General features: G+C 60.2%; 46 protein-coding genes. 35 read left to right on the top strand and 11 right to left on the bottom strand.

Annotated features, from left to right (window positions below; genetic code table 11):
* A partial coding sequence (locus tag RX395_RS06830; RefSeq protein ID WP_316366439.1) for a restriction endonuclease subunit S occupies window positions 1-1,179 on the bottom strand: 1,179 nt, incomplete at its 3' end.
* On the opposite strand from RX395_RS06830, the gene RX395_RS06825 reads away from it, so the two are divergent.
* On the top strand, window positions 1,118-3,241 hold the full coding sequence (locus RX395_RS06825) for a DUF262 and DUF1524 domain-containing protein (protein WP_316366437.1): 2,124 nt from the start codon (window positions 1,118-1,120) through the stop codon (window positions 3,239-3,241). The genes RX395_RS06830 and RX395_RS06825 overlap by 62 nt on opposite strands.
* A gap of 130 nt (window positions 3,242-3,371) precedes the next feature.
* Here the strand turns inward: RX395_RS06825 and RX395_RS06820 are convergent, their stop codons facing one another.
* Together RX395_RS06820 and RX395_RS06815 are read right to left on the bottom strand one after the other, a co-directional pair.
* Window positions 3,372-4,358 carry a hypothetical protein gene (locus RX395_RS06820; protein WP_316366435.1) on the bottom strand — a complete coding sequence of 329 codons (987 nt, stop codon included), beginning with the start codon at window positions 4,356-4,358 and terminating at the stop codon, window positions 3,372-3,374.
* 121 nt (window positions 4,359-4,479) lie between these two features.
* Entirely contained in the window at window positions 4,480-5,133 is a 654-nt protein-coding gene (locus tag RX395_RS06815) for a helix-turn-helix transcriptional regulator (RefSeq protein ID WP_316366433.1), read from the bottom strand.
* Window positions 5,134-5,410: 277 nt separating this feature from the next.
* Here RX395_RS06815 and dpaL point away from each other — a divergent pair, with 277 nt between their 5' ends.
* The 5 genes from dpaL to hydA all read left to right on the top strand — a co-directional run bounded on the left by dpaL (window position 5,411) and on the right by hydA (window position 11,630).
* On the top strand, window positions 5,411-6,625 hold the full coding sequence (gene dpaL, locus RX395_RS06810; RefSeq protein WP_316366431.1) for a diaminopropionate ammonia-lyase: 1,215 nt from the start codon (window positions 5,411-5,413) through the stop codon (window positions 6,623-6,625).
* A 72-nt stretch (window positions 6,626-6,697) separates the two neighbouring features.
* Window positions 6,698-8,083 carry a YgeY family selenium metabolism-linked hydrolase gene (locus tag RX395_RS06805; RefSeq protein WP_055252228.1) on the top strand — a complete coding sequence of 462 codons (1,386 nt, stop codon included), beginning with the start codon at window positions 6,698-6,700 and terminating at the stop codon, window positions 8,081-8,083.
* Between the two features lie 201 nt (window positions 8,084-8,284).
* On the top strand, window positions 8,285-9,487 hold the full coding sequence (ygeW, locus tag RX395_RS06800; protein WP_195544492.1) for a knotted carbamoyltransferase YgeW: 1,203 nt from the start codon (window positions 8,285-8,287) through the stop codon (window positions 9,485-9,487).
* A 151-nt stretch (window positions 9,488-9,638) separates the two neighbouring features.
* Window positions 9,639-10,253 (top strand): nucleotidyltransferase family protein, encoded by a 615-nt coding sequence (locus tag RX395_RS06795; protein WP_316366427.1) that lies wholly within the window; start codon window positions 9,639-9,641, stop codon window positions 10,251-10,253.
* Between the two features lie 9 nt (window positions 10,254-10,262).
* Window positions 10,263-11,630 carry a dihydropyrimidinase gene (hydA, locus tag RX395_RS06790; protein WP_316366426.1) on the top strand — a complete coding sequence of 456 codons (1,368 nt, stop codon included), beginning with the start codon at window positions 10,263-10,265 and terminating at the stop codon, window positions 11,628-11,630.
* Between the two features lie 110 nt (window positions 11,631-11,740).
* Here the strand turns inward: hydA and yqeC are convergent, their stop codons facing one another.
* A complete protein-coding gene (yqeC, locus tag RX395_RS06785; RefSeq protein WP_006235257.1) occupies window positions 11,741-12,475 on the bottom strand; it encodes a selenium cofactor biosynthesis protein YqeC in 735 nt (244 codons plus the stop codon).
* 102 nt (window positions 12,476-12,577) lie between these two features.
* Here yqeC and yqeB point away from each other — a divergent pair, with 102 nt between their 5' ends.
* From yqeB to RX395_RS06670, 23 genes are all read left to right on the top strand, one after another.
* The gene (gene yqeB, locus RX395_RS06780) at window positions 12,578-13,372 is read left to right on the top strand and encodes a selenium-dependent molybdenum cofactor biosynthesis protein YqeB (protein ID WP_006235258.1); all 795 of its coding nucleotides are present in this window, start codon (window positions 12,578-12,580) and stop codon (window positions 13,370-13,372) included.
* A gap of 9 nt (window positions 13,373-13,381) precedes the next feature.
* Entirely contained in the window at window positions 13,382-14,425 is a 1,044-nt protein-coding gene (locus tag RX395_RS06775) for an XdhC family protein (protein ID WP_316366422.1), read from the top strand.
* A gap of 312 nt (window positions 14,426-14,737) precedes the next feature.
* On the top strand, window positions 14,738-15,295 hold the full coding sequence (gene rplE, locus RX395_RS06770) for a 50S ribosomal protein L5 (RefSeq protein ID WP_006235260.1): 558 nt from the start codon (window positions 14,738-14,740) through the stop codon (window positions 15,293-15,295).
* 79 nt (window positions 15,296-15,374) lie between these two features.
* The gene (locus RX395_RS06765; RefSeq protein WP_022094280.1) at window positions 15,375-15,560 is read left to right on the top strand and encodes a type Z 30S ribosomal protein S14; all 186 of its coding nucleotides are present in this window, start codon (window positions 15,375-15,377) and stop codon (window positions 15,558-15,560) included.
* Between the two features lie 119 nt (window positions 15,561-15,679).
* The gene (rpsH, locus tag RX395_RS06760; RefSeq protein WP_316366419.1) at window positions 15,680-16,078 is read left to right on the top strand and encodes a 30S ribosomal protein S8; all 399 of its coding nucleotides are present in this window, start codon (window positions 15,680-15,682) and stop codon (window positions 16,076-16,078) included.
* A gap of 33 nt (window positions 16,079-16,111) precedes the next feature.
* Window positions 16,112-16,648, top strand: coding sequence for a 50S ribosomal protein L6 (gene rplF / locus RX395_RS06755; RefSeq protein WP_006235263.1), 537 nt, complete (start codon window positions 16,112-16,114; stop codon window positions 16,646-16,648).
* Window positions 16,649-16,723: 75 nt separating this feature from the next.
* On the top strand, window positions 16,724-17,092 hold the full coding sequence (rplR, locus tag RX395_RS06750) for a 50S ribosomal protein L18 (protein WP_006235264.1): 369 nt from the start codon (window positions 16,724-16,726) through the stop codon (window positions 17,090-17,092).
* A gap of 14 nt (window positions 17,093-17,106) precedes the next feature.
* On the top strand, window positions 17,107-17,631 hold the full coding sequence (rpsE, locus tag RX395_RS06745) for a 30S ribosomal protein S5 (protein ID WP_195364328.1): 525 nt from the start codon (window positions 17,107-17,109) through the stop codon (window positions 17,629-17,631).
* Between the two features lie 2 nt (window positions 17,632-17,633).
* The gene (gene rpmD, locus RX395_RS06740) at window positions 17,634-17,816 is read left to right on the top strand and encodes a 50S ribosomal protein L30 (protein WP_006235266.1); all 183 of its coding nucleotides are present in this window, start codon (window positions 17,634-17,636) and stop codon (window positions 17,814-17,816) included.
* 3 nt (window positions 17,817-17,819) lie between these two features.
* Window positions 17,820-18,269, top strand: coding sequence for a 50S ribosomal protein L15 (gene rplO, locus RX395_RS06735; RefSeq protein ID WP_316366414.1), 450 nt, complete (start codon window positions 17,820-17,822; stop codon window positions 18,267-18,269).
* Window positions 18,263-19,549 carry a preprotein translocase subunit SecY gene (gene secY, locus RX395_RS06730; RefSeq protein ID WP_089573561.1) on the top strand — a complete coding sequence of 429 codons (1,287 nt, stop codon included), beginning with the start codon at window positions 18,263-18,265 and terminating at the stop codon, window positions 19,547-19,549. The genes rplO and secY overlap by 7 nt, the downstream gene beginning before the upstream one ends.
* 18 nt (window positions 19,550-19,567) lie before the next feature.
* The gene (locus RX395_RS06725) at window positions 19,568-20,194 is read left to right on the top strand and encodes an adenylate kinase (protein WP_006235269.1); all 627 of its coding nucleotides are present in this window, start codon (window positions 19,568-19,570) and stop codon (window positions 20,192-20,194) included.
* Window positions 20,191-20,979: a type I methionyl aminopeptidase gene (gene map, locus RX395_RS06720; protein ID WP_316366410.1), complete on the top strand. Its 789-nt coding sequence runs from the start codon at window positions 20,191-20,193 to the stop codon at window positions 20,977-20,979. Before RX395_RS06725 ends, map begins: the two co-directional genes overlap by 4 nt.
* Window positions 20,980-21,083: 104 nt before the next feature.
* Window positions 21,084-21,302, top strand: a complete 219-nt coding sequence (infA, locus tag RX395_RS06715; RefSeq protein WP_035137443.1) for a translation initiation factor IF-1 — start codon at window positions 21,084-21,086, stop codon at window positions 21,300-21,302.
* Between the two features lie 147 nt (window positions 21,303-21,449).
* Window positions 21,450-21,563: a 50S ribosomal protein L36 gene (rpmJ, locus tag RX395_RS06710; protein WP_006363204.1), complete on the top strand. Its 114-nt coding sequence runs from the start codon at window positions 21,450-21,452 to the stop codon at window positions 21,561-21,563.
* Between the two features lie 14 nt (window positions 21,564-21,577).
* Entirely contained in the window at window positions 21,578-21,952 is a 375-nt protein-coding gene (gene rpsM, locus RX395_RS06705; RefSeq protein ID WP_022094275.1) for a 30S ribosomal protein S13, read from the top strand.
* 14 nt (window positions 21,953-21,966) lie between these two features.
* Window positions 21,967-22,371, top strand: coding sequence for a 30S ribosomal protein S11 (rpsK, locus tag RX395_RS06700; RefSeq protein WP_006235274.1), 405 nt, complete (start codon window positions 21,967-21,969; stop codon window positions 22,369-22,371).
* A 19-nt stretch (window positions 22,372-22,390) separates the two neighbouring features.
* The gene (rpsD, locus tag RX395_RS06695) at window positions 22,391-22,987 is read left to right on the top strand and encodes a 30S ribosomal protein S4 (RefSeq protein WP_006235275.1); all 597 of its coding nucleotides are present in this window, start codon (window positions 22,391-22,393) and stop codon (window positions 22,985-22,987) included.
* 32 nt (window positions 22,988-23,019) lie between these two features.
* Entirely contained in the window at window positions 23,020-23,961 is a 942-nt protein-coding gene (locus RX395_RS06690; RefSeq protein ID WP_006235276.1) for a DNA-directed RNA polymerase subunit alpha, read from the top strand.
* Window positions 23,962-23,991: 30 nt separating this feature from the next.
* A complete protein-coding gene (gene rplQ / locus RX395_RS06685; protein WP_006235277.1) occupies window positions 23,992-24,459 on the top strand; it encodes a 50S ribosomal protein L17 in 468 nt (155 codons plus the stop codon).
* Between the two features lie 92 nt (window positions 24,460-24,551).
* The gene (gene truA / locus RX395_RS06680) at window positions 24,552-25,376 is read left to right on the top strand and encodes a tRNA pseudouridine(38-40) synthase TruA (RefSeq protein WP_316366405.1); all 825 of its coding nucleotides are present in this window, start codon (window positions 24,552-24,554) and stop codon (window positions 25,374-25,376) included.
* Window positions 25,377-25,579: 203 nt separating this feature from the next.
* Complete coding sequence (locus tag RX395_RS06675) at window positions 25,580-26,578, top strand: glycosyltransferase family 2 protein (protein WP_316366403.1); 999 nt, start codon at window positions 25,580-25,582, stop codon at window positions 26,576-26,578.
* A gap of 132 nt (window positions 26,579-26,710) precedes the next feature.
* The gene (locus RX395_RS06670) at window positions 26,711-27,148 is read left to right on the top strand and encodes an arginine repressor (RefSeq protein WP_006235280.1); all 438 of its coding nucleotides are present in this window, start codon (window positions 26,711-26,713) and stop codon (window positions 27,146-27,148) included.
* A gap of 189 nt (window positions 27,149-27,337) precedes the next feature.
* Here the strand turns inward: RX395_RS06670 and RX395_RS06665 are convergent, their stop codons facing one another.
* Window positions 27,338-29,530: a transglycosylase domain-containing protein gene (locus RX395_RS06665; RefSeq protein WP_316366401.1), complete on the bottom strand. Its 2,193-nt coding sequence runs from the start codon at window positions 29,528-29,530 to the stop codon at window positions 27,338-27,340.
* A 162-nt stretch (window positions 29,531-29,692) separates the two neighbouring features.
* Between RX395_RS06665 and RX395_RS06660 the strand changes: the two genes are divergently transcribed.
* The 4 genes from RX395_RS06660 to RX395_RS06645 all read left to right on the top strand — a co-directional run bounded on the left by RX395_RS06660 (window position 29,693) and on the right by RX395_RS06645 (window position 36,055).
* Entirely contained in the window at window positions 29,693-31,651 is a 1,959-nt protein-coding gene (locus tag RX395_RS06660) for a U32 family peptidase (RefSeq protein WP_316366399.1), read from the top strand.
* A gap of 96 nt (window positions 31,652-31,747) precedes the next feature.
* A complete protein-coding gene (gene tyrS, locus RX395_RS06655) occupies window positions 31,748-32,959 on the top strand; it encodes a tyrosine--tRNA ligase (RefSeq protein ID WP_035137437.1) in 1,212 nt (403 codons plus the stop codon).
* A gap of 274 nt (window positions 32,960-33,233) precedes the next feature.
* Complete coding sequence (locus tag RX395_RS06650) at window positions 33,234-35,054, top strand: adenine deaminase (RefSeq protein ID WP_316366397.1); 1,821 nt, start codon at window positions 33,234-33,236, stop codon at window positions 35,052-35,054.
* Between the two features lie 206 nt (window positions 35,055-35,260).
* Window positions 35,261-36,055, top strand: a complete 795-nt coding sequence (locus RX395_RS06645) for an HAD family hydrolase (protein ID WP_316366396.1) — start codon at window positions 35,261-35,263, stop codon at window positions 36,053-36,055.
* Window positions 36,056-36,163: 108 nt separating this feature from the next.
* On the opposite strand, the gene RX395_RS06640 is transcribed toward RX395_RS06645, so the two are convergent.
* The 6 genes from RX395_RS06640 to RX395_RS06615 all read right to left on the bottom strand — a co-directional run bounded on the left by RX395_RS06640 (window position 36,164) and on the right by RX395_RS06615 (window position 40,774).
* The gene (locus tag RX395_RS06640; protein WP_316366394.1) at window positions 36,164-37,006 is read right to left on the bottom strand and encodes a Cof-type HAD-IIB family hydrolase; all 843 of its coding nucleotides are present in this window, start codon (window positions 37,004-37,006) and stop codon (window positions 36,164-36,166) included.
* Between the two features lie 87 nt (window positions 37,007-37,093).
* The gene (locus RX395_RS06635) at window positions 37,094-38,512 is read right to left on the bottom strand and encodes a citrate synthase (protein ID WP_316366393.1); all 1,419 of its coding nucleotides are present in this window, start codon (window positions 38,510-38,512) and stop codon (window positions 37,094-37,096) included.
* Window positions 38,513-38,590: 78 nt separating this feature from the next.
* Window positions 38,591-38,878, bottom strand: coding sequence for an ACT domain-containing protein (locus tag RX395_RS06630; protein ID WP_006235289.1), 288 nt, complete (start codon window positions 38,876-38,878; stop codon window positions 38,591-38,593).
* Window positions 38,879-39,274: 396 nt separating this feature from the next.
* On the bottom strand, window positions 39,275-39,982 hold the full coding sequence (locus tag RX395_RS06625) for a site-specific integrase (protein WP_270225426.1): 708 nt from the start codon (window positions 39,980-39,982) through the stop codon (window positions 39,275-39,277).
* An 18-nt stretch (window positions 39,983-40,000) separates the two neighbouring features.
* The gene (locus RX395_RS06620; protein WP_006235292.1) at window positions 40,001-40,252 is read right to left on the bottom strand and encodes a helix-turn-helix domain-containing protein; all 252 of its coding nucleotides are present in this window, start codon (window positions 40,250-40,252) and stop codon (window positions 40,001-40,003) included.
* A 9-nt stretch (window positions 40,253-40,261) separates the two neighbouring features.
* Window positions 40,262-40,774 carry a DUF2975 domain-containing protein gene (locus RX395_RS06615; RefSeq protein ID WP_006235293.1) on the bottom strand — a complete coding sequence of 171 codons (513 nt, stop codon included), beginning with the start codon at window positions 40,772-40,774 and terminating at the stop codon, window positions 40,262-40,264.
* 552 nt (window positions 40,775-41,326) lie between these two features.
* Here RX395_RS06615 and RX395_RS06610 point away from each other — a divergent pair.
* Together RX395_RS06610 and RX395_RS06605 are read left to right on the top strand one after the other, a co-directional pair.
* Window positions 41,327-43,549: a hypothetical protein gene (locus RX395_RS06610; RefSeq protein WP_316366391.1), complete on the top strand. Its 2,223-nt coding sequence runs from the start codon at window positions 41,327-41,329 to the stop codon at window positions 43,547-43,549.
* Between the two features lie 5 nt (window positions 43,550-43,554).
* Window positions 43,555-44,295: an ABC transporter ATP-binding protein gene (locus RX395_RS06605; RefSeq protein WP_117769450.1), complete on the top strand. Its 741-nt coding sequence runs from the start codon at window positions 43,555-43,557 to the stop codon at window positions 44,293-44,295.
* Window positions 44,296-44,472: the final 177 nt, after the last annotated feature.

The raw sequence follows: 44,472 nt of genomic DNA, 5'->3' as shown, positions 1-44,472 counted from the left end.
CAGCCTCGCCCACTCCCATCCCTCGGGTATCTCGAACGGGATCTCGTCCTCGATGCAGACCGGATCGGACTCGCGGCCCCTGGCGTCCACCCTCTTCTCATAGCGGCGGCCATCGGAACCGGCGAAGATGATCGACTCACCGCCCTTCGGGGCCCTCATCTTCCCCTCGGCCACGAGCCGCCGGCGCTGCCCGCGGATGCGCTCGAGCAGGACGCCGGCGGGCTCGTCTGCGGGGTCCTGCGGCACGAGCCCTCCCTGAACCGCCAGCTGCAGCACCGACTTGCGCAGGCGGCCGGGCAGCGCGGCGTCGAGCTCCTCGCGGGCGCCCTCGAGCTCGCCGTACTCCTCGACCAGGGGCATGAGCTCGTTCACCCGCTCGACGATGCGGCGCTGTTCGGCGAGGGGCGGAATAGGATATAAAAACGACTGGAAATTAGCTGCCGACAAATTTGGCTGGGCAGTTCCGTTGTTGAATCTTTTTATGCTTGCCGCTGTTAACGCTGAGTCAAATAGGGCGCTTAGGTATTTAACGGATATTCCAATGCTGTCAATCAGTCTAACAATTACTAACGAAGACGCGATGGCGCCTCGTTCGAAAGGAAAGATGCCGAATTTACCTAGGGACCCTCGTATGTAGAAAACCATATCGCCATGTACCAGCTTCCCAGCATTAAGCAGGTCGTATTGGTCTTCCGTCATATAGAGCATGCTCGTTTCCGAAACAACGCCTCGTTCTACATTGATAGCGCTAACGAAAGGAATTCCGGAATCGTGCAGCTTCGACTTTGCTGGATAGTTCTTCCCCCTGTCGCCATTAAGGATTTGGGCAACGCTTTCCAACCTCGTCCAGCACCACCCCTCGGGCAGCTCCTCAAACGGCACTTCGCTCGTGATGCACTTATCGCTAGTCACGCGGCCCCTGGCGTCCACCCTCTTCTCATAGGGGGAGCCATCGGAACCGATCAGGCGTTCAATTGTGTTCGCAACAAGCGTTTTAAATCTTACGATATGAGCATCCCGGTTGCTTCTGCGCTTCGATGCTCTCGTCTTTAGCGCCCTCCGTTCAGTGGAGGACTGACGGTAAGTGACGCATAACAAGAAGAGGGGGCAACCGCAAATGAAAGCAACCGAGGCGAATCTGCTCGACCTTATGGGCGTAGCGAAGATGCAGTTTGTCATTCCCGTGTACCAGCGAGTTTACTCGTGGAGCGTAAAAGAGTGCGAGGTGCTTTGGGATGACGTCATGCGAGCGGGCCGTGATGGCGTACCGCACTTCGTGGGGTCGATGCTTTATATCCCCGAGTCCGAGAGCTCTGCCACGAGCATTTCGCGCGTGCTTCTGATTGACGGTCAGCAGCGCATGACGACGTTTTCGTTGATGATTGCTGCCTTGGCTGACTATCTGGAGGGTAATCCCGACAAGGCCGGCTTCCTTGGCGATCTCAAGATTTCGGCGCTGCGGAAGAACTACCTCTTTAACGATGATGACTACAACGGTCTGGCGCGCTACAAGCTGGTGCTTTCGCAGGACGATAAAGAGACGCTGTTCTCCATCGTGTCTGGGTCTCCCGTGCCAGATGAAAAATCGGATCGCATTGTCGAGAACCACGCGTTCTTCCGTGAAAAGATGCACGGGAAATCATTCGACCCTGCAAGGCTTTGGGCGGGGCTAAACCGCGTGCAGGTCATCGACACTAAGCTCACCGCTGGCGTCGATAATGCCCAGCTCATATTTGAGTCCATGAACTCCAAGGGTAAGCCGCTCACGCCTATTGACCTCATTCGTAACTACGTTCTTATGTCGCTTCCCAACGACGAGCAGACCAAGCTCTACGAGGGTTACTGGCATCCGCTCGAGCGCTTGTTCGGAAAAGGCGGCGAAGAAGAGTTCAATGCATTTATCTGGTACTGGCTGTGGCTTAAAGTTCCCAATAGGATGCCGAAGGAGAACGAGGCCTACTACGAGTTTAAGCGCTATTTCGCCGACGACTACGATGGTGACACCGAGGGTCTGCTTAAGGAGCTGCGCGGGTATGCACATAGATACGCCAGTCTGTTCCTTGGTAAGGAGAAGGACGACGGACTGCACCGAGTGTTCGGCAGAATCGTAAGCCTCGACGTGAAGCAGATAAGGCCCCTCTTAATGTTGCTTTATTCGGTTTACGAGGGGAATGGACTAGACCGCAATGCGTTTTTACGTATCTGCGAGACTATCGAGTCGTTTCTGTTCAGGCGAGCGGTTTGCGGCAGACTTACCACGGGCCTAAATAATTTCTTTGCCGGCATGTATCGCAATCTCGAGCAGCAGGACGATATCGAGGAGTACGTTACGGCGATGCTCCTTATCCACAGCAGCGGTATGACCGCATACTTTCCGACAGACGAGCATTTTGTCGAGGAGTTTAAGACGCGTGACTGCTACAACCGCTTCTCTAAAAAGCGCTATTACCTGGAACGCATGGAGAACTGGCACCACCCGAAGGAGTCCATCTCAGCCGACGATTACCAGATCGAGCACATCATGCCCCAGACGATCGATGATGAGCACGGCTGGAAGGAATCGCTTGGTGAGAACTGGGAAGACGTCCACGACAGGCTGTGCAACAACTTGGGAAATCTTACGCTGACGGGCTACAACCAGGAGTACTCAAACCGGTCGTTCTCGGACAAGCTCAATCTGCCTGACGTCGGATTTAAGTGCAGCCCGCTCTACCTAAACAAATCGATTGTCTCGCATGAAAAATGGGGTGAGGAAGAGATTGGGCAGCGCGCGGACGAGCTGGCGAAAGAAGCGTGCGAGATATGGAAGTATCCCGACCTTCCGGCAGACGTCGTCGACAAGTACCGTCCTTCTCGTGGGGAGTCTGACGAGGCTCCTGTCTGGACTCTGCAGGAGAACCACCCCACTTTTGCCGAAGGTGGGCTCAATCAGAAGCTTTTCGATGAGGTGCGCGAGTCCGTTCTGAGTGGTAACCCTTCGTGGGAGTCCTACATAGCTAAGTACTATGTAGGCTTCAGGTCGGGCAAGCGAAAACTGCATGCCGTGCTAGAAGGCAGGACCAGCAACGGTGGTTGGATTGCCGTTGGCTTGGCAAAGAGTGTGGATGATCTAACGGATCCAGAGGACATGTGCCAGGACAAGCGTACGCAGGGTGGATTTGGCCCGGGCTTACCCACTTACGTTGCGCTTCGGAATGCCGATGACATTCCTGCGGTGCTCGATCTCATAAAGCAGTGCTAGGTTGAAGGCCGGGAATCTAGTTCCCGGCCCTTGCCAGCTCAAAATCGTCGATGGCCCATTCGCCCGTCTACGCCCCCACAATCCCGCGAGTCGCTTGATTTGGTTTACGGCCCTCAGTTTTCGGCATCTGTTACTCGTCGTCTCCGTCGTTGGGGTCGCCCTTGAGGGTGTTGATGTCCAGGTACTGGTTATCGTCCTCTTTTTGCTGGGTTTCCGACTCCGCTTGGGTGGGGCCGCGGAACAGCTGGAATCCCTCAAACGCAATGACGCCGAGCAGGGCAATGACAATGGCGATAAAGGCAACCTTGACTGCCTGCGGAAATTCCGAGAAACGCAGCGCCTTTTCCTTGGCGTAATAATCGGCGAAGCGCTCTTCGCCCGTGCTTTTGGTATAAGCCGGTGCGGACGCGGCCTCCGGGTCATATTCCGGTGCGGGCGTGGCAGCGTACGGATCGTTGAGATAATCGCTCGATGCGGTGCCATAATCCTCGGTCTCGATGCGACCGTTGCCAGCATAGCCATCGGAATAATCGGAATATGCCGCACCGCCCTCATAGTCCGCGGCGCTCGTGTTGGCGGCAAAAAGCGGGTTAACTGGAACATCGAGCGCCGGCATGCCGGTAGAGGTCTCATCCAGATCGGCTGCAGCCCAGGAATCATGGACAACCTGATGGGCAACGGGCTCATCGAGCCTTGCGACCGGAGGCTTGCGTGCCGCAGGAACGGGCAACTGCTGGGCGCTGTACATAACGGTGCTGTCGGCCGATTTGCCCTGCGTCGCTGCAGCGAGAAATGCCGCCGTCTCGGACGGGTCGCTTGCGGGGCGGGGAGCGGGTGTGGGCGCCGAAGTGGGTGCGGGCGTAGGCGCGGGCGTCGAAACGGGCGACTGCGCAGGAGTCAGCGCAGATGCGGACTTGGGCGCAAGTGCGGGATTGGGGTTTGACGGGCGAGCCCCGCCGCCCATGAGTTCGTCGGCGGTCCACGGGCGATCATCCATCACGTCGTCAAGGCTCAGCGAAAACAGGTCGTCTTCACCCTCATCGAACATGCGGTGCACATGTCCACCAATTGCCGGAATCAATCCGCGACCGGTGCATGATGCCTTGCTCAACGCCATTCTGTTCCATCCTTTCGAAATACTAATGACATCGATTATATGGAACTTCCCAAGCGGCTCGGTCTTGGATTCGTGCTTTCCAGAACTCGCGCCCAAAAGGGAGGGCAATCCAGGCGAGTGCCTACTTGTTGCCGGCCGCCGCCTTGGCCTCATTGAGGTAGCTATAGAAGCTGTACTTGGAGATGCCAAAGAACTCGCAGGCGCGCTCGCTCGACTTGGAAATGAGGAAGGCACCGCGACGGTCGAGGTAGCCAATGGCACGAATGCGCTCGTCTTTGGTCATGAGTGCCGCGGGCTTGCCCACAAACTGCTCGCACTCGTGCAGCAGGTCCTCGAGCAGGTCGCCGATGTTCTTGGTAATGGGCTCGGGCTCGGTATAGCCCGTGCCGCCGGTGCCGGTAAAGGCATCGAGCGAGCGCTCAAAAGCCTTCATGAGCGTAATGTCAAAGTTGATGCCCAAAATGCCGACGGGCTTGCCCTCGTCGTTGCGGATAAAGATCGTCGACGATTTGAGCAGCTTACCGTCGGTGGTTTTAGTGAGGTACGGCTCGCGGTCGTGTACATCGGTGGCGCCCTCGTGCATGGACTCAAACACGATATGGCTGGGGCCGTCACCCAGTTTGCGCCCGCTGACGTGGCCGTTTTCGATCACTACGATGGAGTGGTCTACGTCCTCGGTCTCCAGATCGTGGACGACGACTTCGCAGTTGGGGCCAAATTGGAGCGCCAGGCCGTGTGCGAGGCGCTTGTAAAACTCAATCTGTGCGGGGGTCATGTGTACCTTCCTAAAAATTAGTTTGGGCTCACTGTGCCATAAACCACACCTGTTCGCAAATAACGAAAGCGTTGCTGCGTTGTGTGACCGTTCGGCGGCGAAAAAGTACCGATTACGGCAACAAACAATTCGTTAGGTATGCCAATCAAAAAGTGTGATAGAACAGTACTAACAAACTTTTTGTTTGGCATCCACATAAAAGTTCAGCCGTGTGAATGGGATCGGGCTGAAACGCGTATGCGGGGGCCGGCAAGAGAGGACTTAAGGAGTTCACCGTATGGCCGATAAGATCCAGTGGGCGAGCAACACGATGCCCAAGAGCGATGACAAGCACTTGGGAATCATGAGTCTCGACCACGTGAAGAAGGCCCGTGCCTTCCACCAGTCGTTCCCCCAGTACACCGTCACTCCGCTTGCCCGCCTGGACGGCCAGGCCGCGCGCCTAGGCCTGTCCAACCTGTGCGTTAAGGACGAGAGCTATCGCTTTGGCCTCAACGCCTTTAAGGTTCTGGGCGGCTCGTTTGCCATGGCCAGCTACATTGCCGACGAGACCGGCAAGGACGTTGCCGACTGCACCTTCGATTACCTGACCTCCGATCAGCTGGCCGAGGACTTTGGCCAGGCTACATTCTTTACCGCTACCGACGGCAACCATGGCCGCGGCGTGGCATGGGCTGCCAACAAGCTGGGCCAGAAGGCCGTCGTGCACATGCCCAAGGGTTCCACCAAGCCCCGCTTCGATAACATCGCCGCCGAGGGCGCCACGGTGACCATCGAAGAGGTCAACTACGACGAGTGCGTGCGCATGGCTGCCGCCGAGGCTGACGCCTGCGAGCGTGGCGTCATCGTTCAGGACACCGCCTGGGAGGGCTACGAGAAGATCCCGTCCTGGATCATGGAGGGCTACGGCACCATGGCTTCCGAGGCTGCCGAGCAGCTGCGCGAGATGGCCATCAACCGCCCGACCCACGTGTTTGTCCAGGCTGGCGTGGGTTCGCTCGCCGGCGCCGTGGTGGGCTACTTCACCAACCTGTATCCCGATAACCCGCCCACCTTCGTCGTGGTTGAGTGCGCGCCTGCCGCCTGCCTGTACAAGGGCGCTGCCGCTGGCGACGGCGATCCGCGCATCGTGGACGGTGACATGCCCTCCATCATGGCCGGTCTGTGCTGCGGCGAGCCCAACATCCTGGGCTGGGATATCCTGCGCAACCATGCCACCGCCTTCGTGTCCTGCCCCGACTGGGTCACCGCTCGCGGCATGCGCACCCTGGGCGCTCCCGAGAAGGGCGACCCGCGCGTCATCTCCGGCGAGTCCGGCGCTGTGACCACCGGCCTGGTCGAGACCCTCATGCTCGATCCCGAGTACGCCGAGCTCAAGGAACTCATCGGCCTGGACAAGACGAGCTCCGTGCTCTGCTTCTCCACGGAAGGTGACACGGACCCCGACCAGTACCGCCGCATCGTCTGGGAAGGCGAATACCCCACTTGCTAATACTGGGCGGAATAAATAGGTATCGCTCCGCCACCTCACAGGTAGATTCCTTCGTTTGAAAGGTTAAGAACAATGGCTAAAGAACTCGATTTCGACGCTATCAAGGCTGCTGCTGAGTCCCATCGTGCTGATATGACTCGCTTCCTGCGCGCTATGATCTCTCACCCCTCTGAGTCCTGCGAGGAGGGCGAGGTTGTCGCCTGCATCAAGGCCGAGATGGAGAGCCTTGGCTATGACGAGGTCAAGGTCGACGGCCTGGGCAACGTTATGGGCTTTATGGGCGAGGGCGACAAGATTATCGCTATCGACTCCCACATCGACACCGTCGGCATCGGCAACATCGAGAACTGGGACGCCGATCCCTATGAGGGCTACGAGACCGACGAGATCATCTACGGCCGCGGCGGCTCCGACCAGGAGGGTGGCATGGCTTCTGCTACCTACGCTGCCAAGATGATGAAGGACATGGGCCTCATCCCCGAGGGCTACAAGATCATGGTCGTCGGCACCGTCCAGGAAGAGGACTGCGACGGCATGTGCTGGCAGTACATCTACAACAAGGACGGCATTAAGCCCGAGTTCGTCATTTCCACCGAGCCCACCGACGGCGGCATCTATCGCGGTCACCGCGGCCGCATGGAGATCCGCGTCGACGTTCACGGCACCTCCTGCCACGGCTCCGCTCCCGACCGCGGCGACAACGCCATCTACAAGATGGCCGACATCATCGCCGACGTCCGCGCCCTCAACAACAACGGCTGCGACGAGTCGACCGACATCAAGGGCCTCGTCAAGATGCTCGACCCCAAGTACAACCCCGAGCACTTCGAGGACGCCCGCTTCCTGGGCCGCGGCACCTGCACCGTCAGCCAGATCTTCTACACCAGCCCCAGCCGCTGCGCTGTCGCTGACTCCTGCGCCATCTCCATCGACCGTCGCATGACCGCCGGCGAGACCTGGGAGTCCTGCCTGGACGAGATCCGCAACCTGCCGGCCGCCAAGAAGTACGGCGACGACGTGAAGGTCTCCATGTACATGTACGACCGTCCGTCCTGGACCGGCGAGGTCTACGAGACCGAGGCTTACTTCCCCACGTGGATCAACAAGGAGACCGCTCCGCACGTCAAGGCCCTCGTCGACGCCCACAAGGCCATGTTCGGTGACGAGCGCATCGGCTGCGAGCCCAGCATGGACAAGCGCACCGGTCGTCCGCTGTGCGACAAGTGGACCTTCTCTACGAACTGTGTTTCCATCCAGGGCCGCTACGGCATCCCCTGCGTCGGCTTTGGCCCGGGTGCCGAGTCTCAGGCTCACGCTCCCAACGAGGTCACCTACAAGGACGACCTGGTCACCGCTGCCGCCATGTATGTGGCTGCCCTGAACCTCTACGATCCGAGCCAGGCCGATGGCGATGCCACCGTGTTCCGCGCCGGTCTGACCAACAACAAAATCGACTAGTCCCATTCCTCGATCTTGTTGAGCCGGGGACAGTTTATGCCCCCGGTGCCTCCTGTTGACTTGGGGCCCGCGGTCGTTATCTCCCATGCTTCCTCGACGGTGGCGGGTCCTCGTCATAGCGTTCTGCATGTTCTAGCCACACGCGCATGCCGGAGCGCATCTACTCATTGCGATCGTTTCACCTTTAGAAAGGACATTTCCATGGACGCCAAGTTTACCGAGCTCGTCGAGCAGCTGAACGGCCTCGACTTTAAGGGTATGTACGGCAGCGACTTCCTGCACACCTGGGACAAGACCACCGATGAGCTCAAGGCGCTCTACATCGTCGCCGACGCTCTGCGCGAGCTGCGCGAGAACAACGTTTCGTCCAAGATCTTCGATTCGGGCCTGGCCGTCTCCCTGTTCCGCGACAACTCCACCCGTACGCGCTTCTCCTTCTCTAAGGCTGCCAACCTGCTCGGCCTTGAGCTGCAGGACCTGGACGAGAAGAAGTCCCAGATCGCTCACGGCGAGACCGTCCGCGAGACCGCTACCATGATTTCCTTCATGGCCGACGTCATCGGCATCCGCGACGACATGTACATCGGCAAGGGCGACGCCTACATGGCTGAGGTCTCCGAGTCTGTCCAGCAGGCTTACGAGGACGGCGTTCTGGATCACCGTCCCACGCTCATCTCCCTGCAGTCCGACTCCGATCACCCCACGCAGTCCTCTGCCGACATGCTCTACCTTATCAACGAGTTTGGCGGCCTCGAGAACCTCAAGGGCAAGAAGGTTGCCGTCACCTGGGCCTATTCGCCCTCTTACGGCAAGCCGCTGTCCTGCCCGCAGTCGCTGATCAGCCTGCTGCCCCGCTTTGGCATGGACGTCACCCTGGCTCACCCCGAGGGCTACGACCTCATGCCCGAGGTCGTCGAGCGCGCCAAGACCTATGCCGCCGAGTCCGGCACCACCTTTAAGCAGGTCAACACCATGGCCGAGGCCTTCGAGGGCGCCGACATCGTGATCCCCAAGAGCTGGGCTCCGTTTGCCGCCATGGAGAAGCGCACCAACCTGTACGCCGAGGGCGACGACGCCGGCATCGCAGCGCTCGAGAAGGAGCTGCTCGCCCAGAACGCCACCCATCAGGACTGGTGCTCCACGACCGAGCTCATGGAGAAGACTGCCAACGGCCAGGACACCATCTTTATGCACCCGCTGCCCGCCGACATCTCCGGTGTCTCTTGCGAGCACGGCGAGGTCAACGCCGACGTCTTCGACATGCACCGCGTGGGCATGTACAAGGAGGCCAGCTACAAGCCGTACGCCATCGCTGCCATGATGTTCCTGCAGAAGGTTGCCGATCCCGCCGCTACCCTCAAGGCCCTCGACGAGCGCAACACCGCCCGTTGGTTCCAGGCCTAAAGCTGGGCTGAGGTAAGCCATGTAAAGGGGGCGCTCTGCCAACCGGCGGGGTGCCCCCTTTTTTGCATCGGGGCATGCGGGATAAGCGCTTTCGATGTAGATGCCCCGCGGCGCGAGTTATGGGTACGATGGTTTCAGGGGAGGTATCGCCATGAAACTCGGTTGCGTGATTATGGCCTCGGGCGAGGGCAAGCGGTTTGGCTCTAACAAGATGCTCGCCGATATCTATGGCGAGCCGCTGATTGCCCGGACCATCGATTCGGTTCCCCAGGGCTTTGACGCCGTGGTTTCGACGCGTTGGCCCGAGGTCGCCCAGATTTGCGAGGACAAGCATTGCCCGTGCGTGCTGCACGATGGCGAGCTGCGCAGCGAAAGCGTCCGCGCGGGCCTTTCGTGGGGGGTCGAACGCAACTGGAAAGGTTGCCTCTTTTTGCCGGGCGACCAGCCGCTCGTGAGTTCGGATTCTTTTGAGGCTATGGTTCGTGCATTTGACGAGCGTGGCCGCAAGCATCCGGTGCGTCTTGCGTGCAACGGCGAGCCTTCGAGCCCGGTGCTCTTTCCTAGGCAGCTGTTCGATGCGCTTATGTGTCTTGAGGGCAAGGACGGCGGCGGTTCGATCCTCAAGGACCGTACCGACGTGATGCTGGTCGAGGCACGTGCCTACGAGCTGTGGGACGTCGATACCGCCAAGGGACAGCAACGCATAACGGAGCATATCGCCGCCTGCTCGTATTTTGATCGCGTGGCCAACTGCATCAATCAATAAGGAGCAATTATGATCATCATCAAAAACGGCGCGCTCGTGACGCCCCAGGGGCTTCGCCGCGCCGATCTTGCCATGGATGGCGATAAGATCGTACGGATCGCCGCGGCGATTGAGCCGGCCGAGGGCGATACCGTCGAGGATGCCGCGGGCTGCTGGGTGTTTCCCGGCTTTATCGACGGCCACACGCACATGCAGTGCTGGACCGGCATGGATTGGACAGCCGATAGCTTTGAGACCGGCACGCGCGCGGCTGCCTGCGGCGGTACGACGACCATCGTCGACTACGCGACGGCCGATCGCGGCGTGACCATGCCCGATGCCTTGGCCGAGTGGCACCGCCGCGCCGACGGAACCTGCACGGCTAACTACGCCTTTCATATGGCACTCGCCGAGTGGAACGAGCGCAACCGCGCCGATCTTTCGGCCATACGCGAGGCGGGCGTATCGTCGTTTAAGACCTACTTTGCCTACGACCACCTGCGCTTGGACGATGCCGAGACGCTCGAGGTGCTGGAGGAGCTCAAGCATATTGGCGGTATCCTGTGCGTGCATTGCGAGAACGGTACGCTGGTGAATGAGCTGCAGAAGCGCGTGTTTGAGCAGGGTATCCACGGGCCCGAGGGCCATGCGCTCAGCCGTCCGGATGTGTGCGAGGCTGAGGCAGTGAGCCGTCTGCTATACCTGGCGCACCTGGCCGGCGACGCACCGGTCAACGTGGTGCACCTTTCGACCAAGCTGGGGCTCGAGGCCATCCGTGCCGCCAAGGCGCGCGGGCAGAAGAATATCTATGTCGAGACCTGCCCTCAGTATCTGATGCTCGACGATACGTGCTATTTGGAGCAGGGCGAGGACGGCTTTGCGGGCGCCAAATATGTGATGAGCCCGCCGCTGCGCCATGCGGGTGACCGTGCGGCACTGCGCGAGGCGCTTGTGGCCGGCGAGATCGATACGATTGCGACCGACCACTGCAGCTTTAACCTGCATGGGCAAAAGGACCGCGGGCGCGACGACTTCCGCGCGATTCCCAACGGCGGGCCCGGTGTGGAGCATCGCCCCGTCGCGATCGCTACGAGCTTTGAGGGACAGCTGGGTCCTGAGGATCTGTGCCGCTTGATGAGCGAGAACCCGGCGCGCGTCTTTGGCATGTATCCGCGCAAGGGTTGTCTTGCCGAGGGCTCCGATGCCGATGTGTGCGTGTGGGATCCCCAGGCACGCTGGACGATCAGCGCCGCGACGCAGCATCAGGCCGTGGACTACACGCCGCTCGAGGGCTTTGAGGCACATGGCCGCGCCAAGGCTGTGTTTGTGAACGGCGTGCTGGCCGCGTGCGACGGCGAGCCCACCGGAGCCCAGCCCGGCCGCTACGTCCCCCGCTAGCAGGAAGATCACCGGATTCCCCTCCGCAGTTGCGGTGAAATACGGACTGTTTGCGGCCGTTAGGCGGCCAAACAGTCCGTATTTCACCGCAACTGACGAGATGGGGCCGGCTACTTGAGGCTGGTGGCGATGAGGGGGCGGTTGAGGGCTGCCTCGAAGCGATCTGCCATCGTGGGGTCGCTGAGCGTGTCGACTTGGTTGAGCATGATACGGGCATTGTTGAGGTTCAGCATCCGCAGCTCGGCATTGAGCACCTGGGCGACGCGCTCGGGCGTGGCGATGTCGGTGAGCTCGCAGCCGCAACGCTCGCAAAAGAGCTCGGGGCGGTGGACGGCTTCGTTGATGGGCTTGCTGAGCCCCGAGGCGCCGACGAGCCAGATGACGTTGGCCGTGCCGGCGGGAACGACCGGCTCCCACGGGGCATGCGCCTTGAGCGGGAGCCGCTTGCTGCCGTCCGCCTCGGCCAGGACGTAGTCAAAGCGCTGCGCCAGCTGGTCGAGCGGCTCGGCAGGGGAGGAGAGTTTGCCCGTCTCCGGGTCCAAAACACCCGCCTGGCAGATACTTCCGCGGCTCATGCCCGCGCATGCCTCGCAGGTGCAACCGGGGACATGCGAGGCGCCCGGCTTCCAAGGCGCGGCGTCCAGGCGACGATTCGACCCGTCCCATGGCACGCCGGCAACGGGAAGCATATGCGTGGTGGTGCAGAGGAGCACGCGGCCGCCAGCGCGCATGAGCTCAAGACCCAGCGTTTTGAGCAACGTCGACTTGCCGCCGCTGCCGATAATCGCGGTAATGCCCGGCTCGATCCTGAGCGCCGAGGCAAGATTGCCGCTAACCGTTTCCATCTGTTCACCGCCGTATAATACTGTGATAATAAATAATCATCAGAGTAGCGGTCGAACCGCTTTTGCTCTGCTCAAACCGTAGCACAGGGAGGTGCCCCGGGAATGCTCGTTTATGTTCGCGGCGCCGGCGATATCGCCACGGGTGTCGCCGCTCGCTTGGTGCACGCCGGCGTGTCGGTCGTTATGGCCGATATCGCGGTTCCCACGTGCATCCGCCGCACAATCAGTTTTTGCGAGGCTATTCGTCTGGGCGAGGTCCAGGTCGAGGGCATTCGCGCTCGCTTGGCGCAGACGCCGGCAGAGGCGCTCGAGATTACCCAAGCGGGGGATGTTGCCGTCGTGGTGGACCCTCAGGCCAAGATGCTCGATGAGCTTAAACCCGCGGCTGTGGTCGACGCGATTCTGGCCAAGCGCAACCTGGGCACCACGCGCGACATGGCGCCTACCGTCATCGCCGTGGGGCCGGGCTTTACCGCGCCGGTCGATTGCGACGCCGTGGTCGAGACCATGCGCGGGCATTTTTTGGGCCGTGTCATTACCCAGGGCTCGCCCCAGCCCAACACGGGCGTGCCGGGCGTGATCGCCGGCTATGGCAAGGAGCGCGTTATCCACAGCCCCGCCGCCGGCGTGTTTCGGTCCGACCGCGCAATCGGCGACATCGTGAGCGCCGGAGACGTGATTGGCTACGCGGACGATACGCCCATGTGCACGCAGATCGATGGCTGTCTGCGCGGGCTTTTGGCGAACGGCGTGCGGGTGACTGAGGGCTTTAAATGCGCCGATGTCGATCCGCGCGGCGATGCCAGCTATATCAACTACATTTCGGACAAGGCGACGTCGGTCGGCGGCGGCGTGCTCGAGGCACTCGCTATGCTCACCGATATCTTTAGAGGATAGAAGGCGGCAATGGAAAAGCTCGATGTTGTGAATGCGGCGCTTGTCGCCCTGCGTGCTGGCGAGATGTGCGAGCTCGTGGTCGTGGCCGGCACGGCGGGGTCGTCGCCGCGCGGCGTGGGCGCCTGGATGGCCGTCTTTGCCGACGGTAGCCAGGCGGGCACCATCGGCGGCGGCAAGATCGAGCTCTTTGCGCTGGACGAGGCGCGAGAGCTGCTGGCCGCGGGGCAATCGCGTCTGGTCCGCTACACCATGGGCAGCGAGAACTCCGATACCGGCATGATCTGCGGCGGAGCCATCTGCCTGTGCTACCTGCATCTGGATGCGACTCAGGCACCGTTGTTCCAGGAAATTGCCGACGTCTTGGTCTATCGGCGCATCGGCGACTTTGTCATCGACTTTGAGCCGTTTATCGCAAGCGCGCTCGAAAGCGACGCTGCCGAATACCATGGCGAGGAGTCGCGCCGCACCATTGTGGGTTGCCCCGGGCTTTCGCTGACGGAAGAGGGGAGTAAGGTTACCTACACCAATGCCGCCTCCGAGATTCCTCCCGCGCACATCGAGACGCTCTGCCCCGAGGGGCTGACCTATATCTTTGGCTGCGGCCACGTGGGCGCCGCGACGGCGCGGGTGCTCACGGCGGCGGGCTTTGCCGTCGTGGCGTGCGACGACCGCCCCGGCACGCTGACCCCCGATTGGGTGCCCGGTGTCTACGACCGTCGTCTGGTCGACTACAAGAACCTGAGCAAGCAGTGCCCCATCGGCCCGCGCGATCTGGTGGTCGTCGCCACGGCGGGGCACAAGTCCGATATCGACGTGGTGATTCAGGCCATGCGTGCCAAGCCTGCCTACCTGGGCTGTCTGGGTTCGCGCCGCAAGACGGCCTTTGTGCGCGCCCGCCTGGAGCAGGAAGGCTTTACGCAGGACCAGATCGACGAGCTGCACCTTCCGATCGGCGTTGCCATCGAGGCCGAGGACCCCGAGGAGATCGCCATCTCCATCGCCGCCGAGATGATCCACCTGCGCCGCACCAAACTCGTCCCCCGCAAGCGTTAATCGCATCCCCACCAATTAAGTTGCGGTGAAATACGGATTGTTTAAGCCTGTTAGGCCGCCCAACAGTCCCTATTTCACCGCAACTGCTTTTTGGGACCCATTTGTGCGGGGGAGTTGTGGAGTTGTGCAGGCAGACGAGGTTTTTCTGGAAATACGCTCCCGATGCGCGTATAGTACCGATTGTTTTGTCGGCTCCTGCTGTGTCGAGTCCAAACCGCAAAATGCCATGAGCGGCGCGGATGCAGCCAGGAGGCACGAGGACAACCCATCGTGGCCACGCCCCGTGCTTAAAACCCCAAGAAGGAGTGAACAATGGCAGAAGAGAAGTATGTGCCGCGTCTGAAGACCAAGTACAACAACGAGGTCAAGCAGCAGCTTCAGGACAAGTTCCAGTACGAGAACGTCATGATGATCCCCAAGTTTGAGAAGATCGTCGTGAACATGGGTGTCGGCGAGGCCGCTACCGATTCCAAGGCCATCGACGGTGCCGTGCGCGACCTGCGCGCCATCACCGGCCAGCAGCCGATGATCACCCGTGCCCGCAAGTCCATCGCTACCTTCCGCCTGCGCGCTGGTATGCCGATCGGCTGCAAGGTTACCCTGCGTGGCGACCGTATGTGGGAGTTCTTCGATCGTCTGACCTCCGTCGCGATCCCCCGTATCCGCGACTTCCGCGGCATCTCCGCCAAGAGCTTCGACGGCCGTGGTAACTTCTCCATGGGCGTCACCGAGCAGCTCATCTTCCCCGAGATCGACTTCGACTCCGTCGATCACCAGCGTGGTATGGACATCACTTTCGTGACCACCGCCAACACCGATGAGGAGGCCAAGGCCCTTCTGGACGCCTTCGGTTTCCCGTTCAAGAAATAGGTTCACCTGCCCTATAAGCGCCGTCCCCACAAGGGGGCGGCGCTTGGGGCGAACAATACTCTATGTGAGGAGGATATAAGTGGCTAAGACATCGATGATCGTCAAGTGCAATCGCAAGCAGAAGTTCTCTACTCGTGAGTACACGCGCTGCCAGCGCTGCGGCCGTCCGCACTCTGTGTACCGCAAGTTCGGCCTGTGCCGTGTCTGCTTCCGCGAGCTTGCACTCAAGGGCGAGCTTCCCGGCGTTAAGAAGGCCAGCTGGTAAGTCACTACCAGCGTTTCAAGCATCAGTTTGGAACAGGGAAAACGCGCTAAAAAGGCTTTGCCGTTAAGGGCGGCGAAGAACCAAGAGCACGTGTTCATCAAGAACGAAGGAGAATCTGTATGAACCTTACAGACCCGATCGCAGATATGCTTACGCGCATCCGTAACGCTAACTCTGTGAACAAGGCCACGGTCTCCATGCCGAGCAGCAAGAAGCTCGTCGAGATCGCTCGTGTTCTGCACGAGGAGGGCTACATCGAGGGCTACGATGTCGAGGACACCGTTCCCCAGAAGACTCTGCACATCACGCTTAAGTATGGTCCCAAGAAGGCTAAGGTCATCAACGGCATCCGCCGCATTTCCAAGCCGGGCCTGCGTAAGTACACCAGCGTTGCCGACATGCCCCGCGTCCGCGGTGGCCTTGGTACCGCCATTATTTCCACCAGCCATGGCGTCATGACCGACCGCGATGCTCGCAAGCACAACGTCGGCGGCGAGATCATCGCTTACGTCTGGTAATTCGCTCGGTAGGTAGAAGGAAAGGAGATCACCGTGTCTCGTATCGGTAATAAGCCTGTCCAGATTCCCGCCGGAGTCGAAGTGGCAGTCAACGGCAACAACGTTGTCGTCAAGGGCCCCAAGGGCCAGCTCGAGCTCGATGTCTTTGAGAAGCTCGCTATCAACGTCGAGGACAACGTCCTCACCGTTTCCCGTCCCGACGACGAGCGTGAGACCCGTGCCCGCCACGGCCTCACGCGCGCCCTCATCCACAACATGGTTGTTGGCGTTTCCGAGGGCTTCGAGAAGAAGCTCGAGCTCGCCGGCGTCGGTTACCGCGTGCAGCAGAAGGGTAAGAACCTCGAGTTCTCCCTGGGCTTCTCGCACCCCGTGATCGTCGAGGCTCCCGAGGGCATCACCTTCGAGGTTCCCGACAACACCCACGTGAACGTCAAGGGTATCAACAAGCAGCAGGTCGGTCAGATCGCCGCTGAGATCCGCGGCCATCGTCCTCCCGAGCCTTACAAGGGCAAGGGTATCCACTACGTTGGCGAGCACATCCGCCGCAAGCTGGGTAAGGCCGCCAAGTAGTCGTAACCGACTCACTCGCATAAGACCAGCACCCCGTCAGGTGCTGGCAAGATCAACCTTTTTAGGAGTTTACGTATGAACAAGCATAAGGCGAAGCTGGAAGGCCTCAAGCGTCGTCAGCGTCGTGTTCGCGGCAAGGTCTCGGGTACCTCCGAGCGTCCGCGTCTTCGCGTGACCCGTACTAACGCCAACATCTATGCCCAGATCATCGACGACAGCAAGGGCTCCAGCCTGACGCTCGTCTCCGCCTCGACCCTCGAGGCCGAGTTCAAGGGCACCCACACCTCGAACAAGGAGGCTGCGGAGAAGGTCGGTCAGCTCGTTGGCAAGCGCGCCATCGAGGCCGGCATCACCAAGGTCGCCTTCGATCGCGGTGGCCGTATCTACCATGGCCGCGTCAAGGCCCTCGCCGACGGTGCTCGTGCCGCCGGTCTCGAGTTCTAGGAGGTATGTAGCACATGGCTCGTAATCAGAAGCAGCAGCGCGAGGCCTCCGAGTTCGAGGAGCGCGTCGTTTACATCAACCGCGTGTCGAAGACCGTCAAGGGTGGTCGTCGCATGAGCCTCGTCGCTCTCGTCGTCGTTGGCGACGGCAAGGGCAACGTCGGCGTTGGCATGGGCAAGTCCGCTGAGGTGCCCCTGGCCATCTCCAAGGCGTCTCTCGATGCCAAGAAGAACATGTTCCACGTGCCGGTGACTGACCAGGGCACCATTCCGCACGAGGTTCTCGGTCACTTTGGTGCCGGCCGCATCATCATCAAGCCCGCTGTCGAGGGTACCGGCGTTATCGCCGGCGGCGCTGTGCGTCCCCTCTTCGAGCTTGCTGGCATCAAGAACGTCCTGTCCAAGTCCCTCGGTACCGACAACGGCCTCAACATCATCAAGGCTGCCGTCGAGGGCCTCAAGGAGCTCTCCAGCCCTGAGGACGTCGCGGCTCGCCGTGGCCTGACGGTCTCCGAGATGTTCGTCGGTAAGGAGAACTAAGCATGGCTGACACCATCAAGATCAAGCAGGTCCGCAGCACCAACGGTTGCAAGCAGGACCAGGTCCGTACTGTCCGTGCCCTCGGTCTCCACAGGATCCGCGAGGTTCGCGAGATTGCTGACAACGAGTCCGTCCGCGGCATGATCTTCAAGGTCAAGCACCTTGTCGAGATTGTAGAGGAGTAGCAAATGCAGCTTCACGATCTTACTCCCGCGCCCGGTTCCACCAAGAACCGCAAGCGCGTCGGCCGTGGCAATTCTTCGGGTCACGGCACCACTTCTGGCCGCGGTCAGAAGGGCCAGGGTTCCCGCTCTGGCGGCACCAAGGGTGCCGGCTTCGAGGGTGGCCAGACTCCGCTGGCTATGCGCCTGCCCAAGCTTCCGGGCTTCCGCAACCCCCGTCGTATCGAGTACACCGCTGTTAACGTTGAGCGCCTCGAGCGCAAGTTCGAGGACGGCGCTGTGATCGACGGTGCCGCTCTTAAGGCCGCTCGCATCATCAAGAGCGAGTTCGAGCCCGTCAAGGTGCTCGGCAATGGTGAGCTCACCAAGAAGTTCACGGTCAAGGTCGACAAGGTCAGCGCTTCTGCGCAGGCCAAGATCGAGGCCGCCGGCGGAAAGGTCGAGCTGCCGTGCTAAATGGTCTTAAGAATGCTTTCCGCATCAAAGAATTGCGCGAAAAGATTCTTTTTACCATAGCTATGCTCGTCGTGTACCGCATTGGTGCGCACGTTCCTGTGCCCGGCATTCCCTTCCAGGGGATGCTGGGCCTTTTCTCGACCGATAACAATTCGGTCGCCGCAGGTGCTATGGCCCTCCTGAATCTTTTCTCTGGTGGCGCGTTGAGCTATGTTTCGGTGTTCTCTCTGGGCATCATGCCTTACATCACCAGCTCGATCATCCTCCAGATGCTCCAGGCCGTTGTGCCTTCCCTGCATGAGCTTGCCCGCGAGGGCGAGGTCGGTCAGACCAAGATTACGCAGTATTCGCGTTACCTCACCCTGGCTCTGGCAATCCTCAACTCCGTGGGTTACCTCTTCCTCTTTAAGAGCTTCGGCATCAGCTTTAATGGAGCCGGCGCTCCCGAGATCATCTTCGATCTCATGGTCGTCGGCACGCTCACCGCGGGCGCCATGCTGATTATGTGGATTGGTGAGCTCATCACCCAGCGCGGTATCGGCAATGGCATGTCGCTGATCATCTTTGCGAACATCATGGCCGGCCTGCCGCAGGCGATCTTCTCCAGCACCGAGGGCAATGCCGGTGGCATCATCACCATGGTGATCATCTGCGCCATCATCCTGCTGGTCATCCCGCTGATTGTTTTCCTTGAGCGCGGCCAGCGCCGCATCCCGGTCTCCTACGCTAAGCGCGTCGTAGGCCGTCGCATGATGGGTGGCCAGACCACCTACCTGCCCATCAAGGTCAACACCGCGGGTGTCGTGCCGATCATCTTCGCTTCGGCGCTGCTGTACTTCCCGGCCCAGATTGCCGTGTTCTTCCCTGGCATCGGCTGGATTCAGGCAGTTGCCTCTGCGCTTTCGACCGGTTGGCTCAACTGGGTGCTTAACGTTGTCCTCATCGTATTCTTCGCGTACTTCTACACTTCCATGGTGTTCAACCCCGATGACACGGCCGACAACCTTAAGAAGCAGGGCGGCTTTATTCCGGGCGTGCGTCCGGGTAGGGCTACCGCGGCCTACATCAAGAACGCGCTCAACAAGATCACGCTTCCCAGCGCTGTCTTTTTGGCGCTCATCGCCATCGTGCCTTCGATCATCTTCTCCTTCACGGGTAACCATCTGATCCAGGCATTTGGCGGCACGTCCATCCTCATCATGGTCGGCGTCGTGCTCGACACGGTCGATAAGCTCGAAGGCCAGATCAAGATGTATGATTACGATGGATTCTTTAAATAGGCTAGAGGAGGATTGCTCATGAACCTCGTATTGCTCGGAGCTCCGGGTGCCGGTAAGGGCACCGTCGCACAGGAGCTCGTCGCCGAGTTTGGCGTCGCCCATATTTCCACGGGTGACCTGCTGCGTGCTGCCGTCAAGGGTGGCACCGAGCTTGGTATTCAGGCTAAGAAGTACATGGACGCTGGCGAGCTCGTTCCCGACCAGCTCGTGATCGACCTTGTCAAGGAGCGCCTTGCCGCCGATGACGCCCAACAGGGGTTCATCCTCGACGGCTTCCCGCGCAACACCGCCCAGGCTGTGACGCTCGATTCCGAGCTTTCCGCCATGGGTCGTGAGATCGACTGTGCCCTTCTGGTCGATGTGGCCCCCGAGGTCATTATCGATCGTCTGTCTTCGCGTCGCACCTGCCGCGCCTGCGGTTACACCGGCACCGCTGCCGATGCTACCTGCCCCAAGTGCGGTGGCGAGATGTATCAGCGCGACGACGACAAGCCCGAGACCATCAAGAACCGTCTCGACGTCTACGAGAAGTCCACGAGTCCGCTCGTCGACTACTATCGTGGCCAGGGTCTGCTCAAGTCGGTCAACGGTGACCAGGCTCGTGAGACCGTGTACGGGGATGTCAAAGAGGCTCTCGGTCTATGATCAAGATTAAGTCTGCAACGCAAATCGAGCAGATGAAGAAGGCAGGAGCGCTATCTAAGATGGCGCTCCGCCACGTTGGAGCCATGGTGCGTCCCGGCGTTTCCACCTTTGAGCTCGATCAGCTCGCGGAGCAGATTATCCGCATGCATGGCGGCACCCCGGCCTTTAAGGGCTACGGCGGATTCCCGGGGACCATATGCGCATCGATCAACGATGCCGTGGTCCACGGTATTCCCAACCCCGACATGATCCTGCGCGATGGCGATATCATCTCCATCGATACGGGAGCCGTTGTCGACGGTTGGGTCGGCGATAACGCTTGGACGTTTTTCGTCGGCACCCCCACGCCCGAAGCCAAGGCTTTGTGCGAGGTCACGCGTGATTGCCTTAAGGCTGCCATCGGGCAGGCTGTTCCCGGTAACCATATCGGGGACGTCGGTTATGCCGTTCAGTCCCTCGCCGAGTCTCACGGTTACGGCGTGCTTCGCGATTATGTGGGCCATGGCATTGGCCGCGTGATGCACGAGGACCCCAACGTTCCTAACTATGGAAAGAAGGGGAGGGGCGTTCGCCTCCAGGCCGGCATGGTCATTGCCATCGAGCCGATGGTTACGATGGGTTCCAACCATGTGAGCACGGGCTCCGACGGTTGGATCGTCACGACCAACGACCACCTGCCCGCCGCGCACTACGAGAACACCGTCGCCATTACCAATGACGGCCCGGTGATTCTCACCACGGATGCGCAAGGTGCTTGGTGTTCGCTCCAAGGCGGAGAAATGTAACAAGTTCCACTTAGTTGTGGAGCCATTACGAAGTTATTACGATGCGTACATACGTGTTGTAAAATACTCAATCGCTGTCGTTTTCTAGAGAAAGATGATTGCTTGTGAAGAAGGAAGACGCAATTGAGCTCGAGGGTACGGTAAAAGAGCCGCTGCCCAACGCCATGTTTAAGGTCGAGCTCGAGAACGGTCATTCGGTTCTGTGCAACATTTCTGGCAAGATCCGAATGAATTACATCCGCATTCTCCCCGGTGACAGGGTTGTCGTGGAGCTTTCCCCGTACGACCTGACCCGCGGCCGCATCACCTATCGCTATAAATAGCGGCACGCATACACGCTCTTTTCCGACTGCAGGCTTAGCTCAACCTACGGTCGGTTTGCGTGTGAAGACCAGCCATAGTTTTAAACGCCTGCGGCTGGGCGAGTAGATAGTAGGGAAGTAGTTTGAGCGCTACCGAAAGGAAGAACGATGAAGGTACGTCCTTCGGTCAAGAAGATGTGCGATAAGTGCAAAATCATTAGGCGCCATGGCAAGGTCCTCGTCATTTGCGAGAACCCCCGTCATAAGCAGCGTCAGGGTTAAGAGAGGAGACTACGTTGGCCCGTATTAATGGTGTCGACCTCCCGCGTGAGAAGCGCGTTGAGATCGGTCTGACCTACATTTACGGCATCGGCCGCACCACTGCGACGAAGATCTGCGTCGAGTGCAACGTTAACGTGGATACGCGCGTTAAGGACCTCACCGAGGATGAGGTTAACGCCATCCGCGATTATATCGATAAGAACCAGATCATGGTTGAGGGCGACCTCCGCCGTGAGCGCAACCAGAACGTCAAGCGCCTTATGGACATCGGCTGCAACCGCGGCCTTCGTCACCGCAAGGGCCTCCCGGTCCGCGGCCAGCGCACCCACACTAACGCTCGTACCCGCAAGGGCCCGAAGCGTCAGATCGGTGCTAAGAAGAAGAAATAAGGAGCGCTAGATAGATGGCTACTGCTAAGAAGAACGTTCGCGCTGCCCGTCTGAAGCGCGCGGACCGTAAGAACATTTCCGTGGGCCAGGCTCACATTCGTTCTACGTTCAACAACACGATCGTTTCGATCACCGATCCCCAGGGCAACGTCATTTCCTGGAAGTCGGCTGGCCAGGTGGGCTTCAAGGGCTCCCGTAAGTCCACGCCGTTCGCTGCCCAGATGGCTGCCGAGGCTGCTGCCAAGCAGGCCATGGAGCACGGTATGAAGAAGGTTTCCGTCTTCGTCAAGGGCCCCGGCTCCGGTCGTGAGACCGCCATCCGCTCCCTCCAGGCTGCTGGCCTCGAGGTCTCGAGCATCCAGGACAAGACCCCCATTCCGCACAACGGCTGCCGCCCCAAGAAGCGTCGCCGCGTGTAACTGAAAGGATCGTATCAATATGGCAATCGACAGGACTCCTGTTCTTAAGCGCTGCCGTCAGCTCGGGATCGATCCCGCTGAGCTCGGTTACAGCAGCAAGAAGGAATCTATCCGTCAGCCCAAGCGCCGTCGCAAGGAATCTGAGTACGGCATGCAGCTGCGCGAGAAGCAGAAGGTCAAGTTTATTTATGGCGTTCTGGAGAAGCAGTTCCACGGCTACTTCAACAAGGCCCGTAAGATGAACGGCGTCACCGGTGAGAACCTCATGATCATCCTTGAGTCTCGCCTCGACAACGTTGTCTTCCGTCTTGGCTTCGCCCGCACCCGCAAAGAGGCTCGTCAGTCCGTCCGTCACGGTCACTTCACCGTGAACGGCAAGCGCGTGGACATCCCGTCCTACCGCGTCAAGGCCGGTGACGTCGTCGCTGTCGGCGAGAAGTTCCGTGACCTCCTCCCCATCAAGGAGGCCCTGATTTCCTCCGAGCGCTTTGAGGTCCCTGGCTGGCTCGAGGTCGATATCGAGAAGCTGTCTGGTAACGTGCTCGCTCTGCCGACGCGTGAGCAGATCAGCGGTGATATCAACGAGCAGCTCATCGTCGAGCTCTACTCTAAGTAGTCCATCCGGGCTGCTGAGGCTGGAGGTAATACATGTCAGAATTCATTAGGCCTCAGGTTCAGGTCGAAGAGATCAACGAGACGTCTGCTCGTGTCTCCGTCGAGCCGCTCGAGCGTGGCTACGGCGATACGCTGGGTAACTCCCTTCGTCGCGTTCTTCTGTCCTCGCTCGAGGGTGCCGCCGTCGAGGCTATTCAGATCGATGGTGCGCAGCACGAGTTCATGACCATCCCTAACATGGTCGAGGATGTCACCGACATCGTCCTGAATGTCAAGGGTCTTGTCTTCAGGGCTCTCGGCACGACCGACGAGGCGACCGCCACCATCTCGGTTGACGGCCCCTGCGAGGTCACCGGTGCGGACTTCTTTATTCCGTCCGAGTTTGAGCTGGTCAACCCCGAGCAGCACATTGCTACGCTCACCGAGGGTGGCCATCTCACCATGAGCATGCGCATCGGCTATGGCCGCGGCTATGTTTCTGGCGAGGCCAACAAGCGCGACAACGATCCCATCGGTGTGATCCACGTCGACTCGCTGTACTCGCCGGTTTCCCGTTGCGCCAAGCTCGTTGAGGCTTGCCGTGTCGGTCAGCATACCGACTACGACCGCCTTGTCCTCGAGATCGAGACCAACGGTTCCATCGCCCCGCGCGACGCCGTGGTCCAGGCTGCCAATATCATCAACCAGCATATGGCCGCCTTTATGAACCTTGCCGAGACCCCCGAGGTCGAGGAGGAGGCTTCGATCTTCGCTCCCGAGGTCACCAACGACAACGCCGAGCTGGACAAGCAGATCGAGGATCTGGACCTTTCCGTCCGTTCCTACAACTGCCTTAAGCGCGCCAGCATTCACTCGGTCCGTCAGCTCGTTGAGTTCTCGGAGAACGATCTGCTCAACATCCGTAACTTCGGTGTTAAGTCGATCGAGGAAGTGAAGGACAAGCTTGAGTCCATGGGCCTGAGCCTGAAGGCTTAATGCTTCGCATATTTGAGGAGAAACTAGACCATGCGTCACAACGTTAAGAAGGGCCTGAAGCTCGGCACCGATGCGAGCCACACCAAGGCCATGAAGAAGAGCCTTGCTAAGGCCCTCTTCGAGAACGACCGCATCAAGACCACCGAGACCCGCGCTAAGGCGCTGCGTTCGGTCGTCGATCCGATCATCACCTGGGCCAAGAAGGGCGACCTGCATTCTCGTCGTCTGGCTATTGCCAAGCTCGGCGATAAGCAGCTCGTTGCCGAGATTTTCGACAAGGCTGCTCAGGGCATGTGGCAGGACCGCAACGGCGGTTACACCCGCATCATGAAGCTCGGTAACCGCAAGGGCGACAACGCTCCCATCGTTATCATGGAGCTCGTCACCGAGCCCTGCACGCCTAAGGCCAAGAAGGCTGCTCCGGCCCCCAAGAAGGCCGCTGCTCCCAAGAAGGTCGAGGCTGTCGAGGAGGCTCCTGCTGAGGAGACCGCTGAGTAGACATTCCGTCTGCATAGGCTATATTCGAGGGGTACGTTCGCGTACCCCTCTTTTTTTGTCGCGATACCGTTGCTTTTATGTTGGGAGCGCCCATGACTGCGCCGTCTGATTTCAATTCGATTTCCGAGCTTGACGCCACGCTAGTATTTCGCGTGGCCTATGATGGCTCGTCGTATAGCGGATTTGCCGAGCAGCCGGGACAGACGACGGTTGCGGGTGAGCTGCGTCGAGCCATCGAGACGCTGCTTCGCCGCTCGATCGATCTGACGTGCGCGGGGCGTACCGATGCCGGCGTGCATGCCGTGGCTCAGTACATCAGCGTGCCCGTAACGGACGCTGAGCTCGCCTTGACGCGCCGTAGGTGGCTGCGGGCTATGGATGCCCTGCTGCCCAAAGATATCGCCATAAACGAGGTCTACAAGGCCCGTAAAGGCTTTTCTGCACGCTTTGATGCGCGTTCACGTACATATACGTACCGTATTGCCGATCGCGACGCGCGTCCCGTGCTCTCACGGGGTGCCGTGTGGTGGCATCGCTATCCCTTGGACGTCGAGGCCATGTCTGCGGCCTGTCCCGCGCTTTTGGGTGAGCAGGACTTTAAGAGCTTTTGCAAGGTTGCCTCGGCCGTTGGCAAGCCCACGCATCGCTGCGTGATGCGTGCCGAGTTTGGCCATGAGGTTGCGTTTGGCGAGGACATCCTGACGTTTACCATCGAGGGCAATGCGTTTCTGCATTCGATGGTCCGCACGATCGTGGGCACGCTTGTCGAGATTGGCATGCATCGCCGTGAACCCGAGTGGATGCGCGAGGTCATCGATGCTTGCGACCGTATCGCTGCGGGCCCCACGGCTCCTGCCTGCGGCCTTACGTTTATGGGCGTGGATTACGATCCCGCCGAGCTTGTCGTGCTCGACTAGGGGAGGGCTCGACGCGTCGTGCGTCGGCACCTGTCATCTGTGGGCTGCGCGTGTGCAACATCTGTTCTTGGCGTGCAATACAACCGGTGTCTCATTGCTTTTATTGCCGGGGTGTACCATGAACCACGGTTTGATTCATTGCTGTCGAGAGGACGGATAACTTGGTTCGACGTGGCTCGCATCCGCGACTTTCGGTGATCCTTGTGGTAGAAGGTTCGCCCAGCTATGCGATGCGTGCGCTCGAGAGTGTCCAGAACCAAGACCTCTACGATTTGCAGATTGTCGTTGTCTGCCGCGATGCTGCGCCCGGTGTGCGCCATTCGCTTCAAGTTGCTGCCGACAGGGACATCCATATTGATTTGATTGACGTCGAGGACGCGAAGCGCGGTGCTTGCCTTCGTGCCGGTTTTGCTGCCTCGCGTGGCTCTCAAATCATCGCTATGAACGCCGATGAGTGGTTTGCTCCGCAGTCCCTTTCCAAGATGGTCGATATCGCGTGCGATACCGCGGCAGACATAGTGTTCCCCACGGTGTCGCTCGACCGCTATGATGCACATCGAGAGCGCCATTCGCGCGTCTTGGATGCTGCTCATATTTCCATTGATGGCAAATCTTCGATGGTGGCCGGGCTGCCTCAGTTGATTTTAGGCGGCCTTGTCGTTCAGACCTCTGGTGTGATGTACAGCCGCTCGCTGTTTGAGGCATGCCTTTTGTGCGACAAGGTGTTTCGCACAGTTGGGTTTATGACATGCGCGCTTTCGCAGGCACGATGCGTGTCCGGCTGCGGCGATGCTTGTTTCCACGCGGCGGCACCTAAGCTTACAGATGCCTTTGATCCCACCATGTATGCCAAGGTATCTGATGATACCCGAGCGCTCGACGAGCTTGCGGACTCACTCTCGGAAGCAGATAGCGGTGGTCGGCTCAAGCTGGCAAGCCAGAAGTTCTACTTTGCCGGACTGGTCGCCTGCATCGAGAATTTGTGTCTGAGCCCGCATGGGGTGTCGTCAATCGAGCGTTCCGCCCGCATGCGTGATATGCTCGAGGCGCCTCGAACCCGTCAGATGGTCGCCGCGCTCAAGGATAACCATCGGGGACTCGGTCTGTTGTTTGGGCCGATCGCCAGCGCCAAGCCCGCGCGCTGCGTGATGTGTACGCATCTGGCAGCTTTTCTTAACCGGACGGGCGCAAAAACCGCCTAAACGGCTCATTTCGAAACAAATTTGCATAGAATTGTTTCGAAATGCGTTCTTATACACAAAAGCCTTCAAATAGCGTTAAACTATTCAATCACTGATTGATTGTCTCCGCCATCTTTTGGAGAGAGGGTTTGTATGGCTAAAAAACGCAATGGGCGCCAGGATGCCATTAGAGATATTGTGCGCAATAAGGACGTCCGCACGCAGCGCGTGCTGGTCGATGAGCTCCGCGCTATGGGCTTTGATTGCACGCAGGCGACTGTCTCTCGCGATATTGCCGATATGGGGCTGCGTAAGCTCCCTGAGGGCATCTATGTTCTGGCAGAGGACCTGCACCTGCAGCGTATGGTTTCCGAGCTCGTAACGGGCGTTCTGCGCACCGATAATCTGGTTATGATCAAGGCTCAGCCTGGTACGGCTTCCGGCATCGCCGCCGCTGTTGATGCGGCAGAGCTGCCCGATGTGCTTGGCTCACTTGCCGGCAACGATACGATTTTGGTTATTGCCCAGACGGCCGAGGACGGCGAGCGTCTTGAGGCGCTGATCAATAAGCTGAGCAATTCTCGCAAGTAGGCGTGCGGGTCGTGCGCTCGGCACTGTGCGCGCTGACATAGCGGCTTGTAAGGGGTATCGACGTTGGTCGGTACCCCCTTTTTGTCTGCCGGTATAAAGATCGCCCATCAGGTCGCTTTAAACTAAAAAGGCCCCCGAGCAGTTTAATAAGCTGCACGGGGGCCTTGTTGCTTATGGCTGGATGAATTTCTAGCCGACCGTATCGTCAGGCGTGGGCGAGGGGTCGGGAGTGGGCGTAGGCGTAGGCGTGCCGCCATCGCCGCCGGTTGAACCACCAGTGGAGCCGCCCGTCGAGCCACCGGTGGTACCGGTGCCGCCGGTGGTGTCGCCGCCCGTGGTCTCGGTGGTCGTGGTCGTCGTTGTCGTTGTTGTGGTGGTTTCCTCTTCGTCCTCGTTCTCGTCCTTGTCGTCGTTCTCCGTCTTCTTGGTGTTGTTGGTGCCGTAGAACTTCCAGACGCTGTTGTTCTTGTAGGTGGGCGCCGTTCCGGTCGCAAACTCCTCGCGCTCGGTACCGGTCAGAACGGTGTTCATAAACCGCTTAAAGACAGGCAGGTTGGTGCTGTCGCCCAGCAGGTCTGTGCCGTATTTTTGGATGGGGATCTCACCTGCGGAATAGCCGGTCCACAGGGCGCACGCCAGCTGCGGGGTATAGCCGCAGAACCACAGGTTGGTGGTGTTGTCGGTGGTGCCCGTCTTGCCGGCATAGGGCTGGTTGACGCTCAGGGCACCGGCAGCACCCGTACCGCCGCCCTGCATGACGCCGGACAGAACATCGGTGACCGCGGCGGCCTCGCCCTCGGTAAGCACCTGTGAGGGATTGTCCGTGTGCTGGTACAGCACCGAACCGGTACGAGAGTCAATCTCGGTGATGGCGATCGGCTGGCGATAGTAGCCGCCGTTGGCAAACGTCGCGTAGGCGGCGGCCATCTCGAGCGGCGAGATCGAGCCGGTGCCGAGCGTCATGACGGGAACGTCCTCGATGTTGTCCTTGGCGGGATCGATGCCGAGCTTTTTGACGAGCGAGATGATCTTGCTGTTGCCGACGGCTTCCGCCACCTGGATGTAACCGGTATTGGAGGAGTATGCCGTCGCCTGCTTAAGCGTGATGTTGCCATAGCTATGGTTGGCGTAGTTTTGGACCTCGGTCGTGGTGCCCTTGGCCTTGAGCGGCGAGTTGCAGTTGAGGGTGACGTTGGGGTTCATGCCGTTTTGGATGGCAGTTGCCAGCGTAAAGGCCTTAAACGTGGAGCCCACGGGGCGCTTCGCCGTAGCGTGGTTCACATGGTTCTCGTCGGCGTTGTAGTCGTAGCCGCCCACCATGCACTTGATGTAGCCGGTCTTGGGATCGACGACGACCATGCCCATGTCCAGGCCGTCGAGCGAGAGCGTGTCGAGCTGCTCGCGGACGGCATTTTCTGCCACCTGCTGCATCGTGGGGTCGATGGTGGTCTTGACGGTCAGACCGCCCTTAAAGAGCACGTCGGTCGAGAACTCCTGCTCCAGCAGCTGCTTAACATAGGCGACAAAGTAGGGCTGCGAGTATACGTCGACGCCGCTGCCCGAGATTTCGGTCACGTTGAGGGTGATGGGCTCGGCCTGTGCGGCATCGTGCTCCTCCTGCGTAATGTGGCCCAGGCGCAACATGTTGTCGAGGACCTTGTTGCGGCGAGACAGTGCCAGATCGGGATTGACCGTGGGGTCGTACTGCGAAGGCGAGTTGGGAAGGCCGATCAACAGTGCGGCTTCGCTCAGGGTGAGGTCGGCGGCGCTCTTGGACAGGTAGGTCTCGGCTGCGGCCTCGATGCCGTAGGCGCCGTGGCCGTAATAGATGGTGTTGAGGTACATCATGAGGATCTCGTCTTTGGAGTACATGTCCTCCATCTTGACGGCGATGTAGGCCTCGCGCACCTTACGCTCGATGGTCGAGTCGAACTGCTCCTCCTGCAGAATGGTGTTGCGCACCAGCTGCTGGGTGATAGTCGAGGCGCCTTCGTGCCCGCCGCCGAGGGTTGCCACCGCAGCACGCGCGATACCCCACAGGTCGATACCGCCGTGCTCGTAGAAGCGCTCGTCCTCGACGTCAACGGTGCCCTGCAGCACGTAGGGGGAGACCTCGTCCTTGGTGATGGACTTGCGGTTTTGCGTGTAGAAGCTCGCGATCTTGTTGCCGTTGCAGTCGACGATCTCGGTGGGCTCGCTCACCAGATACGCGTTGGCGTCGGTGTAGTCGGGCAGATCGGACAGCCAGCGGTTGACGTTGCCGACCATGCCGATGCCAAATGCCACGCCCGCAATCAGCAGAAAGCCTAAAAATGAGAGCAGGATTATGGGCAGAGCATGCGTCTTTGAACGGCTGCGTCCCTGTCGTTGGCGAGGACCCATATATTGACCTCCAGGTATGTCGTGCCGGGCGGCGGATGTGCCGTCGAGGCAGGATGGACATAAGTTATTACACGATAAACCAAACGGGGCGCGCGAGGCCTCGTGTATGCTGGAAGACGGCATTTTTCAGAGTGAATGCATACCTTGGTAAGGAGTTTGCCGATGGCGATTCGGGCGATGGGGCCGAGCGGACAATACGAGACTGGATTGGATGCTGCCGGTGCGGCGCTGCCCGAGCTGCTGGCGCCGGCGGGCGGACTCGACCAGATGCTTGCGGCCATCGCCGCGGGTGCCGATGCCATCTATGCGGGGTTGGGCGGCTTTAACGCCCGCGTGAGCGCGCATGGCTTTACGGATGACGAGTTTGCGCGCGGCTGCGCCGTGGCGCATGCCCATGGCGTGCGCGTGTACGTGACGCTCAACGTGTTCGTGTTTGACGATGAGTTGTCCGACGCGGTGGCGTTGGGAGCTCATGCACTGGAGCTGGGCGCCGATGCTCTGATTGTCGCCGATGCCGGGTTGGCCTGCGCGCTGAGCGCGGCGATTCCCGGGGTCGAGATTCACCTGTCCACGCAGGCGGGCGTTCATAGCGAAGGCGCCGTGCGGCTTGCCGCCGATGAGCTGGGGGTCGAGCGTGTGACGACGGCACGCGAGCTGACGGTCGACGAGATTGCGGCGCTATGTGCCACGGGCGTGCCCATCGAGGTATTCTGCCACGGTGCGATTTGCATCGGCTATTCGGGGGCGTGCGAGTTCTCGGCCCTGCGGCGTGGGCGCTCGGCGATGCGCGGCGACTGCACGCAGCCGTGCCGTCTGGCGTACGACCTGGTGGACGAGGCGGGGCAGAGCGTTGTCGCCGTCGAAGGGGATCGCCTGTTGTGCCCGCGCGACTATCTGGGTATTGCGCATCTGCCCGAGCTTGTAGATGCCGGCGTGGCGTCGCTCAAGATCGAGGGGCGCATGAAGAACCCCGATTACGTATTCAATGTGGTGCGGGTGTGGCGCCGGGCGCTCGATATGCTGCGCGACGACGCGTGGGACCCCGGTGCCGTGGAAGAGCTTGAACGCGAGCTGGGAAGGTCGTTTAACCGTGGGTTTACCGATGCGTACCTGCGAGGGCGTTCGGGTGCCGAGCTGATGAGCTTTGAGCGCGCAATTAACCAGGGCGTGCGCGTGGGACGCTTGGTCGCTGTGGGCCACGAAGAGGTGACCGTTGAGTTCGACGCCGCCGTGGCGGCGGGTGACATGCTCGAGATCCGGTTTTATCCGGGTGTCGACGCGCGTCCCGATGTGCCCAAGCGCTGGCCGCAGGTGCCCTGCCCGGTGGATGCCGCAGCGGGGAAGCGCGTCGTCGTGCATTGCAAGCGTAAGGTGGACACGGGCTGCGAGGTGTACCTGATTCGCAGTGCCGGCGTGTTGGATCAGACGGCGGCAGTGTTGGAGCGCATGCGGGCCGAGGCGGATGCGATTGCGCCCGTTGCGCGTGCCGTTGAGGTGCTGCCCTTTGAGGGCGTTGCGGTGGATGGCGGTGCGTCGACGGAGTTGGTGGAGTGCGCGGTTCCCACTCGCATGGTTTTTGCTTGGCAGCTGATGGATGCCGACCCGCGCGGAGAACTCGATTTGTCCGACGCCGTTGTGGTGCTTGACGAGGTGTGCCGCACGGGTGACGCTGACTGGACCCGCTCACTGATGCAGCGTGCCGGGCGCATCGTCTGCCGCAACCTGGGGCAGGTGGCGATCGCTCGCGAGCTGGGCGTGACGTTTGACGTGGCGGCGCCGGTGTTCTGCGCGAATCGGGCCACGCTTACCTGGCTGCGCGGATTCGGTGCGGGGCGGGTGTACTTGCCGGCCGAGTTGCTCGGCAATGATGCGGAGCGTATTGCCGAACTGGCTGCTGAACCCGGCGTCTTGGGTCCGGTCGACGCCGACCGTCCCGAGCTTATGGTGTGCGAGCACTGCCTGCTGACCGCCGAGGGCGTCTGCGCCACCGATGCGACGGGACAGGTCCGTTGCCGCGACTGCTTGCGTCGTCGGCAGGTACGCTATCTGGTCGAGCGTGGCGGTACACGTCTGCCAGTTGCCATTGACGCATGCGGCAGGACGAGGATTTTCCTGTCGTAGGTGCTGCGTCGCGTCAATTTGTTATCATAAGAGAGTTTATGGACTTCCAGCACCGCCGTTTTCGGCGAGGGTGCTATAGCAAAAGGAGGATACCCAATGCTGTCTGTTGACGAGCAAATGCGTATCATCACCTCGGGCGCCGCGCAGATCGTTCCCGAGGCCGACCTTCGCAAGAAGCTTGAGAAGGGCGAGCCCCTCAACATCAAGCTCGGCGTCGACCCCACCAGCCCCGACCTGCACCTGGGCCACGCCGTGCCGCTGCGCAAGATGCGTCAGTTCCAGGACCTGGGCCACAACGTCACCCTCATCATCGGCAACGGTACCGCGCTGATTGGCGATCCCTCGGGCAAGAACTCCACCCGTCCGCAGCTTTCGCAGGAGCAGATCGAGGCCAATGCCGAGACCTATGTGAGCCAGGCCATGAAGATCCTGGATCCCGAGAAGACCACCATCGTGCACAACGGCGACTGGATCCTTTCGATGGACCTGGCCGGCCTGCTGCAGGTGTGCTCCAAGTTCACCGTCGCCCGCATTCTTGAGCGCGACGACTTTACCAAGCGCTACCAGTCCCAGACGCCGATCGCCCTGCATGAGTTCCTGTATCCCGTGATGCAGGCTTTCGACTCCGTGCAGATCAAGGCCGACGTGGAGATGGGCGGCACCGACCAGCTCTTCAACCTGCTCGCCGGCCGCGAGCTCATGGAGAAGATGGGCATGGAGCCGCAGATCGCGCTCACCATGCCGCTGCTCGAGGGCACCGATGGCGTGCGCAAGATGTCCAAGTCCTATGGCAACTACATCGGCCTGACCGACGCGCCCAAGGATATGTTCGGCAAGACCATGTCCATCCCCGACGAGATGATCGGCAAGTACTATCGTCTGGCCAGCTCGCTCACCCCGGCCGAGGTCGACAAGATCGACGCTGCTCTGGCCGACGGCTCTGCCGACCCCTACGAGCTCAAGCGCGCTCTGGGCCGCGACCTGTGCGACACCTACCACGGCGCCGGCGCCGGCGACGAGGCTCAGGCCGAGTTCGACCGCGTATTCAAGGAGGGCCAGCTTGCCGACTTCCCCGAGAAGCATGTCGAGCTGACCGTCAACGACGAGGGTCAGATCTACCTCGCCGGCCTGCTCAAGGACCTGGGCCTTTCGGCGAGCGCCGGCCAGGCTCGTCGCGATATCGACGGCGGCGGCGTCAAGATCAATGGCAAGGCCGTGGCTCCCAAGAGCTATAACATCGATCCCAGCGCCCTCAAGCTGGGTGACACCCTCTCCGTGGGCAAGCGCAAGGGCTTCAAGTTGGTCTAACGAGCGAGTTGACCTCACAAGTGCAATAAGGCCGCAGCCGGGAATCCCGGCTGCGGCCTTTTTTGGCACTTGGGGACGTTCCTTTTGTGCCGGCACTTTGGGACACTCCTTGTCATTGGTGCAAAGCAACCTCTCCTCATTGCACCAAGTGGCGTGTGCCGTTAAGCGGAGAGGCGTATTGTTGACCCATCGTTTGGGCATACAATGGCTATTGGTCTGCTGCGGTGAAGGTCTGTCCGCTCCGCAGCTTTTTTCTACGGTTAAAGGAGTATGTATGTCCGTTGAGGTCATGAGGTCTGTGATCGAGGCCGCCGAGGGCCGCGTGCCCGTCGACACGCTGTTTATCAATGCGCAGATTGTCGACGTGTATGGCCAGCGTGTGGCGCCCGGCAGCGTTGCCGTCAAGGACGGTGTGATCGTCGGCGTGCTCTACGATGGTCGCGACGATGCCGCCGGCACCTACGAGGCTGCCGAGGTCATTGACTGCCAGGGCCGCTATCTCGCCCCCGGCTTTATCGACGGACATCTGCACATTGAGTCCTCGAACATCCGTCCCGCCGAGTATGCGCGCATGGCGGCGACGCGCGGTACCACCACCGCCATTGCCGACAGCCACGAGATCGCCAACGTGGCGGGGCTCGACGGCCTGCGCTTTATGATCGAGGACGGTCGCCGCGCGCCCATTTCCATCAAGTACATGATGCCCTCATGCGTGCCCGCGCTGCCCGATGAGCAAGCGGGCGCTGTGATTACCGCTGCTGACATGCAGGCGTTTTTTGCCGAGCATCCGGGCGACGTTTTTGGCCTGGGCGAGATGATGAACCTGCCGGGCGTCTTTATGGCCGATCCCGAGACCTGCGCTCGCATCGATGCTGCCAACCAGACGCCGTCCAAGCAGGTCGACGGCCATGCGCCGCTCGTTGCCGGCAAGGACCTCAATGCCTATGCCGCGGCGGGTATTATTGCCGACCACGAGTCGACGATTCCCGAGGAGGCGCTCGACAAGCTGTCTCGCGGCATGTACGTGATGCTGCGCGAGGGTACGTGCAGCCATGATCTGGCCAACCTGTCGCCGATGCTGCTGGAGAATCCCGCGCGCGCCCGCCGCTTCTGCTTTGCGACTGACGACCGCGCTCCTTCCGATGCGCTTGCAACCGGCATGATCGACAATGCCTGCCGCGTGGCGATTGAGGCCGGTATCGACCCCGTGGTCTCTATCTCTATGGCGTCCCTCTCCACGGCCGAGGCGTTTGGCCTGGATCACGGCTGCCGCGACCCGCACGAGCTCCGCGGTGCGATTGCCCCGGGCAAGCGTGCCGACCTGCTGGTGCTCAATGACCTGACGTTTGCCACGGCTCCGCATCGTGTATATGCCGCCGGTGCCCTGGTGGCGCAGGACGGCACCTTTGTGGGCGAGATCGCACCCGAGATGGCCGAGGTTGCGGCCCTTGCCGATGAGCTGCGCGCCTCCGTTAAGCTGCCGAAGCTTTCGCTCGACGTATTCGACTATGCCTTTAAGCCGGGCGAGGCCGTGATTGACGTGGTGCCGGGCAAGGCCATCACGGGCATGGTTCGTCCCGAGAGCGCCGAGGGCCTGCGCCGTATTATGCTGATCGAGCGCCACGGCCGCGGCGTGTCGCTGCAGGCCGAGGGCGCCGACGGTGACGGCCCCGCTGGCCTGGGACTCGTTGGCAAGCATATCGGCCGCGGCTGGGTGCGCGGCTTTACCATCACGGGTGGTGCCATCGCCTCGACGATCGGACACGACTCGCACAACGTGTGCGTCGTGGGCGACAACGCCGCCGATATGATGGCCGCCGTTGATGCCGTGGGCCAGGGCGGTCACGTGCTGGTGCGCAACGGCGAGGTCGTGGCGCGCATTCCGCTGGCGCTCGGTGGCCTTATGAGCGAGGGCACGGCCGAGGATGTCGCCGCGCAGCACGATGACTTTATGGTCAAGGCGCGCGCCATGGGCATCGAGCCGCCGCTCGACCCCATCATGGGCATCATCTTCCTGCCCCTGCCGGTGATTCCGACGCTCCGCATCCGCCCCGAGGGCATGTTTGACGTCACCACCTTCACCTACGCCGACTAGTCATCGGGGACGTTCTTAAACGACTAGTCGTCGGTGACACTCTTTGGCGTGTCGCCTGACGCCGCGACCGTGAGACCTCTGGCACGCGTGAGCTATTTGCCGGGTCCATGTAACGTTTATGACTGCGGGGTCTTATTTGAGCTCCCTTTGGGTACGTTGGAATTGGATACACGTTCGATTCCAACAAGCCCGAAGGGAGCTTTTCTATGTTTAAACTGATTGCATCCGATATGGACGGCACGTTGCTTGACGAAAACGGCCAGGTGCCTCCCGAAACCTATGAACTGATCCTGGCGCTACGCGAGCATGGCGTGCATTTTGCCGCATCGTCAGGTCGTCGCTACGATCGACTGTGCGAGTTCTTTGCGCCCGTTCGTGACAAGATGGACTTTGTCGCAGCTAACGGTGCCCAGGTCTACGCCGACGGCAAGATGGTGGACCGTGAGGTGTATTCGCACCTGGCGATTCGAAAGCTCGCCCAGGCCGTCGGGACGTTTCCCAATCTGCATCTTGCACTCTTTGACCGAACCAAATCCTTCTTGCTCGATGACGAGTGCAAGTTCGTACGCGAGGTCGATAAGGACCTTCCCAATGCCGAGCGCATTTGGGAGCTGCCCGATCCCAGCGTAAATATCATCAAGGCGAGTATCTTTTGCGATGACGGTGCCGTTATGGACAGTGCGTACGTGCTACAGCGAGAACTCGGTCAGCTCTTTACCTTTGCGCCTTCGGGCAACGCGTGGATCGATGCCATGCAGCCCGGTGTGTCGAAGGCCTCGGGCATCGCACAGCTTGCGGAGCATTACGGCATTGGACGCGACGAGATCATGGCGTTTGGCGACTCGATGAACGACTACGAGATCATTCGCTTTGTCGGCACGGGCTGTGCGATGGAAAACGCGCGCCCCGCGCTCAAAGCGGTTGCCGATCGCGTCGTAGGCTGCAACCGCGACCATGCCGTTCAGCGTGAGCTCCGCCGTGTGCTGGAGAGCCATGTTTAATCCGACAGATGGGGACGTTCCCGTTCTGCCGGCAGTGGGGGACAGTCCTTGCAGCTTTTTCGCGAAGAGTGTCCCTAACGACTAGTCATTCAAGAACGTCCCCAGTGACTAGGCGAGGGCGGCCATGATGGTGCGGGCGACGCCGTCGTGGTCGTTGTCGTATTCGGTGATGGCGTCGGCGGCGTCGCGGTCCTCGGGCTCGGCGTTGATCATGGCCATGCCATGGCCCGCTGCCTGCAGCATGGGGATGTCGTTGATGTTGTCGCCGAACGCCCAGGCGTCGGCGAGACGCTCGCCCAGGTGCTCGCATAGCCACGTGAGGGCCGTTCCCTTGGTGGCGCCCTCGCCCATGACCTCGATATTCATGGCGTACGAACGCGTGACCTCAATGCCTCCGAGCGTGTCGAGCTCAGCCGCGATGGCGTCGCGATCGGCCGGGTCGTGCCAGTACATGGCGATGCGTTCGAGCGTCTCGACCTCGTCGATCTTGCTGTCGATATCCATGTCGATCGGTGTTCGTGTGCGCTTGAGCGAAGCCGCGATGTGGGGGTCGCCGCCACAGAACTCGTCTAGGCGCTCATAGAGCGAGCGGGGGAGGAAGCACTGGCCGTCGGCGAAGATATCGAAGGTCACATCGTGGCCGGCGGCGATGCGATGGATGCGATGGGCGATGCCACGGTCGAGCGGTCGGCTCAAGATACGTGTGGCGCGTGAGGCATCGGTAGGCACATCTTCGTCTAGCTGCCAGACGCTGGCACCATTGGCGCAGACTGCGTAGTGCACGGCGGGATGGGCGAGGATAGGCTCAAAGATGCCCGACAGCGGACGCCCCGTGCACGGTACAAACTCAATGCCGCGACGTGCGAGCTCGTCGAGCATCGCCCAGGTGGCGTCGCTCATCTGCTTGTCACTCGTCAACAGCGTTCCATCCATATCGGAAAAAACAATCATTCGATGCAGCCCTTTCTGCTGGCATAAAAAGCGTGGCCGAGGGCGGTGATGCCCTGGCCACGCTCGAGTTCTATAACGGTCCGCGTCCTAGCGGTCGGCGAGCGGCTTGTACTCCAGCGGCTCGATCACCGGACGGTACGCCGGGCGGATGATGCGATGCGCGCAGAAGAGCTCTTCCATGCGGTGCGCCGACCAGCCGGCCATGCGGGCGACGGCGAACAGCGGCGTAAAGAGCGTCTCGGGCACGCCGAGCATCTTGTAGATAAAGCCCGTGTACAGGTCGATGTTGGCGCAGATAGGCTTGGTCATGCCGTGATCGCGCATCACTTGCGGGGCCAAGCGCTCGATGCGCTCGATGAGTGCGAACTCCTCGCCCAGGTCCTTCTTGGCGGCAAGCGTGCGCGCGTAACGGCGGCACACCTCGGCGCGCGGGTCGCTCAGCGTGTAGACGGCGTGGCCCATACCGTAGATGAGACCCGTGCCGTCGAAGGCCTGCTTGTCGAGAATCTTGCCCAGGTAGGCTGCGACCTCGTCCTCGTCCTCCCAATTGGAGACATGTGCACGGATGTCCTCGTGCATGGACACGACCTTGGCGTTGGCGCCGCCGTGGCGCGGGCCCTTGAGCGAGCCGATGGCCGCGGCGTAGGCGGAATACGGGTCGGTAGCCGAGGAGGACAGCACGCGGCAGGCAAACGTGGAGTTGTTGCCGCCGCCGTGCTCGGCATGCAGCATGAGCATCACGTCGAGCAGCATGGCTTCGTCGCGGGTGAATGCCATGCCGCCGCGGAGCACCTGCAGGATGGTCTCGGCGGTGGAGAGGCCGGGTGTGGGGTGCGGTACATGAACCTCGGAGCCGCGACGCTTGGCGACCGAGGCCATATGCGCGAAGGCGGCGATGCGGGGGAGACGGGCGAGCATGGAGATGGCGACGTCGATTTCGTGCTCGGGTGTAATGGCGTCGGGCTCGGCGTCGAAGGCGTAGAGCAGCAGCACGGCGCGCTGAAGCACATTCATGATGCTCGACGACACCGTGGTCATGGGGAACTCTTTGACGTACTCGTCGCTCAGATGCCTAAAAGCGCCCAGACGTTCACAAAAGCCGTCGAGCTCCTCTTTGTTGGGCAGCGAGCCCGTGATGAGCAGGTAGGCGACCTCTTCGTAGCCATAGCGATTCTCGGCCTGGGCGTTGTTGACCAGGTCCTCGATGCTATAGCCGCGCAGCGTGAGCTTGCCCTGGTCGGGTACGACCTTGCCGTCGACCTTGTTGTAGCCGTGCACGTCCGAGATGCGGGTAAGGCCCGCAACCACGCCCGAGCCGTCGGCATTGCGTAGGCCGCGCTTGACGTTATGCTCGACGAACAGACCCTCGTCATACGGATTAGTCGGCATGCCGTGGTAGAGGTTTTCGCTTTCGGGCGAAATCTGGCGGCTCGCCTCATAATCCAAGACCAGGCGGCTCAGATGGTCATCGAAGCGGTAGTAGATTTTCTTGGCGTCGTAAGCCATGCGCGCTCCTCTCGGGGCCGTGTGGGGGCGGCGTGCTTGGGTGCAGATGCGCCGGCCTGTTCCCGCACGGCCTGTTCGCTACAGGCGGTACATAAAGTTAAAGACGTCCTCGCGCTGGATGGACACGTTGACGCCCGAAAGCTCGCCGGCCTCGGCCAGGGCCTTCTGCAGCTCGGCGAAGTCGAGCTTGGACTCGGCGGTGTCGGCCAGCATGGTCATGGTGAAGATGTCCTCGATAATGGACTGCGTGATGTCGCGGATGTCGACGTTGGCCTCGCCCAGAACGCGGGTGACGCCGGCGACGATGCCGGGGCGGTTCTTGCCAAGGACGGTGATGACGATACGGGAGGACGAGATCTCGGCCATGGGAAACCCTTTCGCGTGGTTGCGGCGCGCGCGGGGCGCTCCGCTACGGTACAGTGTTCATCATTGTACCTGTCTGGCGCAAAAAAGGCGCGCTCGCTGCGGCGTTACATGCCTGCAACATGAGCGTAAGGGGGAAGGCCGTACGGGGAAGAGCCGTCTGGCGCGTGTCCGGCTCGTGTTGGGTTGATTTCCGATCTCAGCCGAACACATTGAGCGGACAGGCCGTTCCCGCAGTCAGCCGAACGCCTCCGACGGCTGATTCCGAACTGGAAGCGGAGGGCATCCCCGCCCTTCGGTAGGGGATACCGCTCCGCGGCGCATGCCGCGGGCGGCGCCCCTATCGGACCACCGTGACCTCAGTTGGGATGGGCCCAGCACTGCCGCGTACTCGGTGAGCTAGAGCCAACTGTTCATCTTCACGTCGCGTATGGCGATATTTCGGTCGTCCGGCTCGGTGATGCCGTAGCCGAACGCCTGGAGCGTCTCGATGGACTCCTGGATCCTCTGTTGGAACATGGGACCCGGATCGACCCTCGGCCCGAGGTGCCCGCGCCAAAGGCACGGCGTGGCGCGCAGCATGTTATGGATTTTGGAGATGGGCTCGATGTCGGCGTAGACGTTGAGCGTCGCCATGGCGTCCTTGTGGCCGAGGATCGATTGGAGCGCCTTGATATCGCCGCCTTGGCGGATCCACTGCGTTGCGAACGTGTGGCGAAGGCCGTGGAACGTGATCAGCTCGTCGTTGGTGCCCATGAGGCCGTTGGTCTCCGAGAACGTCTTGAACGCCCTGCGGATATAGCTTGTCGTCGCGAAGGTCGCGCCCGGCTCCGACAGGATGTAGCAGTCCCCGATCTCGACCGCCCCGGTAAGGCCGCGCAAGCGCAGCTTTCCGCAGTCGATCTCGTGGGTCTCCTTCAGGAAGGGGAGTAGGCCGACCGGGTCGATGGGGATACCCCTGGCGTCATGGGTCTTGGTGTCCTTGATGAACGAACCCATTCCCTTCGCGTACGCCACCGAGTGCCTGATCGAGATCAGGCCCGTCTCGAAATCCACATCGCACCACCGAAGGCCGCAGACCTCGCCGATTCGCATCCCCGTGTGCAGGGCGAGTACGACCGCCCTCTAATCCTCGGCGGACCAATCGAGTCCGAACTCCTTTCGGGCATCCTCTTCGCTCATGACTTCGAGAAGGTCTCCGGGTTGGCAACGAAGGGCGAGGCATAGCTGCTCGAGTGTGTTGAAGCGAATGCCGCGAATATGCCCTTTTTTAATACGGGACAGGTTCACGGGCGTGGTTCCAATCCTTTCGGCAAGTTCGTTCGAGGAAATCTTTCGCTCGGCCATGATCTTGTCGAGGCGAACAATTACGGGCATGGCGTTTCCTTACGCAATCTCGTCGGAGTCGAGGTACAGCTCTCGGGCGTACAAGAAGAGCTGGGAAAGCATGAACAGGACGATGCCGAGAACCAGAGAGGTCCAATCGAATGATGAAGCGATCTCTTGGGCGCCGACGGCCCCCTCGCCGCCAAACATCGAAACGGAGGTTTTGAGTGAGCCGGCGTAGAGGCTGGTGGCAGCTTGAACAACGAAGAGAATGCCGAGCACCTTCAAGCATGTCGCAGACCCTTTCTTGAAGGGGTCTCCGCTCTTGATCGTCCACACGAGAACGGCGCTGAGGATGGTCGTAGCGATACCGATGACGGCAGGGACCAATGTCGAGATCGCAAGGGCTGGATACGCGGGGGAGTCTGCAATTACAGGGTTGTCGAGCACTTCGATTGCTGGCTTTAAGGAGAACGCCACTTGTGCGATGGCGGTGGCGCAAAGGGTCGCAGAGGCTATCGCACATGCGATGCGGAAGGAATGAAGCCGGGGAGTGCGATTGTCGGAACTCATAATAACCTCCGAAGAATTTAAAAAACTCAGGTTACTTTTTAACAGTTTATGTTAAATTGACTTTGCCGGCAAGTAATCACAGCATACTGCAACCGAAACCCCTCTAGATTGGAGAGGATTATGTTCAGTACTGTTAAGTCGTGTAAGCTCTTGGTTTTCCTCGGCCTCGCTCTTTGTCTGTTGCTGTCGGGAGCCCCCGCTTTTGCGGATACCCCGATGCCTCCTTCCCAGGAGAGCAGCCAGTGTGCCCTCGTTGAGCCCCTCGGGTATACGGACGACGTCGTCGATACCTACTGGAGCTACAGCTGTCCTCGCGGCGTAAGCGGGCACAGCATCTCGATGTTCAACATCTCTTACAAGACGATCTCCTACCGAAATGGCTATCGCCGATCTGCGCATCATAGGGAATCCCGCCTCGCTGCAATGTGCTCCTGTGGTGTTCTTGGCACAACTGATAAATGGCAATTTGTCTATAGCACCTACTAGATGCGAGGAAGGGCCGAGCATTTTGTTCGGCCCCTCTGTTCCGACTGGATGAGGTTAAGGTTGGCGATGAATATGCTCAAAATCTCGAAGGCGATCTTTAGGTCGCTTCTCTCCTCCAGGTCGCTCTGTGTTGTCGTTGTTGCGTTGATGGTTCTTTGTGCTTTGCCCGTCTTCAGGAGCGCGGCTGGCATCGACGGACGGGTCGAATACCTCGAGTCGGGAATAACCCGTGTTGAGCAGGAATTGTCAGCATCCTATGCGGATGCGCTTGTGAATGCGGGGGAGGACGGTGTCTATACCTCTTCATCAAGCATGCCCGCGCTTCTGTACCCTCTTGCCGCGGGACGTCTTATCTTGGCACCGCTCTCTCCCCTACTTCCGTTTCTGCAGATATCGGATGGAGAGTACACCTATTATGACGGATCGAAGGAGTACTTGCTATGGGTCGCAACGGCCGTTGCCGTCTCGTTCCTTGCCGCGCGTCTTAACAAACGTGAAAAGCTCATCATCCAGGCACCGATGGGCGAGCTGGGTAGACTTGTTGCATCGAGCGTATGGGCGAGTGTTTTTGCAATGCTTGCCGTCCTCGCCATCAATCTTCCAGGGATAATCGCCGCGCTTGTGAAGAATGGCCCGGGCTCGCCGTTCTATCCGATAGGCTACATTCAATATGCGACTCCGGTTATCAAACCGGCTTGGCTGGTGTTCGCGCAGACGGCCATCTTGCAATTCTTGGTGGCAGCGTTCATCTCGCTTGTCGTTCACCTTGCCGTGAAGATTGCCAATAACCCTACGCTTGGAATCGTGTTCGTATGTGCCCTGATGGGGGTGACGATGGTTCCCGGGTATTACGGAAGATCCATCGCTTTACGTGAGTTCGCCCTGTTGAATCCCCTTACGTATGCGAACACTGAGTTGACCGTCGGCGCCTATAGCCCGTACCCGACAACGCAGATAGTGAATCTGCCTGGACTTTGCTTCGAGCGTGGCGCGATTGCCCTCGTATGCGCAATCGGGATCGAGGTGCTGGCAATTAGTCTGCTTTGCGTTGCTGGAAAGAGCGGCTGCGCGTGCCCGATATCCCCGATTTGTCTTGAGAGAGGTTCCTTCACTGCATCGAGAACGGCAACTCGTTCGAGCGCTTGTGCCTCCGCCGTTGCATACGTAAGAACGATGGGGAAACTGCTCCTGCGTTCTCCTACCCTCGCCGTATGCGCGATTGCAATGTCGACGACGATGCTGGCCCCGGCTCTGGTCGAGATGTTTCCTGACGCTGATAACGTTTCCGCTGTTCGGTATAGGGATGGGGAGCTCCGTTCAATAGATCGGTATCTAGAGCAGAACGCTGCGAATATGGACGTCGAGGGCAAAGCGGCCCTGGAAGACATGCGGGATGCTCTTTCGGGTTTCGTGTACGCGCCTATGCCTGCGGAGGGGTTTCGAAGCCTTGCGACGTACGAGCGCGCTCGAGGTGAGCTGGGCGCGGCAGATGCGACTCTCCTGCAATCGATCGGAATCGAGCCGGAGACTCCTTCTCGTGCGGAGGCGCGCGCCCTTCTGCTTGAGTCGATCGCGAGCTTGCCGGACCCCAAGGTTTACGAGTTAAGTACGAAGATGCCCCCATTAATCCTCCTTTCGTATCTCCAGGCAGTGCTTCCCTCCTTATTTTTGCTGTTGCCCGTGGTTGTCACATCGCTCGCGTGCACCCACCTGCAGTGTCGTTCCCTTCTGGTTCTCCAGATCCCCGCAACAGCGCATGTGCGTTTTCTGACGGCTGTTGCGCTGGCTCTCCTGCTTGGCTTGGTGCTGCTTTTGGTGTCGATGGTTCCCGCTGTCGTTGTGTCCGTGATTAAGAACGGTGCGGGTGGATCGGAGTATCCCGTCGCTCTCATTCGGGCGGGAGCTTCGACAACGTCCATGGTGGGGGAGGCGGTGTTGTGCAGTATTCCGTTGCTGGTCATGGCATACGGCGTGATTTCCGTCGTCGCTGCGTTGACAGCAGCGATTAGCCGCAACCCCGTTGTCACCGGAATGGTTTGCGCGGTTCTCTTGGTGTTGGGTTCGTTGAGCGCTCATGTTGAAAGCGTGGGCATGGGCGTCGCGCTGCTGGCTCCATTCGCCTCGTTTGATCCCGCTTCTCAGGTGGGGACGATTGGGTTCCTTGGGCGAGGGACGAACGCGATGCCTTTTGGAGAGGTCGTCGGCGCATCGGGCGCTCTGCTGGTGGTCTTGGGCGCCGTATCTCCGTTGATGGTGCGCCTGAGTGTTCCAAAGATCGAAAGGGGATGATCTCGATGATTGACCTTCAAACGCTGACGATCTCTTATGGAAAGAAGGTGCTCGTAGATTCGGTGAACGCTGAGTTTGCCCCGGGTACGGTCTACGGTCTCGTCGCTCCGAACGGGCATGGAAAGACGACGTTGCTGCGTGCGATGGCAGGTTTGCCGGGTCCTCGCGTGGACGGGAGCATCGTTCTGGATGAGGTGCAGGGTACGGGTGCGAGAGAGGTCCGTTCTATGATCTTCTATGCACCTGGTGAGGGGACGCTGCTGTATCCCGGATTGCGTGCGGAAGATCACCTCAAGATGGTTTGCGATATGTGGCCGCATGCTCGCGATATCGAAGAGATAGTGGAACAAACGCAGATAGGCGAGTTCGCGAAGATGAGGATCCGCACTCTGAGCCAGGGCATGAAGCAGCAGCTTACCCTGGCGATTGCGTATGCGACGGGCGCGCGGTACCTTCTATTAGATGAGCCCATGAACGCGCTCGACCCCAGCAGGGTGGACTTGCATTCCGAGATTCTCAGGAAGCTGGCCGATTCTGGTACGTGCATCATCATGTCATCCCACATCTTGGATTCGGTCGATAGGCTGTGCGATGAGATTCTGTTTTTGAAGGATGGGAGGCTCATTAGAAGCATTCCGCAAGATGATGCTGCGCCGAAGTCTCCTGGATCCCATTTCGCAAAGCCTGCCGGACGCGCCGAGGGTGCGCTAAGCACGTATCGGCGACTCTACGAAAAGGGCGGGTAGAAATGCAAGTTAAAAATCTATGTGGCCAATGTGATACCGTTGAACCCGCATATCGATACCGCTCAGCCATTCGCCTCGCCCCCGCCGCGCGTATCTTCATCCGGTCTGTTACTTTTAGTCTAACAATTCTTTGAGGAACGTAGGTGCTTCTAAATGTACTGTCGACTTCTTCTCAAA

The sequence above is a fragment of the Collinsella aerofaciens genome, from assembly GCF_032584215.1.
Lineage (GTDB): Bacteria > Actinomycetota > Coriobacteriia > Coriobacteriales > Coriobacteriaceae > Collinsella.
The sequence above is the reverse complement of the archived record's forward strand: the minus strand, read 5'-3'. Positions and strand labels throughout refer to the sequence as shown.

Excerpts from the sequence above, each read along its gene's own strand:
- RX395_RS06825 (WP_316366437.1), top strand. The coding sequence starts at position 1,118 with ATGAAAGCAACCGAGGCGAATCTGCTCGACCTTATGGGCGTAGCGAAG.
- RX395_RS06820 (WP_316366435.1), bottom strand. The coding sequence starts at position 4,358 with ATGGCGTTGAGCAAGGCATCATGCACCGGTCGCGGATTGATTCCGGCA.
- RX395_RS06815 (WP_316366433.1), bottom strand. The coding sequence starts at position 5,133 with ATGACCCCCGCACAGATTGAGTTTTACAAGCGCCTCGCACACGGCCTG.
- dpaL (WP_316366431.1), top strand. The coding sequence starts at position 5,411 with ATGGCCGATAAGATCCAGTGGGCGAGCAACACGATGCCCAAGAGCGAT.
- RX395_RS06805 (WP_055252228.1), top strand. The coding sequence starts at position 6,698 with ATGGCTAAAGAACTCGATTTCGACGCTATCAAGGCTGCTGCTGAGTCC.
- ygeW (WP_195544492.1), top strand. The coding sequence starts at position 8,285 with ATGGACGCCAAGTTTACCGAGCTCGTCGAGCAGCTGAACGGCCTCGAC.
- RX395_RS06795 (WP_316366427.1), top strand. The coding sequence starts at position 9,639 with ATGAAACTCGGTTGCGTGATTATGGCCTCGGGCGAGGGCAAGCGGTTT.
- hydA (WP_316366426.1), top strand. The coding sequence starts at position 10,263 with ATGATCATCATCAAAAACGGCGCGCTCGTGACGCCCCAGGGGCTTCGC.
- yqeC (WP_006235257.1), bottom strand. The coding sequence starts at position 12,475 with ATGGAAACGGTTAGCGGCAATCTTGCCTCGGCGCTCAGGATCGAGCCG.
- yqeB (WP_006235258.1), top strand. The coding sequence starts at position 12,578 with ATGCTCGTTTATGTTCGCGGCGCCGGCGATATCGCCACGGGTGTCGCC.
- RX395_RS06775 (WP_316366422.1), top strand. The coding sequence starts at position 13,382 with ATGGAAAAGCTCGATGTTGTGAATGCGGCGCTTGTCGCCCTGCGTGCT.
- rplE (WP_006235260.1), top strand. The coding sequence starts at position 14,738 with ATGGCAGAAGAGAAGTATGTGCCGCGTCTGAAGACCAAGTACAACAAC.
- rpsH (WP_316366419.1), top strand. The coding sequence starts at position 15,680 with ATGAACCTTACAGACCCGATCGCAGATATGCTTACGCGCATCCGTAAC.
- rplR (WP_006235264.1), top strand. The coding sequence starts at position 16,724 with ATGAACAAGCATAAGGCGAAGCTGGAAGGCCTCAAGCGTCGTCAGCGT.
- rpsE (WP_195364328.1), top strand. The coding sequence starts at position 17,107 with ATGGCTCGTAATCAGAAGCAGCAGCGCGAGGCCTCCGAGTTCGAGGAG.
- rpmD (WP_006235266.1), top strand. The coding sequence starts at position 17,634 with ATGGCTGACACCATCAAGATCAAGCAGGTCCGCAGCACCAACGGTTGC.
- rplO (WP_316366414.1), top strand. The coding sequence starts at position 17,820 with ATGCAGCTTCACGATCTTACTCCCGCGCCCGGTTCCACCAAGAACCGC.
- RX395_RS06725 (WP_006235269.1), top strand. The coding sequence starts at position 19,568 with ATGAACCTCGTATTGCTCGGAGCTCCGGGTGCCGGTAAGGGCACCGTC.
- map (WP_316366410.1), top strand. The coding sequence starts at position 20,191 with ATGATCAAGATTAAGTCTGCAACGCAAATCGAGCAGATGAAGAAGGCA.
- rpmJ (WP_006363204.1), top strand. The coding sequence starts at position 21,450 with ATGAAGGTACGTCCTTCGGTCAAGAAGATGTGCGATAAGTGCAAAATC.
- rpsK (WP_006235274.1), top strand. The coding sequence starts at position 21,967 with ATGGCTACTGCTAAGAAGAACGTTCGCGCTGCCCGTCTGAAGCGCGCG.
- rpsD (WP_006235275.1), top strand. The coding sequence starts at position 22,391 with ATGGCAATCGACAGGACTCCTGTTCTTAAGCGCTGCCGTCAGCTCGGG.
- RX395_RS06690 (WP_006235276.1), top strand. The coding sequence starts at position 23,020 with ATGTCAGAATTCATTAGGCCTCAGGTTCAGGTCGAAGAGATCAACGAG.
- rplQ (WP_006235277.1), top strand. The coding sequence starts at position 23,992 with ATGCGTCACAACGTTAAGAAGGGCCTGAAGCTCGGCACCGATGCGAGC.
- truA (WP_316366405.1), top strand. The coding sequence starts at position 24,552 with ATGACTGCGCCGTCTGATTTCAATTCGATTTCCGAGCTTGACGCCACG.
- RX395_RS06670 (WP_006235280.1), top strand. The coding sequence starts at position 26,711 with ATGGCTAAAAAACGCAATGGGCGCCAGGATGCCATTAGAGATATTGTG.
- RX395_RS06665 (WP_316366401.1), bottom strand. The coding sequence starts at position 29,530 with ATGGGTCCTCGCCAACGACAGGGACGCAGCCGTTCAAAGACGCATGCT.
- RX395_RS06660 (WP_316366399.1), top strand. The coding sequence starts at position 29,693 with ATGGCGATTCGGGCGATGGGGCCGAGCGGACAATACGAGACTGGATTG.
- tyrS (WP_035137437.1), top strand. The coding sequence starts at position 31,748 with ATGCTGTCTGTTGACGAGCAAATGCGTATCATCACCTCGGGCGCCGCG.
- RX395_RS06650 (WP_316366397.1), top strand. The coding sequence starts at position 33,234 with ATGTCCGTTGAGGTCATGAGGTCTGTGATCGAGGCCGCCGAGGGCCGC.
- RX395_RS06645 (WP_316366396.1), top strand. The coding sequence starts at position 35,261 with ATGTTTAAACTGATTGCATCCGATATGGACGGCACGTTGCTTGACGAA.
- RX395_RS06640 (WP_316366394.1), bottom strand. The coding sequence starts at position 37,006 with ATGATTGTTTTTTCCGATATGGATGGAACGCTGTTGACGAGTGACAAG.
- RX395_RS06635 (WP_316366393.1), bottom strand. The coding sequence starts at position 38,512 with ATGGCTTACGACGCCAAGAAAATCTACTACCGCTTCGATGACCATCTG.
- RX395_RS06630 (WP_006235289.1), bottom strand. The coding sequence starts at position 38,878 with ATGGCCGAGATCTCGTCCTCCCGTATCGTCATCACCGTCCTTGGCAAG.
- RX395_RS06620 (WP_006235292.1), bottom strand. The coding sequence starts at position 40,252 with ATGCCCGTAATTGTTCGCCTCGACAAGATCATGGCCGAGCGAAAGATT.
- RX395_RS06615 (WP_006235293.1), bottom strand. The coding sequence starts at position 40,774 with ATGAGTTCCGACAATCGCACTCCCCGGCTTCATTCCTTCCGCATCGCA.
- RX395_RS06610 (WP_316366391.1), top strand. The coding sequence starts at position 41,327 with ATGAATATGCTCAAAATCTCGAAGGCGATCTTTAGGTCGCTTCTCTCC.
- RX395_RS06605 (WP_117769450.1), top strand. The coding sequence starts at position 43,555 with ATGATTGACCTTCAAACGCTGACGATCTCTTATGGAAAGAAGGTGCTC.